The sequence below is a fragment of the Corynebacterium sp. TAE3-ERU16 genome (genome assembly GCF_019209935.1).
GTDB classification, from domain to species: Bacteria; Actinomycetota; Actinomycetes; order Mycobacteriales; family Mycobacteriaceae; genus Corynebacterium; species Corynebacterium antarcticum.
The window spans coordinates 1-57,671 of sequence record NZ_JAHUTN010000002.1; the positions used below are offsets into that span (position 1 = coordinate 1).

The following is a 57,671-nucleotide window of genomic DNA, read 5'->3' on the forward strand; positions in this document are numbered from 1 at the left end:
CCCCCCCCCCCCACATTTTTTCCCGGCCTCCCCGCCGGCCGGCTGCCCCCCCACCCCCCCACACCCCCGTGGCTTGTCCCCCAATCCGGGGCTCACCCACACAACACAAACCCCCCCGCCCACCCCCCCCCCCAAACGCCCCCCCCGGTGGCCCCCGGCTCGCGTGAACCCCGGGTGAACGGGTGTCAGAAATCCCAGTCTGATTCCTCCGTCGACTCCGCCCTGCCGATCACGTACGAGGATCCGGAACCGGAGAAGAAGTCGTGTGTCTCGCTCGATTCGGGGGCGAGCGCCGCGAGTACGTCCGGCTCGACACCCGACGCCTCTTCCTCGAAGCGGGCCGGGTAGCCGAGGTTCATCAACGCCTTGTCGGCGTTGTAGTGGACGAAGGCCATCACACCGTCGATGAGACCGAATCCCTGGTAGAGGTCGGACGAGTACTCGAGTTCCATCCGGAGCAGTTCGTCGACGAAGTTCCCGGTGAAGTCCTCCATCTCCGCACGCCGTTCGGGATGGGCGTCGAGGCCCCGCTGGTACTTGTACCCGGAGTAGTAGCCGTGGACGGCCTTGTCCCGGAGAATCAACCGGATCATGTCCGCGGTGTTCATCATCTGCCCGCGGGCGGAGAACCGCAGCGGCAGATAGAACCCCGCGTAGAGGAGCAGTGAACTCAGCAGCGTCGCAGCCACCTTTCTCTTCAGTGGGTCATCTCCGTAGTAGTGCTCCATGACGGCGGTCGCGCGTTGCTGCAGCAGCGGGTTGTCCGTCGCCCACGCGTACGCGGTGTCGATCTCGACCGTGGAGCACAGGGTGCTGAACACCGAGGAGTAGGAGCGGGCGTGCACCGCCTGCATGAACGCGATGTTCGCGTAGACGGCCTGCTCATGTTCGGTGCGCGCATCGGGGATCTGCGAGATCTCGCCGACCGTGGCCTGCACCGTGTCCAGGAGGGTGAGGCCGGTGAAGACCTTGACCGTGAGTTGGCGTGTGTCCTCATCCATGTTCCGCCACTGGGCGGCGTCGTTCGACAGCGGAACCTTCTCCGGGAGCCAGAAATTGGCGGTCAACCGCTGCCAGATCTCCAGGTCCTTCTCGTCGTCCAGGCGGTTCCAGTTGACCGGCCTGAGGGGGCGGGTCTCACCGGGGCGCCACTGGGGCGGGGTGAGTGAATCTGCGATTGTCATGACATTGCTCTCTTCCGGGGTTACTTGTCCGCGCCCACCCGGATGGTGGGTGCGTCGGTGAAGAACTCGGTGAGCCCGGTGCGTACCCGCTCGACGTCTCCCGTGGTTCCGAGAAGCTCGAAGCGGTAGAGCTCGGGCACGCCGCATTTGGCGGCGATGACGGGGCCGGCGCAGCAGAAGGCTTCGCCGAAGTTCGTGTTTCCGCTGGTGATCACGCCACGGAGCAGTGCGCGGTTGTCCGGGTTGTTGAGGAACCTGATGACCTGTTTGGGAACGGCCTTGGCCCGGGATCCCCCGCCGTAGGTCGGGGTTATCAGCACGAACGGCTCGGTGACCTCCAGCTGCGGATCCCTCGCCCGCAGGGGTATCCGTTCGGCGGGAATACCCAACTTGTCGACGAAGCGGGCGGTGTTCCCGGAGACTGATGAGAAGTAGACGATATGAGGTTCCGGCATGGCGACACCATCACGAACTTTCATTTACGGCCCAACGAACTATACTGACGCCGGTAACCGTACCCGACGCTCCAAGGAGAACCAACAATGCCAGTCATCACCACCGAGATGCGCGAGATGCTGGGTGCCCAGCTGCCGATTCTCGCGACGGTCACCGATCCGAGCACCCCGAACATCGGCCCCAAGCGGTCACTCCGGGTCCTCGATGACACGCACCTGATCTTCAACGAGAACACCGGCGGCCAGCACCTCGCGAACATCAAGGCCGGCTCCCGGCTCGCCGTCGCCGTCATCGACCGTGAGGCGCTCGACGGGTACCGGTTCATCGGCACCGCCGAGCTGTTCAACGAGGGCCCCGCGTGGGACAACGCCGTCTCCTTCGCGAAGGAGAACGGTATGGGCACCCCGAAGCACGCCGTGGTCATCTCCGTCGAGGAGATCTACTCCCTGCGGTCCGGAGCCAAGGCGGGAACCCGGATCGACGAGAAATGAGTTCAGACGCACTGCCCACAGGCGAAGGTCTGAGAACGTTCTTCCGCGGCTGCGCATCAGGGGTCTGGATCATCACCACCACCGACCGGGACGGCGAGCCGGTGGGGTTCACGGCATCGTCGGTGGCCTCGGTGGCCCTCGATCCGCCCACCCTGCTCTTCTCCCTCCAGGCCGGCTCGTCCTCCTGGCCCGCGGTCGAAGCCGCGGAGGAGGTGATGGTCCATGCCCTCGGCGTCGACGACGCCCACCTGGCCAGGCGCTTCTCGACGTCGGGGATCAGCAGGTTCGAGGGTGTCCGTCACCTTCCCGGTCCGACAGGACTCCCGGTGATCCGGGGTCTCGGCGCCACGCTGCGCGCGAGGATCCTCACCACCATCCCGGTAGGCGGGTCCAGGATCGTGCTGGCACAGTGCGTGGAGACGTACATCGCGGGCGACCGCCCCGATCCGCTCGTGCACTCCGCGCGGAGCTACTGGAGACCGGTTCCGCTGAACTCCGACGAGGACTGAACCACAGGCATCACGCCCCGTCAGCCACCTGCCCGGACACGGGCAGCACCCGGATGCTCGCCGCGATGTCCCGGGCGAGCGGGATGTCGCGCCCCGGGTCCTCCGACCTCAGGAGCATGACGCCGGAGGTGGCGCCGGTGTCGGTCACCGCGAACTCCGCGCCCGGGACGATCCCGAGGCTCCCGAGGTGCCGGAGCACAGCCGGGTCCGCGTCGCGGATCCGGCTCATCTGTATGTGGTCCCCCACCGAGCAGTCGACCAACGGCCGGAGAATACGATCGGGCAGCCCACCGTCGGAGGACGGGATGGGGTCGCCGTGCGGGTCCAGCTCCGGGTGTCCCAGAGCGGCGTCGATACGCTCGAGCATCTTCTCCGAGATCGCGTGCTCCAGCCGGTCGGCGTCCTCGTGCACCTCATCCCACTCGTAGCCCAGCATCTCCGCGAGGAAGGTCTCGGCGAGCCGGTGTCGCCGCACCATCTGCAGGGCCAGTGCACGTCCCTCCTCGGTGAGGGTCACCGACCCGTACGGCGCATGGTCGACGAGGCCGGCGAGCGTCAGGCGGCGGATCTGGTCCGACACCGACGACGGCCGCAGATCCAGGTGCCGGGCCACCTCCGAGGGGGTCACCGCGCCACCGGTCCACTCGGACAGCGTCCACAGGCACTTCAGGTAGTTCTGTGCGCTATCGGTCAGGTCCTCGAGATTCATGCCCACACCCCACCACAATTCATGAGGAAGAACGGAACACACCGGATCCGCATCTTTCCTCGCTCAGGTTTCATACCCCAAGACTTTATCCTGCACCAGCAACTTCCGCAGAGCCACTGCCCCGTCACGATTCACTCTGAGCCACCGGCAGGGGTGCGGGTTCCCGATCCCGCACGTACACTCGTCGTCCATGAGCAACGAAGAATACAACCTGGACCGTGAAACCATCGTCGACAACCTGACCGTCTTCGCGGACGCCCGTGCCGACCGAGCGAAGAGCTTCGCCGGCGGCGACGCCAAGATCGACGACACCGACGTCCGCCAGTTCTTCACCGGCCTGTTCCAGGCCTTCGGGACCGATCCGGACCGTGTCGCGACCAGCTTCGACGAAGCCGAGCGCCTGTCCGAGGGCTCCGACAATCCGCTGTCCGTCTACTGGCCCGGCGTCATCGCGGGTGTCATGAAGAAGCCCGGCTCCAATCTGGAGGACGCCATCCAGGGAGCGCTGCAGACCCTGGCCGCCCAGATCGAGATGCCCGAGTACCTGCTCGTCACCGACTACGCCAACGTCGCGCTGATGAACCTCGCCGACGACTCGGACACCACCAAGTTCCACGTCGGTGAGTTCCCGAAGCACGTCGACGAGCTGATGAGCCTGTCCAAGAAGGAGATCGATCCCGAGGACGATGAGGACGAGTCCAAGTAGCTGGAACGTCCCACCGAAGAAGGCCCCGCCCGGAGTAACCACCCGGCCGGGGCCTTCGTCTGTGGTCCAGGCGATAAGCCACTGCTGTTCCCGCAGCACTTGTTGGGCCCTGTCAGACAACTCGTACTAGAGTCTCAACCGGTGTTCGATCATGCACACCGGCCACGGGACGGGCACAGACCCTCCCCTGGTCAGCGTGATCACCCCGGGACGATCCCGACGGTGGTCACCCACACCCCCGACAACTCCTGATCAGATGGGTCCGCCACGTTGAGCTCCCCGAAGAACGAGTCCACCGCACTCGACACCCCCGACAACTCCGTCCATCCCGTCGACCAGATTCCACCGGCAGCCCAGTTGTGGCCGCTGTCCTTCCAGCACGTTCTGGCGATGTACGCCGGAGCGGTCGCGGTTCCGCTCGTCCTGGGCGGTGCGATGATCGACGCAGGCCGGATGCAGCCGTCCGACCTGCCCTACCTGATCACCGCCGACCTCCTGGTCGCCGGAATCGCCACGATCCTCCAGTGCGTCGGCTTCCTGCGGCTCGGTGCACGCCTGCCGATCGTCCAGGGCTGCACCTTCACCGCCGTCCCCCCGATGATCGTCATCGGCGTGAACTACGGTCCCGCCGCGATCTACGGATCAGTCCTCGCCTGCGGCCTGTTCATGTTCCTCATGGCCCCGGTCTTCGCGAGGATCCTCTGGATGTTCCCGCCCCTGGTGACAGGCAGCGTCATCACCTGTGTCGGACTTTCCCTCATACCGGTCGCCGCGACCAACATCTCCGGCGGCTACGCCGATGACGCGGGCAGCGTCGCGAACATCGCTCTCGGCCTGTTCACCCTCCTCGTCGTCCTCGTCGTCGAGCGCTTCGCGCCTGTCGCCGTCGCCCGGACCTCCGTCCTCATCGGTCTCGCCGTCGGCACCGTCGTCGCCGCATTCATGGGCAAGGTCGACCTCTCCGGTGTCGGGGAGGAACGCTGGGTCGGTGTCGCCACCCCGTTCCACTTCGGGTTCCCCGAGTTCCCGGTCTCCGCGGTGATCGCCCTCGTACTCGTCGGACTGGTCACCCTCGTCGAGGCAACCGGCGACTTCCTCGCCGCCGGCGAGATCGTCGGGAAGAGGGCCACTCCCCGCCAGATCGCCGACGGCCTGCGCGCCGACGGGTTCTCCACCATGCTCGGTGGCGTGTTCAACACCTTCCCGTACACCGCCTTCGCCCAGAACATCGGCCTGCTGGCCATGAGCCGGGTACGGTCCCGCTACGTCGTCGCCGGTGCGGGAGCCATCCTCGTGGTCCTCGGCCTGCTGCCCAAGCTCGGCGCGGTGATCGCCGCTGTCCCGACGCCGGTTCTCGGTGGGGCAACCGCCGCGCTGTTCGGCATGATCGCGGCCTCCGGCATCAAGACCCTGACGAGGCTTGAGATGAACCAGAACTCCGTCCTGGTCATCGCGGTCTCGCTGACGATGGGCCTGCTTCCGGTCATGCACCCGACCCTGTTCGAGCAGTTCCCCAACTGGTTCGGGACCGTGTTCAACTCGGGCATCACCACCGGAGCGTTCACCGCGATCCTGCTGAACCTCCTCTTCTTCGGAACCAGGCGCACGCCCGCCAACGCAGGCCTGGAACTCGACGATGCAGAGTTCGCGGGCGTCGACGCCAACGTCTACAAGACCGGCACCGAACGCAGCTAGATCAGTACCGCACAAAGAGAAAAGACCCCGCTACCAGAGACTGCCCCCGTTCCTATTCGTACGGTATCGCCTATGAATCATCCCCTCACCGGCTGGGATCGCGAGCCAGAACCCACGGACAGCGCGTGATTCGTCTCGGAATCTGGTCCAATGAAACAGGCGTCGGTCCCCGTGCAGGGCGCAATTGACACTTCACCGATAGATGGGTACTGCACTGGCCGCTGCACTCCGTCTGCGGGGATGCGCCGCTTTCCTTTTCGAGGACACCCCGCGGATTCGGGTCCGTATCTGTCACCGACATGCTTCATCTGATTTCGAGGTCTCTACCGGTTTGGGAGTACGTCACGGGCGCAGGGTCGTGGTGGTAACCGGGGTGAGGTAGGTGTCGATGCCGGGCAGTAGCGGTGCGCCCAGCACTTGACTAGAGGTTTCAGGTTCTTCGGCGCATCGAAGAAGCTACGCGAAATACACTTTTCCTGACACAAAACATGAACTTCTCAAGCCAGTGCTCTCCGCGCCAAATGATGCGACCAGGGTATGATTGGGTGATGGGGAACCTAGGGCAATATCAAGAGATTGTCGAGCTAGCCAAGCGTTCCGGCGGCGTCGACCCAATGATCGAAAAGATCCAGCGAAAGGCTGTCACCAAGGCAGCACCGAAAGTATTTTTTGCAGGCTTAGCTGCTGGTGCCGTAATTGTACCTGTCGCACAACCGGTAGTTGGATGGGTCAAGGGCAGGCTGAATGTGAATGTTCGTCGTACAACGCCCATAGAGGATGCAGCAGCTATCCAAGGCTTAGAGAAGATCGTTCAGACCGAACAAGACCTTGCCCCAAACGAAGAGAAGTCACAAGCTCAGGACGCGTCCGTCGAAGAATCCGAATTTGATGACCTAATGCCCCGCACTAAAGCGGAAGCTAAAGAAAACGACGATGTCGACAAGACGTAGCGCCTACATCATTCTCAGGAATGAGTAAGCCTGATTCACGCTGGGCGAAACTCTAAAGATGCCACAATGACGCTGAGCAGGTACGGCCACCTCTTTCCAGATGACTTGGACCCACTGATTAGCACACTCGGAGCAATCCTGTTCACAGAAGATTGTGGGCAAAGTGTGGGCAAGAATGAAATGCCAGCTGTCTGAAGCTTCGAAAAAAGGCCCCTTACCTGCGTTAACAGGTAAGGGGCCTTTGGTGGAGCTGCCGGGAATTGAACCCGGGTCCTCCGCAATCGCGCCAGGGCTTCTCCGTGCGCAGTTCGCGTCTGATCTCTGCTCGGCCCTCCGGCTCGGACGAACACGTTCCGGATGATGGGCCCAGTCAGCGGTGGGAGTCCCGTACGGCCCCGCTGACGCGGCCGGACGGCAAGTCCCTTGATCGATGCCGGCTACCAGGTCAGGGACGAACCTGGGCCGACAGACACGCGGTCGCTGGTTTTAGGCAGCGAGGGCGTAGTCGCGCTGAGTGTTCTCGGCGCTTATGAGGTTGCTACGACGCTTACGGTGGTCTCTAGCCTGCACCGGCACGCTTCCCCTGGCTTGATGCACGAAGTCGAAACCATATCAGCCCCTTGCATCCTGCGTTCTTCCCGATTTCCCTCAGGTCAACCGGAAGGTTCCACAGTCCTGTGGTGGGTCGTACGTTAACCACAGGATTACTAACTTTACGCTACGGCCCCCCCGCCCGCAAGCAGCTTCACCGACCGGCGGGATCATCCGGTTCCGGGGGGCGGTTCGGGTGTCTCCCCGCCATCGCCTGGCCGGGACGACACCGTCGGCTGCTCCTCCCCGGCATCGCTCCCGACTTGTTCCTGCTCCCACCGTCTCCGGGTTTCCCAGGATTTGCGACTGTTGCGCAGTGACACCAGCCCGATGACGACGGGTGTCCACACCTTCGGGTGGTCGAGCAGCCATTCCAGCCATCAGGGTATCTCGTGGTCGGGCCAGGGGAGGCCGACGTCGGGTGGAAGTTCGATGATCCAGTCGAGGATCGTCTCAATGATGCGGCCGATGAGCAGCAGTAGCACCAGGGCTGCGATGACCCAGCCCCCCTCCCGCACCCAACGGGTAGAGCAGCCTTTTCCATGGGGTCTCCTCCATCTGCCGGAACCGGTCTTCGGCAGGTGATCCGGGCGGTGGGTGAATTCGATGACCCGGTCATTCCTGCGGAACAGAACGGAGCGGATCTCTTGGAGGATGTTCCTGTCGATTTTCAGGCAGGGCGCACTCTTGTTCCTCACCGTCCGGCTGTAGGTTCCGGAGGGGATCCGTTCGTCGATCCGCACCGTGATTGTCTGGGCCACGGGGAGCCGGCCCCGGATGGCACCGTCGACGGTGATGAGGATGCCGGCGGTCACGGCATCCCCGCGTCCGGCATCCCCGCGCCCGGCATCCCCGCGCCCGGACCGTCGCCGCGTCGATCCTGTTCCGCGGGTTTTCACCAGTGCTGGTCATCTCGCAGTTTCGGTGGCGCCTTTGAGGAAGGAGGACATAATCGTGACGCTGAAGATGGTGCTCTCCGCCCACTCAGCTTCCTTCTTCGTGTATTTGTCGTCACTGCCCCCAGATTCCTTGACAGCCTCGATGGCCTGTTTGTTCATCGGCCAGCCGGGGTCCAGTTCACATAGCTCACCGGGGCTGCCGAGAGTGAATTCAATTTGGTCAATCTCGGGATGGACGAGGTGCCAGTTTTCCCAAAATAAGACACCCAATTCCGCATCCAAGATACGGGAGGGACTCGACAGAAGAACCAAACGCTCTGCAGTTGGTCTCTCAATTATTCCTTTTGCTCTCTTCCGCACGTTCAGCGGCAGCCTTTATCTTTCTGAAAAAATCCGCACCACACTCACCCCGCAGAGTCTTACCTTCGACTCTTGGATAGACCCTTCGATCAAGTTCAAATATTTCACTATGGTTAAAATCATCTAAAGCACGACCACACAGGTGAACTTTTGATTCATATGTAAAAGGCTTCTTATTCTTTGCATAGCGATAACGTTCACAAACCCACCGATAGGACGAATCCTCAATTAACTGAAAATCAATTGCTCGAGTTACGAAGGCCGCAACCCAATCGGCAAACTGAATATTTGATGAGACCCTACTATCCAAATGCATTGGTGGCTCAACTATTCGCGCCATTTCTGGATGGTAGGACTGGCGAGAAAAAATATGGGCATACATATTTGCCACTCTATTTTTTCGCTCCGCCTCATTAATACTATCCATAAGAACCATGACTTTTTTACCATGCGAATCACTATGTCTGGCAATCCTGTTCAGCGTTTCTTGCATCGCCAGTTTTTCACGTTCGACCGTATTTAATTCAGTCTGCTTCGGCGTTCCAAGAGGTTTTTCATCAACATAATAGAAGAGCGACCCCCCTAACCCACTCAAAAAATTCACTAAATGATCGAAGATCCTAAGATTCTCAGGATGCTCCTCTGCAGTGTCTGGGCGAAATAAGCCAGAACCTTTAACCTCCCAACGTCCAGGATGCTCTGCAGCATCATATTCTTTAGAAAAGCGCACCCTTTTCTGACTTGTGAACTCTTGGCCAAAATCGCGCGCAGAATCAGCCGGGATAATAAAACCCGCATACCCAAAAGCTGGTGAAGTATTATACTTGGAATGGGACTTAGAGATAAAAGCACCTGGCTCACCTATCTCATCGATATACGCAAGAAACATAGATACATTATGGCATACCCAAGAACGAGTAAAACCCCGAGCCATTATGACTCAGGGTTTTCTCGGTCGATGCTCGGGGCGCTATTTCAGCCCTAGCTTTCAATCAACATCATAAAACCAGTTCCATGTGCATGCAACCCTTGTTTTTACCCCCCACACCCCCGCACGGAAAACTAGCCCTTGATGCCCTTGATGCGGCGCCCGAGCTCCCGGGTGATCTCCCGTTCCTCGGTGCGACGCTTGATGTCCTGGCGCTTGTCGTAGTCCTGCTTGCCCTCGGCGAGACCGAGCTCGACCTTCAGGCGTCCGCCGACGAAGTACAGCTTGAGGGGCACCAGCGTGCGCCGCCCGTCGCGGACCTTGCCCATGAGGGAGTCGATCTCACTGCGGTGCAGCAGGAGCTTGCGCGTGCGCCGGGGCGTGTGGTTCGTCCAGGAGCCGTGGGAATAGATGGGGATGTTGAGGTTGTGCAGCCACACCTCCCCGTTGTCGATCATGGCGAAGGAGTCGACGAGGTTGGCCTTGCCCTCACGCAGCGCCTTGATCTCGGTACCGACGAGCACGATGCCGCACTCGTAGGTGTCGAGGATCTTGTAGTCGTGGCGCGCTTTCCGGTTGGTCGCGATCACCGGATTCTCGTTCGCCTTTTTCTTCTTCTTTGCCATAACCCGTCCGATGTTACCGCACCCGGTACGCGACGACGCCCGCCCCGATCACCGCGGCTGCGGGAGGGGCGGGCGTCATGAAACGCGGACGCTACTTGCGCACGTACAGGCGGAGGGTGACCTGCGCGGTGATCGCCGCGAACACGACACCGACGAGAGCGACGACGGGCGCGATGACCCAGATGTCACCGGTGGTGATGGGCGCGATGAGCTGCGAGTCGTAGAGCCCCTTCAGCGCCCTGTCGACGACGAAGCTCTTGCCCGCCATGAGCCCCGCCACCGCGAACACGGAACCGAGGAGAGTGGCGATGACGGCCTCGAGGACGAAGGGGGCCTGGGTGAACCAACGGGAGGCGCCGACCATGCGCATGATGGAGATCTCCTCACGGCGGCTGAAGGCGGCGATCTGCACCATGTTGGCGATGAGGAAGATCGCGGCGAGCGCCTGGATGGCGGCGACGAGGAAGGTGGCGTTCCGGACGGCGTCGAGGTTGTCGGTCGCGGACTGCAGATCGTCGATCTGGTCGATGACGGTGTCCACCTGCGGCAGATCACGGACCGGGTCGAGCGGCGAGGTGTCGAGCGGGTCCTCGAGGCGGACGTGGACCGCCGCGGGAAGAGCGTCCCGGGAGGTCGCCTCGACGAGTGTCGGGTCGGTGTCCTCGAACACCTCGACGAAGTGGTCGTAGGACTGTTCGCGGCTGCGGAAGATGACGGACTCGACCCCGTCTGCGCCGTCGAGTGCGTTGAGGACCTCGCGGCACGGCTCACTCGAGCAGTCGGAGTCGTTGGCGGAGATGTCCTCGTCGAGCTGCACCATCACCTCGACGCGATCGAGGTAGATGTCCTTGGTCCGTTCGGTCATGCCGGTGACCAGGAATCCTGTGGCGAGCAGCGCCAGGGAGATGGCCGTGGTGATGACCAGGGCGATGGTCATGGTGAGGTTCCGTCCCAGCCCCTGGAACGCCTCGCGGGCGACGAATCGGTATCGCATGCTGTTTCTGATTCTCCTAGAGAGGTGACCGGGGTGGGTTAGTGTCCGACGCCGTAGACGCCGTGGGCGTCGTCGCGGACGAGCTTGCCGAGGTGCAGTTCGATGACCCGGCGGCGCATCGCGTCGACGGCCTGCGCGTTGTGCGTTGACATGACGACGGTGGTGCCGGTGCGGTTGATCCGGTTGAGCAGCAGCATGATGTCGTTGGACGTCTCGGGGTCGAGGTTGCCGGTCGGTTCGTCGGCCAGCAGCACGAGGGGCCGGTTGACGAACGCCCGGGCGATGGCGACACGCTGCTGCTCGCCGCCGGAGAGCTCGGCGGGGAACCGGTTGCCCTTGGCCTCCAGCCCGACGAGTTCGAGGGTCTCGGGCACGAGCTTCTCGATGACGCTGCGCTTCTTGCCGATCACCTCGAGCGCGAACGCGACGTTGTCGTAAACGTTCTTCTTGGTCAGCAGCCGGAAATCCTGGAACACGTAGCCGACCCGCTGGCGCAGTTTATTCACCTGGGCGCCGCGGAGCTTGTTCACGTGGAAGTCGCCGACCCGGATGTCCCCGGATGTCACGTTCTCCTCGCGGAGCATGAGTTGCAGGAACGTCGACTTACCGGACCCGGAGGGCCCGATGAGGAAGACGAACTCCCCCTTGTCGATCTGCACCGAGACATTGTCCAGCGCGGGGCGGGTCGAGGTCTTGTACGTCTTTGTTACCTGGTCGAAGGTGATCACACCCGTCACCTTAGTTGATTGCAGCCACTGGCGAAACTCTGACCACTTCCTTGTCCGGACCTGTGGTACTACTGTGACCTGCGATTTCCCGGCGGACACCGCGACAGCCCGCGACGACCCGGCGTCGCGGGGAACCCGGGAACGGGTCCCACCCCGAAATCCAGCGGGGGGAACGACAGCAGCTACCGTCGTCACGTGGTTCCAGCCTCGGTAAGGTACCCCGGACCGGGGTGCCGCCAACACCGCCCCACGCCATCAGCACCCGTACCCCCGTGGTCACGAACCGACACCAGGAGTCGCGAGAAGCAATGACCGACAACAAGGTAACCACCACCCGGACACCGGACACCTCCACCGAAGACGGGAAGAAGCGGGAGCACGCGACCGGTTTCCTCGGGCTCGTCGAGCGCCTGGGGAACATGCTCCCCGACCCGTTCTGGCTCTTCGTGATCCTCTCCGGACTGGTCCTCGTCTCCAGCTTCATCGGCGAGAAGATCGGCATGACCGCCACGAACCCGTCCACCGGCGAGGAAGTGCGGGTGACCAACCTCCTGTCGGCGGAGGGACTCCAGCGGATGATCAACGAGGCGGTCCCGAACTTCACCTCCTTCCCGCCGCTCGGACTCATCATCATCGTGATGCTCGGTGTCGCCGTCGCCGAGCATTCGGGCCTGATCGGTGCGGCCATCCGGGGCGCGATCGGCCGGGTCGGACCGACGATGCTCACGTTCGTCGTGGCGCTGGCCGGTGTCACCGGATCCATCGCCTCCGACGCCGTCTACGTGATCCTCATCCCCATCGGGGCCACCGCCTTCCGCCACGTCGGCCGCTCCCCCATCGTCGGCGCGATGGTCGCCTTCGCGGCGAGCTCCGCGGGCTTCAACTCCTCACTGATCCTCAACATCACCGACGTCCTCCTCGCCGGCCTGTCCACCTCCGCGGCGGAGATCGTCGAGCCCGGCTACGAGGTCTCGCCACTGGCGAACTACTTCTTCGTCGTCCCCTCCGCCGTGGTCCTGGCGCTCATCATCACCGCGGTCACCGAGCTGTTCGTGCGGAACAAGGCCCGCGAACTCGTCGATCACGACGACGTCGACTACGAGGCCGCCAGCTTCGGCGAGACCCCACCGAACGCCTCGGACGGGGACACGGCACCCGATTCCGCGGAGAAAGACGCCGACTCCGACGCCTCAACCGCGACCGGCACCGGGACCGACGACGCGGGAGAGACGGACGACGGTGAGGATCAGGACGAGGCACGTCTCGAACTCCACGATGTGGAGAAGCGCGGCCTGGTCCGGGTCGCCGTCTGGTCCCTCGTGCTGCTGGCCGCCTACTTCGCCGCGATGTTCGTCCCCGGGTCACCCCTCCAGGGTGAGGACGGCGCCGTCATGGACTCACCGCTGATCCGCTCCATCGCCGTGGCCATCGCCCTGTACTTCCTCATCGTCGGCATCGTCTACGGGCGGGTCACCGGAACCATCACCGAGGCGGCCGACGTCCCCGCGTTCATGGCCAAGGGGATCCAGACCCTCGTCCCCATGATGGTGCTGTTCTTCGCCGTCGCCCAGTTCCTCGCCTACTTCAACTGGTCCAACCTCGGTGTCTGGTCGGCGATCCACGGCGCAGAGCTGCTCTCCCGGGCGGACCTCCCCAACCCCGTCCTCTTCGGCCTCTTCGTCCTGCTAGTCGCCGTCCTGAACCTCATGGTGACCTCCGGTTCCGCACAGTGGGCGCTGATGAGCCCGGTGGTCGTCCCGATGATGATGTACGTGGGTGTCTCCCCCGAGGTCAGCCAGATGCTCTTCCGCATCGGCGACTCCCCCACCAACATCGTCACCCCGATGAGCCCCTACTTCGCGCTCGCGCTGACGTTCCTGCAGCGCTACTACAAGCGGGCCGGCATCGGGACACTGATGTCCCTGGCCCTGCCCTACTCCATCGCGATGCTGGTGGGCTGGTTCCTGTTCTTCCTCGTCTGGTACTTCCTCGGGCTGCCCCTCGGCCCCGGAGTGCCGGTGCGCTAGAAACTGCGGCGCCCGGCCGCGGCGGAAAACCCCGCACACGGAGACGGCCCCCTCCCGAGACCTCGGGAAGGGGGCCGTCCTCACGTCCGGACAAGGCACGGAGGGCCCGGAGAGTATCCGGGGAACTATCCGGATCAGCTCTCGGACTGCTGCTGGGCCATCCGCCACCGGATGCCCGACTCGAGGAACCCGTCGATCTCCCCGTCGAGAACCTTCGACGGGTCGTTGACCTCGAAGTTGGTGCGCAGATCCTTCACCATCTGGTAGGGGTGCAGCACGTAGGAGCGCATCTGGTTGCCCCACGAGTTCGACCCGTCGCCCTTCAGGGCGTCAAGCTCGGCGCGTTCCTCCTGGCGCTTGCGCTCCAGGAGCTTGGCCTGCAGGACCCGCATCGCGGACGCCTTGTTCTGGATCTGCGACTTCTCGTTCTGACAGGTCACGACGATGCCGGTGGGCTCATGGGTCAGCCGGACCGCGGAGTCCGTCGTGTTGACAGACTGTCCACCGGGCCCGGAGGAACGGTAGACGTCGACGCGGATCTCGTTGTCGGGGATGTCGATGTGGTCGGTGGTCTCCACGACGGGCAGGACCTCCACCTCGGCGAAGGAGGTCTGGCGGCGCCCCTGGTTGTCGAACGGGCTGATCCGCACGAGGCGGTGGGTGCCCTGCTCGACGGAGAGCGTGCCGTAGGTGTAGTCGCCGTGGACGACGAAGGTGGCGGACTTGATGCCGGCCTCCTCCGCGTAGGAGATGTCGTAGATGTCGACCTTGTGCCCCGCCTTCTCGGCCCAGCGGGTGTACATGCGCATGAGCATCTCCGCCCAGTCCGCGGCGTCGACGCCGCCGGCGGCGGAACGGATGTTGATGACGGCCTCGCGGGCGTCGTACTCCCCGGAGAGCATCGTCTTGACCTCGTAGGCCTCGATGTCGGAACGCAGGTCGCGGCGCTCCTCGTCGACGAGGTCGGTGGACTCGTTCTCCTCCTCGGCGAGCTGGTACATGACCGGGAGGTCCTCGAGCCGCTGGCGGAGTTCCCCCACCTTGCGCAGCTCGGCCTGCATGTGCGACAGCTTCGAGGTGACCTGCTGGGCGTGCTCGGGATCGTCCCACAGCGTCGGGTCGGAGGCCTGTGCCTCGAGCTCGCGGACGCGGTCGGCCATCGCTTCAGGGTCCATCACCTTCTCGATGGTGGTGAGCGTGGCGTCGAGTTCATTGAGGTCTGCGGTTACATCAGGTTGCACAGTGGTTAACACTACCGTGACGGTGCACAATGGGCAGCATGAGAGAGCAGTACCGGCGCAAGGACCCGTCAACCACCCCCACTCCCTCCACCGCACAGCCGGGAATCCACCCGCCGAACCCGGTGCCCGCCGACCTCAGGGCGCTTTTCGGCACGGACATCCGTGCCCTGGTCTCCGCTTTCGTCGACACTCACCAGCATTCGACCGACCCGGAGCTCGCGTGTGCCCTGGTCGCCACCGCCGGTCAGCTCGCGCTCGCGATCCGGGACAGCGGGGGGCTCGGGGTGGACTACAAGACGTCCGTCTCCGACGTCGTCACGGAGGCGGACCGGGCCGCGGAGGAGTTCGTCGCGGAAGCGTTGTCCGCGCTCCGGCCGGATGACGGCCTCCTCGGCGAGGAAGGGGCGGCCAGGGAATCGGGGTCGGGCCGGACGTGGGTGATCGACCCGGTGGACGGCACCTACAACTTCACCGCCGGGTCGGACTACTTCTGTTCCGCGATCGCGCTCGTCGACGGCCCGCCGGCGGCCCCGACGCGGGTGCATTTCGGTGCCGTGCACCGTCCCTCCCACAACACCACCCATCTCGGCGGACCTGACCTACCCACGACGGTGAACGGCCGCGCCGTCGCCCGGCTGGCCGAGGCTCCCGGTGCGGAGATCTCCCTCGCCACCTACATTCATCCGACGTTCCTGGCCGATGATGCGGTGCGCGGAGCATGGCTCGCGGTATCCACCCGCTTCGCGACGCTCCGGATGCTCGGGGCGGGTTCCATCGACCTCTCGGGGGTGGCGGAGGGACGTTTCGGGGCGTGGACCCAGCACAGTGTCGCGGACTGGGACTGGCTTCCGGGACGCGCTCTCGTCGAGGGCGCGGGAGGCGTGTGCCGGAAGGTGCAGGCGGGCGGAAGAACGTGGTGCGTGGCCGGGAACCGGCTCGTGGTGGAGGAGATCATCTCGGTCTGGTCCTGACCGTCCCCGGGGAACCGGCGGGAGAATCCCCGTCCACGTCCCAGGGGTAAAACCTGGAGCAGTCCCACCGCCCGCCCCCGGTGCGGGAAACCACGCGTGTCGGCACACGGCGAGAGGGCCGCTGTCTCTGTGCGTCGCACCCTCCCACCTCCACATCTTTGTCCCCCGTCCGTGCCGGACCCGCTCCGGCTGCTCGCCGCCACCCCGGTCCCCCCGTCACCGGGAGTACCGCTTCGTGGGACCGGCGTCGTCCTCGCCCCCGGATTCTCCACGGGATCGGGGTGCTCCCGGGTTTCACCCGGGGGAGACGTTGGCGAGGATGCCTCCGGTCGCTGCACCGCGCCACGGGTAATCCCGTTCCGTACGGTGTCGGCGGGGCACCCCCTTGCGGGGCGACTGCGGTTGCCCTATACAGGACGGGGAATCACCCGGCGGCACTCTGGTGCATCCCATCCGGGGGACGATCGCCCTGGAAGGGGGTGACCGACCCCGCCACGGATACACTACGAGACTCCGACCGCGAGAACCGAAAACGCACCTGACGGTGCAGACAGAGGAGAACACACAGTGGCAAAGGACGACTACCCCTCGTATCCGGGCGGCGACTACCACCCCGAGAACGACAACAGTTCCGGTGGTCAGTACGGTGGCCCCAACGACCCCGGCTACTGGTCCGATGACAGCGCGGGCTACGGGGCATCCGACAACCCCTACGGCACGTCCGCCGGTCAGCCCGGCTACGGTGCCAACGATCCCTACGGCACGGCCGGCTATGCCGGGGCGGCGCCCTACGGTGCCGGTGGACGTCGCATGGTGCAGGGCGACGGGAAGGTCCGCGTCCTGGATAGCGTCGGCTACGGTTTCCGCACCGTGTTCGCCTCGCCCGGCCCGTGGATCGTCAGCTCCCTCATCGTGGGCATCCTGTCCATCGCGGCATTCACCATCGGGCTCTTCATGATGATGAGCAGCCTGCCGGAGGGCGGGACCTTCGATCCGGAGAATCCCGCGACGGCGGGCGCCTTCACGTTCAACATCGGCTTCTTGATCCTCTTCATCCTGATACTGGTCGCGGCACAGGTACTGTTCGCCTCCGCGGCGTTGAAGGCGGCCGACGGCAAGAAGGTCACCTTCAGCGATTTCTTCGACAACCCCAATCTCGGCAAGGCCCTGCTCTTCCTCCTGATCGTCAACATCCTCACGTCCTGGGTCCCGTACATCATTCCCGATATGTACAACTCCGACACGACTGGCGGACTGATCGTCCAGATGATCATCAACCTCGCCGTCCTGTTGATCGGGCCCCTGTTCATGCTGATGTTCCTCTTCGTCCTCGATCAGGGGGCGTCCTTCGGCGATGCCGCGACCCGCGGGTTCCAGGCCGGCACGCGAAACTACCTCCCACTGCTGGGGTTCTCGCTCCTGTGGGGCCTGATCCTGGGTATCGCGGCCCTGATTCTCGGCCTCGGCCTGCTGATCGCCTCGCCCGCGTACGCGGCTGCGCTCGCGTACGTCTACCGTCAGGCCAGCGGCGGTATCTACCCGGAGGACTGACCCGGGGCTGATCCATCAGTAACGAAGAGCCGCCCGACACCGGTTGAATCCGGCATCGGGCGGCTCTCCGTGTGTCCCGTGGAGGTGGTGCGTTCCGGACCCGGGTGTCAGTCCGGGAGCGGGGAGGGCCGGTTGTCTGCGGCGACGGGTGCCGCGGCACGCCTCTCCTCCGCCGTCATCCTCCGGTCGGCGAGCAGGTAGATCACGCTGCCGACCACCGCGACGAGGGTGATGGTCCAGAGGACCGTGGCGTACTGGACGCCGGTGTCCGATGAGGCGGTGGTGGCGAACCGGAAGAACTCGAGCTTCAGGTCCATGAGCTTCGCTGTGTACGCGATACCGACCGGGATGGCGATGTTGATGGTCAGGTTGTAGAAACCGATGGCCACCCCCGATTTCTCCGCCGGGATCGTGGAGATCGCGGTGGACACGAGCGGCGCGTAGAGCAGAGCGAACGCCGAGGCGAACAGGATGATCGAGATGACCAGAACCGCGACGCCGGCCGTGGTGAACACCGCGGGCAGCGCCAGCGCGAGGATGATTCCGCCGAGCGCGACGGCGATCGTCTGCCGGGAGGTGAGGCGCTCTCCGATCTTGCCGGACAGCGCACCGACGACGATGGCGACGGCGTAACCGGGGGCCAGCAGCATCGACGCTTCATCGATCTCCATGCCGTGGAGGTCAGCCGTGGCGAACGGGAACATGAAGATGTAGGCCAGCTGCACGGAGTAGACGACGAGCACGAGGACGAGTGCCCAGACGTAGCGCCTGTTGGTGAAGAACTCCGGACGGACCAGGGCGCCCTCGTGCGCGCTGATGTGCCAGATGAAGCACGCGGTGCCGAGAACGACCGGGGCCAGGTAGATCCAGTTGAAGTCCTGCATGAACAGCATGACGGAGGTCGCGATGACCGCGATGAGGAACAGACCGAGCACATCCAGGTGGCTGGACACGGCCTTCGCCGGTGGCACCCTCCTGATCAGCAGCGGGATGGTGAACACGAGGATCAACGGCACCAGGAACATCGCGGTCCAGGACACGGTCGTGGCCAGGAAGCCGGATCCGAGGATGCCGAAGAGCAGCCCCGCCTGGAATGCGGAGGTGGAGAAACCGAGGTAGGTCTTCCGGTCCTTCGCGTCCAGGTACTTGGTGACGTAGATGACGTAGAGGGTCTCCGCCGCCGCGAGGCCGGTGGTCTGGATGACGCGACCGGCGAGAACCATCGGCCAGAGATTCTGGAAGAAGAAGCCGATGAGTGAGCCGGTGACGATCAGGGCGATGCCGGTGATCATCAGGGATCTGATGGAGAAGGCGTCGGCGAGGGCCGCGTAGACCACCGCACCGATGCCGATGACGATTCCGGCGAGAGTGGCCTGGAGGCTGACGGTGGTGACGCTCAGGTCCAGCGCATCGGCGATCGGCTTCGACATGAATTTGAAGCCGTTGTCGATGACCAGGCAGAACACGAAGCTGAAGAGCAGGATCGGCACAGCTCTCTTGGGGTTGACGCCGTACCCTGCGGGACTGGGGGTGTCCATTGTTGTGTCGCTCCTCGGGTCGCGGGCGGATGTTCTAGACGCCTGCGAGCGGCAGGGCGAGTTCCATCATGCGGGTGAACGCGGTCTGGCGTTCCTCGGGTGTGGTCCTGGCGCCGGTGACGATGTTGTCGGAGACGGTGAACAGGCCGAGCGCATCGGCACCGTTGGCGGCTGCCACGGCGTAGAGGCCGGCGGTCTCCATCTCGACGGCGAGCACGCCCATCCTCGCCCAGCGGTCGTTCGCGGTCTCGTCGGCGTGGTAGAAGATGTCGCTGGACAGGATGTTGCCGACGTGGGTGTCGACGCCCTGTTCACGTGCCTGTTCCTGCAGTGCGGACAGCAGCCGCCAGGAGGCGGTCGGGGCGTAGGTGCCGGGGACGTTGTACTGGGAGAGGAAGTTCGAGTCGGTCGACGCGGACTGCGCGACGACGACGTCGTAGAGGTCGAGTTCCCTCTGGAGGGCGCCGCAGGACCCGATGCGGATGAGCTTGCGGCAGCCGAAGACGTTGATCAGCTCCCAGGAGTACAGGGAGATGGAGGGGATGCCCATGCCGGAGCCCATGACCGAGATCTCGCGTCCCCGGTAGGTGCCGGTGTAGCCGAGCATGTTGCGGACGTCGTTGAACTGGACGGCGTTCTCGAGGTAGGTCTCGGCGATGAACTTCGCGCGCAGCGGATCACCGGGCAGCAGGATGGTCTCGGCGATGGGGGCGCCCTTGGGGTTGATGTGCGGGGTGGATTCGGTGCTCATGGCGCAACTCCTCATGGGTCGTTCTCGGGGGACGACCGGGCGGTCGCCCCGTATTTCTGAGCCCATTGTGACCCAGCGGGAGAACATTTGTCCATGTGATTCTTTTCATTTGTTCGACAGTGGGCCTCCACACCTCTCCCCTCCGCGACCCATGGACCCGTACTTCTCGCCTACCATTGGCTCCCATGAACACCTACGCCGACGACCTCGCCCTGGCCCTCGAACTCGCGGACACCGCGGACACCCACACCCTCGACCGCTTCGAGGCCGCGAACCTGTCCGTGGAATCGAAGCCGGACATGACCCCGGTGAGTGACGCGGACCTGGCGTGCGAGAAGCTGCTGCGCGAGCGACTCTCCACGGCGCGACCCGCGGACGCCGTACTCGGCGAGGAGTTCGGCGGGGACGCGACGCTGGAGGGACGCCAGTGGGTGATCGACCCGATCGACGGCACGAAGAACTACGTCCGAGGCGTGCCCGTGTGGGCCACCCTCATCGCCCTGCTCGTCGACGGAAAACCGGTCGTCGGCGTGGTCAGCGCACCGGCGCTGGCGCGCCGCTGGTGGGCCGCGGAGGGGCAGGGCGCGTGGCGTTCCTTCTCCGGCGGATCACCGAAGCACCTGGAGGTCTCGCGGGTCTCCGACATCGCCGACGCCTCGGTGTCCTTCTCCTCGCTGGACGGCTGGCGGGACAGGGGGCTGCTCGACGCCTTCCTGAAACTCTCCGACGACACGTGGCGCCTGCGTGGCTTCGGGGACTTCCTCTCCTACTGCCTGCTCGCGGAGGGTGCCGTGGACATCGCCGCGGAACCCGAGGTGGAGCTGTGGGACCTCGCCCCGCTGTCGGTCCTGGTGACCGAGGCCGGAGGCCGTTTCACCTCCCTCAAGGGAGCGGACGGCCCCGCAGGTGGCGACGCACTCGCCACCAACGGGCTGCTCCATGACGAGGTCCTGGGCCGGTTCGGGGTCTGACACCGCCCGGATCACCCGGACAAACGGAAAAGCCGGCCCGAAGGCCGGCTTTCTCCGTGCGGTCACTACTCAGAACCCGTCACGGGGATCAGCGCCGCTCCCCGTCACCGGGGAGGGTGAATCCCGCACCGACGTCGCCCCTCGCGTCGAGGTTGTCGGTGATCGCGTCGATGGTGGGACTCACGGTCGGCATGAAGAAAGGACCCTGGAGCGGCGTGCGGCACGACAGGTTGTGGTCCGGGAACACACCACCGGACACCACCCCGACGAGCCGGTCCCCGGCCAGCAACGGGGCACCCGAGTCCCCGCGCATCGCGCACACCTGGGAGAAGTTGACGCGTTTCTCACTGACCCAGGAGATGCCGCAGGTGTGCCCGGTGGCGACCCCCCGCTTGCACAGCTGCTCACCGGTAGCCGGCGAACCTCCGACGGAATTCACGGTGACACCGTTGTAGCTGCGCGAGATCTCCGCCCGCTCATTGAACTCGATGACCGAGTAATCGTAGTTCCTGCTCGAGGCGACGACCCTGCCCGCCGGACCGACCGACCACGAGTCCGCGGAGATGACCTCCTCGCCCGGATTTCCGCAGTGACCGGCCGTGATGCCCACGGCGCGTCCCTCCGCGTCGTAACCCGCGACACCGAGCGTGCACAGGGTCGTCGGGCCGATGAACACCGGGGTTCCGGGACCGAAGAGAGACCTGCCCTCACGCTGCGCGGCGAAGGACTCTTCGGGGATGTCCGGGCTGTCGAACCAGCTGCCGTTCACGCGGTTGAGCACCGGGCCGGGACGACCCGCCATGAACTGGGAGACGACATCGGAACGCCAGCGGTAGTTCGGTCCGCGGCGGGACGCGTCGAAGGCCTCGACCCCCTCGTCCCCGGTCACGACCGCGTTCGCAGGCTGGACCGGATCGGCGTACTCCCCGGCGGCGGGGGAAATCGTGGCGCCCGTGTCACCGGCGGGCGCGACCGCGGCAGCGGCCTCGATGACGTTGTCGGGGATGACCTGACCGAGTCCACCGGCGACGGCCGCCTCGTTGAGGCGCTCCGCGGTCTCCGCGGAGCCGATCCCGGTCCCGGCCCGGAGTGCACCGTCGAAGGCTCGGTCGATGTCGGACTGGATCTGTCCCACCACCGAAGTGACCTGATGGTTGAACTCCGCGATCGGGTCCACCTCGGCGGCGGACGCCTGGGGCGCCCCTACGATCAGCCCGATCCCCATGAGGGTGACGGGAAGGACACGGCGGAGTTTGACCAGGTTGGGCATGAAGACGCTGACTGCTTTCACAAGAACGGAAGTGGGCTCTCCGGCGCCCGGAAAACGGCACCTGAGAAGTTTCGGCAACAGCTCCATACTGCCACAGAATCCCGTCGTCTCCGCGGCTTCGACACGGAGACTCCACTTGTCCGGCACCCCCGGGGCAGACCCGTGGCAGCTCACGCGCGCGACAACCGCGGGCAACAGCATTACCTGGACGTGGCCTGGTATTTTCCGGCCAGATTCAGCTTTCCGAAGCCGTCCGGGGCCCCGACGGGGTCCGCGCCCACGCCGCCGAGAAGAACGCGACCGCGGCAACCAGGGACACGACCACGACGATCAGACCGGCGCCGACATGATCGGTCCACCACGGCACGGGCAGACCCGCATCCGCGGCGTCGATCCCCACGGAGAACGCCGCCGTCAGATAGCCGAGCGACGCGAGGAGAATCCCCACCGAGGCGACCGCCGTCCACTCCAGGACACCGGCACCCCTCCGCGCAGCCCGCACCGCCAGCACGATGAGGATCACCGGCACCATGAGGAGGACCGGACCACCGAACACGGTCGCGGAAAGAAGGAGGACGACGACACCGGCCCACGCGGCGCAGGCCGACAATACCCCCATCTCCCCTCGCAGGACAGCTCCGACACCGGCGAGCGGCGAATGTCTGTAGGTCATGGACAGCTCCTCGAATCCCGGGCGAACAGTATTTGCTGGCAGCACATCATCTTTCGTCGGGTGCGTCAAGGGGTCTGGGCCACCTTGCGCACCTTCCACCACCCCCTGAAAGCGACGACACCGACCTCAAGCGTCGCGGTACCCACTCCCCTACGCCACAATGGTCCCCATGGCTTCCAAGGTTTCCGTCGACGACGTCGTCACAGCGCTCCGTGAACTCGACTCCAACGCAGCGAGAGGGCTGGAGTTCGAGAAACTGATGGTGCGGTACTTCCAGCTCCACCCCATGTACGCGCAGGAGTACGACGAGGTGTTGCGCTGGAACGACTGGAAGTACAAGGACCCGAGCGCCGGGGACACCGGCATCGACCTGGTCGCACACCGCGCCGAGGACGACTCCTGGACGGCGATCCAGTGCAAGTTCTACGAGCCCACCACCACACTGCAGAAATCCCACCTGGATTCCTTCTACACCGCATCGGGCCGCACCTTCGTCACCGACACCGGCGAACGGAAGTCCTTCAGCAACCGGATCATCGTCTCCACGACCGACAGGTGGGGAAAGAACGCCGAGGCCTCACTCGAGGGACAGACCATCCCGGTCCAGCGCATCGGTCTCGCCGAGATCGCCGACGCCCCGATCGACTGGCAGATCGCGTACCCCGACTCGGACTACGCCATCGAGTTCTCCCTGACCAAGCGCAAGCGGTTCCGTGCCCGCAAACACCAGAAGGAGGCCATCGACGCGGTCTTCGCCGGTTTCCGGGACCACGACCGCGGCAAGCTGATCATGGCCTGCGGCACCGGAAAGACGTTCACCGCGCTGAAGCTCTCGGAGCAGCTGGCCACGGACCTCGGAGGCCAGGCGAAGATCCTGTTCTGCGTCCCGTCGATCTCCCTGCTCTCGCAGACACTGAAGGAGTGGACCACCCACTCCGAACACGACCTCCGCGCCTACGCCGTGTGCTCCGACAGGAAGGTCGCCAAGGACGCCGAGGACATCGCCACCTACGAGCTCGAGGTACCGGTGACCACGAACGGTGTCGATCTCGCCGCCAAGATGCGCCACCGCCGCCGCGCTAAGGGCCTGACGGTCGTGTTCACCACCTACCAGTCACTCCAGGCCATCCACGAAGCCCAGAACACCACCAACGGCGCCGACCCGTTCGACCTCATCATCTGCGACGAGGCCCACCGCACCACCGGCATCACCCTCGCCGGCGAGGATCCCTCACACTTCGTTCGGATCCACGACAACTCCTACATCAGGGGCACGAAGCGGCTGTACATGACAGCCACTCCCCGACTGTTCGGCGAGGACATCAAGGACAGAGCGGAGGAGCACTCCGCCGAGCTGTGCTCGATGGACGACGAGGACACCTACGGACCCGAGTTCCACCGCCTGAGCTTCGGTGCAGCCGTGGAGAAGGGCCTGCTCACCGACTACAAGGTCCTCGTGCTCGGCATCAACGACCGGATCGCCGCCGACACCATCCCCCGCGCCCTGGAGCTCGCTGGCGAGGCCGGGAACCTCGATGACGTGTCCAAGATGATCGGCGCGTGGAACGGGCTGGCGAAACGTTCCACCGACGCTATCGACACCGGAAAGGGCTCAACCACCGGATTCCCCGAAGGCGCCCAGCCGATGCGCCGCGCGGTGCTGTTCGCCTCGAACATCGCCTCCTCGAAGCAGTTCACCCAGTTGTTCCCCTCGGTCACCCGGGTCTACTCCCGGAACCTGGAGGAGAAGTCCGCCACCAATGAGTCGATCTCCACCCGGAACCTCGATCTCACCGTGGACACCAGGCACGTCGACGGGACCATGAACGCCCTCCAGCGCGGCAACGTGCTGCGCTGGTTGAAGTCCGACGCGGTCCCCGAGGATGAGTGCCGCATCGTCACCAACGCACGGTGCCTCTCCGAGGGCGTGGACGTACCGGCCCTCGACGCGGTCATCTTCATGAACCCGCGCAACTCCCAGGTCGATGTCGTGCAGTCCGTCGGTCGGGTGATGCGTAAATCGGAGGGGAAGACCTACGGCTACATCATCCTGCCCATCAGCATCCCCGGTGACAAGAAGCCCTCCGAGGTACTCAACGACAACCAGAAATTCAAGGTCGTCTGGCAGATCCTCAACGCGCTGCGTGCACACGACGAGCGCTTCAACGCGACGGTCAACTCCGCGAAACTCAACGCCAGCAGCGAAGCCCTGGCGAGCAAGATCCAGACCGGATACATCGACGACCAGCTCTTCGAGGTAGAGGACAACACCACCGGATCCCCGGAGCCCCTGGTGTCGGGTGACGAGATCTCGACACCGGCACCGACGCCGAGGAACGTAGACGACTCCGAAACGCGGGACGACGCCTTCTCCAGCCGCCAGCTGGCACTGTTCTCCATGGAGAAGTGGCAGGAGGCCGTCTACGCCCGCATCGTGGACAAGGTCGGAACCAGAACCTACTGGGAGGACTGGGCGAAGGACGTCGCCGGCATCGCCGAAGCGCAGATCCGGCGCATCAACCAGCTGCTCGATACCGTCGATCCGACGGTCTCCGCGGAGTTCGACGAGTTCCTCACAGGGCTGCGCGCCAACCTGAACGAGTCCATCTCCCGCGACGACGCCGTCAGCATGCTCTCCCAACACCTGATCACCGCGCCCGTCTTCGACGCACTGTTCGCCGAACACGACTTCGCGCAGCACAACCCGGTCTCCCGGGTCATGCAACGCATGGTCGAGGCACTCTCGGACAAGGACCTCGAATCCGAGACCGAATCCCTGGAGCGGTTCTACCGGTCCGTCCGGGTCCGCGCCTCCGAGGTCACCACCGCCGAAGGCAAGCAGCAGGTGATCAAGGACCTCTACGAGCGCTTCTTCAAACTCGCATTCAAGAAACAGTCCGAGGCGCTCGGCATCGTCTACACCCCGGTGGAGATCGTCGACTTCATCAACCGCTTCGCGGACTGGGCCTCCCGCAGACACTTCGGGCGTGGCCTCACCGATGAGGGCGTGCACATCCTCGACCCGTTCACCGGCACGGGTACCTTCCCCGTGCGGCTTCTCCAGTCCGGGTTGATCCGCAGAGAGGATCTGGTACGCAAGTACGCCACCGAGATCCACGCGACCGAGATCATGCTCCTCGCGTACTACGTCGCGGCCGTCAACATCGAGACCACCTACGCCGCACTCAACACAGACGAGGACGGCAATGCGGGCGGATACCAGCCGTTCGAGGGCATCGCACTGGCCGACACCTTCCAGATCACCGAGGACGACGACGCCATGGATCTGGGAGTTTTCGTGGAGAACAACGACCGCATCGAGCGCCAGAAGTCCGCGCCCATCCACGTGATCGTGGGTAACCCGCCCTATTCCGTGGGGCAGAACAACGCCAACGATCTCAACGCGAACGTGAAGTACCCGACGTTGGACAGGCGTATCGAGGAAACCTACGCGGCACACTCGACGGCCACTAACAAGAACAGCCTCTACGACTCCTACCTCCGCGCCTTCCGCTGGGCCACCGACCGCATCGGCGACCACGGAATCGTCGCATTCGTGTCCAACGGCGGCTGGATCGACGGCAACACCGCGGACGGAATCCGGTTGAGCCTCGCCGATGAATTCAGCGAGATCTACGTGTTCAACCTCCGGGGAAACCAGCGGACCGCCGGGGAACAGTCTCGAAAAGAAGGTGGAAAAGTCTTCGGCTCAGGCAGCCGCAACACCGTCGCCATCTTCATAGGTATCAAGACACCGAACGCTGAATCCTGCACGATCCACTACCGGGACATCGGCGACTATCTCACGCGTGAAGAGAAACTCGCGATCGTCGAACATGGCTCGGCAGAGAGCATTGAGTGGGAGAAAATCATCCCGAATAACCACGGCGACTGGGTAAACCAGCGTTCGGACGAGTTTGAGACGTGGCCTGCACTGGGAGATAAGAAATTGACCACCACGGGATTTTTCTCAGTACATTCCCGAGGCCTTGCTACAGCACGCGACGCGTGGTGCTACTCGATGAGTAAGACCACCCTGACGCAAAACATGGCTAGGTTCCTGGACACCTACGAGTCAGCGAGACGAGATTTCAGAATCTGGAATTCTTCACAGCTTACGGAGAACCACTCCGGGAAACGTGTCGTTGAATTCCTCAAACACAATCCCGAGTACCAGAACACGACCACAATCTCGTGGAACCGGAGCCTGAATAACCAGCTTTCCCAGGGTCATGAGATCTCGCTACAGGAGCGCAGTTTCAGGCAATCTCTCTACCGACCATTCACCACACAACACTGCTACTTTGACCGGGCCGTGAATGACATGGTCTACCAACTCCCCAAGATGTTCCCGACAGCAGAGCACGACAATGTCGGAATAATGATGACTGGGCCCGCCGCAATGTACGAGTACACGGTGATCTCGACAAATCTTCTCCCGAATATTCACACGTTGCACACAGGCCAGTTTTTCCCCCGCTGGACCTGGGAACCGGTCGAAGCCCCGGCGGGAACCCTCGACTTCGGCTCCGCCACCACGTCGGAAGCCAAGTCAGGCACAGAAGGTGAGATTCTCGACGGCTACCGGCGGGTGGACAACATCACCGATGAGATTCTCGCCATCTACCGCGATGCGCTCGGTGGTGACATCTCCAAGGACGACATCTTCCATTTCGTCTACGGGCAGTTGCACGACCCGAACTATCGGGCGGCCTACGCCGCGGATCTGAAGAAGATGTTGCCGCACGTGGAAACGCCGTCGTCACGCGAACGCTTCGATCAGCTCACCGAGGCCGGACGGACGTTGATGGATCTGCACGTCAACTACGAGGACGTCGATCCTTATCCGGTCGATGTGCGGGTGAAGAAGTCCGCTGATCCCGACGACCGGGAGACGTGGCGGGTGACCAAGATGAAGTGGGCGAAGAAGAAGGATCCCGAGACGGGCAAGAACGTCAACGACACGACCACGATCATCTACAGCCCGAAGGTTACCGTCTCGGGTATCCCGGAGGAGGCGGAGCGCTATCTCCTCGGTTCACGCTCCGCGCTCGGGTGGATCATCGACCGCTACCAGGTGAAGAAGGACAAGGCCTCCGGCATCGTCAACGATCCGAACGACTGGTGCGATGAGGTCGACAATCCTCGCTACATCGTGGATCTGATCGCCAAGGTCACCCGCGTCGCGGTGGAGACCGTGAGGATCACGGACTCACTGCGCTGACGCTACGCGGTGTCCCGGACCCGCGGGGCCACTCTCGCGGGGCCGGGCTTCGGTTCCACGACGAGCGGAGGCGCGCCCTTCACGGAGTCCGCCGTGATGAGGTGAGTCTCACGGTCCGTGTTTTCTCATCCCGTGCGAAACGTCCCCCCTCGCTTCCCGGGGTCGAACACCCGAATGGACATGTCGTGTCGCCGAAGCAAGCCGCAGATACCGTTCCACCCCCGACGGCGGTCCCGCATGGAACCGTTTCATTTCCGGTCCGAATGTGTAGCGTGGGATACAGCACGATCACTTTGTTCCTCGGGCCCACTACAGCAGTGGTGTCCGTACCCGGCAGTCAGACCCGCCGCCCGTCGCATACCGACGGGCACAACGGGACCAGGCTGCGGCCCTTTTCCACAGAGAACGGACCTTTCCAATGTCACCGACAACAGAACCAGAATCCTCCAGTTCGGGACGCCACGCGGCGCCGAAAACCAGGACGCTACCCGTACCTGCGGTGAATTTCGATGAGCACGTGGTCCCGTGGCGCAGGCGCAACTTCATCATCTGCGTCATCGTTCCCACGATCCTCGCCCTGGTACTTCTGACCTGCGGTGACATCCTCGTGGAGATCATCAGTGAGCTTTTCGGTGGTCTCGCATCCCTGACCCCGGCCTCACCGATCAGCATCGGGTCAACCATCGGACGCATCGTAATCGTATTCCTGTGTGTTCTGCTGCTCACGAAACTTTTCCGGTTGACGTTGCCCGATCTGGGCATGGTCCGGGAGAACCGCTTCGGTACCTGGGCCACGGGCGTCGGGTTCGGTTTCGCCGCCGTGACCGTCGTCTACCTGATCAACGTGATCTTCGGGGCTCTCGACGTCTCCTTCACCCTGAAAGCGAGCGAACTGTGGGTGCTCCTACTCGCGGCTGTGTTCTTCGCGTTCCAGGGTTTCTTCGAGGAACTGCTCTTCCGCTTCTTCATCATTCCCGCCTACGCGGCACGGATCACCGTGGCCGGAGCCATCGGCCTGTCGTCGATCCTGTTCGCCTTCATCCACCTGAGCAACCCGAACCTGACCATCTTCGGCATGGTGAACCTGGTGCTCTACGGCGTCGTCTTCGGCACGATGTACTGGCGCACCGGTAACGCCTGGTTCGTCGCCGGTTGGCACAGCGGCTGGAATTTCGTGCTCTCGATGCTCTACGGCTCGCACGTCTCGGGCAACGCACTGCCGGGCTCCGTCCTGTCCTCGGCGCCGAGCGGCAGTGAACTGCTCAACGGCGGGGAATTCGGTCTGGAGGGCTCCGTGCTCTCCACCCTCCTCGGTATCGCCATCATCGCGTGGTGCGTGAAGACGAAACCGGCATCGGACACCGGTTTGTTCACTCGGCGAACCAGGCCCACCCGGGATCTCGCCTGACCCCATCCCGGTCAGTGTCCCGACCCATCAGAACCCGTGGACGGGAAGAACGGCGGGACGACTCATTCAGGGAAAGAGAGATATGAAGCTGAGCCCTGCCTACCTCGACGCTCTCGTCACGAAACTTGAGTCGACGGAGCACCAGATCCACGAGGAACTGATGTGGACGGACGATGAACGCTCCGATCATTCGAGGTTCGTGGAGCTGGTGTAGAGACAGCGGGAACGCTTCCGGCCATCCGACTGGATCGGCCAGTGGTACAAGGATCCTGACCCGGTTCCGTTCCCGCCGCCACCGTTCCTGACGGATCAGCCTGATCACCAGTACCTCCCGGTGACCGGGAAAAGACTCTTCGAACTCGGGGAGAACATCGGCGACGGCACCGAGACGGACGAGGCGAACTTCTATGCCTCCGGCTACGCCCGGGGAGCGGCGCAGTACGACCTGCAGGGGTACCGGGGAGTTCAACCGCTGAGGGACCCGCGGACACCCCGGGCGGCTCCCCGCGGGGCTGCAGGCCGGCAGGGAATCGGCCGAGGCCGGTTACCGGGCATTCAATACCTGAGGCGCGGCGAAGATCCACGAACTCGGCCCGGCATTCTTCACCACGCTCCTCCACTTCGCCGCCGGTCGTCCCGACCCGTCCCCGACGCGTGTCGCCCACTCATTCTCGGCGGCAGGGTCGCGGGCGCTCCCGACCGGAAGACCTCGGACGGCGGGATCGCCGCCCGGTATTCCCGGTATCCGGACACCGTGCGGGCTGTCCGGGAACACCGGGGACGGGAAGACCTGCCCACGGATGTCACCGGGTACCTGTCGTTCCGGGCGGATCGCTCCCCGTACGCGCCGAGAAGCTGATCGCATCGGGGCCGTCTCCTCCGGCGGACGGGCACCGCGGCAATCGGTCGACCGGTGCCGTTACGCTTGACCCCATGAGTGACTATTTCGGGCAGGCCGACTACGCGATCCGCATGGACTGGGGCCCGGAGGGCGCGCGGCGGTGTGCCGCGGACGTGAACATCATCGTGGACGTACTGAGTTTCTCGACGTCCGTGACGGTCGCCGCGGAGCGGGGAATGACGGTGTACCCCTGCCGGTGGAAGGATGCCCGGGCTGCGGAGTTCGCCGCGGAACACGGTGCGACACTCGCGGTCGGTCGACTCGAGGCAGGTACCGCACCGGGAGCCCACGGGATCTCGCTCTCACCGGCCGGGCTGCTCACCGCCACCCGGGTCCCGCGGATCGTGCTCCCCTCCCCCAACGGCTCGACGATCTCGGCGGTCCTCGCGGAGCACGGCGCGGGAGTCGTCGCCGGCTGTCTGCGAAACGCCACGGCCGTCGGCCGGTGGGCGGCGCAGCAGGTGGATGTGGGACGGAGTGTCTCGGTCATCGCCGCCGGGGAACGCTGGCGTGGGGACGGGTCTCTGCGACCGGCGCTGGAGGATCATCTCGGTGCCGGGGCGATCCTCAGTGCGCTCGTCACACCACGCCACATCGGGGTGTGCAGTCCGGAGGCTCTCGCGGCGGCCGGTCTGTTCGCCGGGGTGCAGGAGTATCTCGGGTCGCTTATGGCCGACTGCGTCGGCGGGCGGGAACTCACCGCCATGGGCTTCGAGGAGGATGCCACCGTCGCCGCGGATCTCGATGCCTCCACTGTCGTCCCCATCCTCACCGACGGAGCGTTCAGTTCGCTCCGGGTTGTCTGACGGCAGCTGCCTCCAGCACCGGCCCGCACCCGCGGATGACCACACCGACCCCGATGAAGGCCAGGACCACGGCGACCACGGAGACGGGCAGGAAGCCGATCAGACCGGACAGCGCCATGCCGCCTCCGGCCGACAGGACCATCACGAGCGCCGCGAGGGTGCTGAATACGGTGAAGTCGGTCCCGGCCGATTCGTAGCGGGTGAGGTCCATCGCCACCGTGTACACCACGGTCATCGTGGCGGCCACGCCTCCGTAGAGGATCCCGATGATGAGGGTCGCGGCCCACGTGCCGGTCATGCCGAGCGCGAGCAGGACCACCCCGAGGGTCGTCGTCGCCTGGATCAGCCCCAGGGTCCGTATCGCACGGTGTCGTGACCATCTCCGGGTGAGGATTCCGGCGCCTATCCCGGCGACGATCCCGAACAGGCTTCCGCAGATCACGAAGAGGATCCCGATGCGGGTGGCCGACCAGTCGGCGGCGACGAGGATGGGGCGCACCTGGTTGTACGCCACGGCGACCCCGGCGAAGTAGAGCGGCATGTGGACCAGTGCCCACTGTCGCCGGGCGCGATCCGCAAAGAAGGAGCGGATCACGTTCCCGTTCACACCGGGCTCGGGGAGCCGGGCGGTGCTCTGCCGTTCGCGCCACAGGAGGACGAACGGAAGCGGGACCGCACTCCAGAAGGCGAGGCTGAGTGCGGCGGCCTGCCATCCGGCGGTGTCGTAGATGACGAGGACGAGCCCGCCACCGACGACCTGGGAGAATGCGCTTCCCGCCGACTGGAAGCCGTTGCCCAGTCCGCGATCGCCGGCGGACAGGAGCCGGGTCGCCGTCGCATCGGCCGCGATGTCCTGGGTACCCGCCACGATGAACAGGAACCCGAACACGACGAGTGCAACGGAGAACTGTCCGACGGGGTCGATGAAGCTCAACAGCGCGCAACCGGCGACCAGGGTGATCTGCATGGCCATGAGCCAGCTCCGGTAGTGCCCGAACCTGTCGGACCCGAACCTGTCCACGACAGGTGCCCACAGGAACTTCAGGACGAGGAGGGTCGCCAGCCCGCTGGCCCCACCGATCCTGGTGAGAGGTACCCCGCCGGCCTGGGCGATGGTCAGGAACGCGTAGGCGAACATGGCGAGGCTGAGATTCTGGGTGCTGTACAGCGAGGCTATCAGCGCCATGTGGAACTTCCGGCCGCGCACCGCAGGACGTGTGTCCTCGGGCGGAGCGGTTTCACTACCGGTCACGGTCATTCTGTGACTCCTCACGTGGTCGTCGGTTGGTCCGGGAGACCGAGCAGTTCCCGGTAGACGGAACTCGTCCCGATGATCTCGTCGTGTGTTCCGGCGCCGTCGACCCGGCCGTCGGCGAGGACGACGATCTGGTCCACGTTGCGGATCGTGTTCAGCCGGTGGGCTATGACGAGCACGGTCCTGCCGTGGATCAGCCTGTTCACCGCCGCCTGGATGCGCCGTTCGGTACCCGGGTCGACGGCGGCGACCGCCTCGTCGAGGAGCAGCACCGGAGCATCCTTGAGCAGGGCGCGCGCGATCGACAGCCGTTGACGCTGCCCTCCGGACAGGTTCGTGCCGCCGTCGGTCAGGACCGTGTCCAGTCCGTCCGGCAGAGCGGCGACGAAGTCGCTCGCCTCCGCCTGCGCGAGTGCCGCCCACACCTTCTCGTCGGTGATACCGGGGGAACCGATGGTGAGGTTGTCCCGGATGGAGACCGGGAAGAGGTAGACGTCCTGGTAGACGGTGGAGATGGTCTCCCGGCGCGTCGCGGCGTCCATGTCCCGCAGATCGACACCGCCGATCCGGATCGCCCCACTGCCGGGGTCGAAGAACCTCGCGACGAGGTTGACCACGGTGGATTTGCCCGCGCCGGACGGCCCGATGACGGCGGTGACCGTCCCGGACCCGGCGGTGAACGACACGTCGTGGAGGATGTCCCGGTCGCTGTACCCGAAGGTGACGCCGTCGACCTCGACGGTGGAGTCGGCGGGTGCGCGGGGGACTTCCGGTTCCGGCAGTTCCCCGGTGTCCCAGACCTCGGCGAGGCTCCGGGCGATGCGCTCCTGCTGGTGCCGGTACGCGGACAGTTCCAGCAGCTCCTGGAAGGGCCGGTACATGTTGAGTGCCAGGATGAGGAACAGCAGCAGAGTGGTCGCGCTGACCGATCCGCCGGTGAACAGGCCGGATCCGAGCCACAGCATCGCGACGAACCCGGCCTCCAGGACGATGGTGCCGAGCGTGGTCATGGGGCTCGTGCGCACCGCCATGCGGACGCTGGCACGGCGCAGGGCCTCCACCCGGGCGCGGTAGACCTGCGCCTGCGGGGCGTCGGGGAAGGCGCGGAGGACCGCGGTGCCGCGGCAGAACTCGAGGAGCGCGGAATTGGCCTCCCGCCTGGCGGCGGTGACATCGGTGAAGGTGGCCTCGTGCGCCCGATCGGTCATCTTCAGGGTGAGCAGGAAGAACGGGACACCGATCAGTGCCGCGGCCGCGAGCCGCCAGTCCAGGGAGAACAGCACGACGGTGATGAGGACGGGCTGGACCACCGCGATGATGAGCTTCGCGGGGAGGTTGATGAAGTCGACGAGGGCGAGCTCGGAGACGAGGAGTGTCGTCGTCCGGCCCGCGTCCATCCGGTCGAACACCCCGAGCGGTGCCCGGGTCAGCCGGCGGAGCACCGAGCGGCGGAGATCCGAGATCGCCCGGAACGCGACCGGCCACCAGTGCTTCGCCACGCCGATTCCGACGGTCAACCGGGCGATGAAGATGAGCAGGAGCGCGCCGGACAACAGGTGGACGTCCCGGGTGGTCAGTGTGTCGTCGAGAACAGCCAGGAGGCTGAAGAAGACCACGACCATCGGTGCCGAGGTGAAGAATCCCTCGAGCAGCAGGCGCCAGAGTCCCACCCGCCACAGTTGCCCCCGGTGGGTTCCCAGCATCGCGAACCACTGGCCGACGGGGCCGAGACCGGTCAGGTTCCGGACCGGTGGGGTGTGTTCGGCGAATCCGCCGTCGGACGCGGGTTCCGCGGCGGACGTCACCCTTGCCGGCGACGGGGCTGCGGTCGGGCACCCGTCGCCGGCTTCCATCCCCCACTTGTCCACGGCGACGAAATCCCGCCAGAGACGGCGGTACGTCCCGGAGGTCGCGGACAGCTCCTCGTGGTCGCCCTCGGCGACGATCCGGCCGTCGTCCATGACGAGGATGCGGTCGTAGCCGGTCAGGGACCCGAGTCGGTGGGCGACGGTGATGACGGTGCGACCCTGCTGCAGTTCCGCCAGCGCCGCCACCACCGACCGCTCGTTGGTGGCGTCGAGTGATGCGGTGACCTCATCGAGCATCACCACCGGGGAATCGGCCAGCAGCGCACGGGCGATGGAGATCCGCTGCCGCTGCCCACCCGACAGATTCGCCCCCGCAGCACCGAGCACGGTGTCCCATCCCCGGTCCAGTTCGTCGATGAACTCGGTGACCCGTGCCCGCCGGCCGGCCGACCGGATCTCCTCGTCGGTGGCGTCCGGCCGGGCGAGGCGGATGTTCTCCAGGACGGTGTCGTTGAAGATGTAGTCGTCCTGCTGGACGAAGGCGATCGCCCCGGAGAGTTCCGCCGGGTCCAGCTCGCGGACGTCGGTTCCACCGAACGTGACCTTTCCGGCGCTGACGTCGATGAACCGGGCGATGACACGGAGCAGGGTTGATTTCCCCGCCCCGGACCCGCCGATCACCGCGACCCGTTCGCCGGGTTCGATGACGAGGTCGATGTCCTTGACGACGTCCGTGTCCCCGTAGGTGACGCGCGCGCCACGGAGCTCGATGCGCGAGCCGTCCCGGGTGGCGGGGGTCGGTGGCACCGGTAGGTCTGGTTCCGCCAGGAACCCGGAGATGTTCTTCAGCCCCGCCTCGATCTGGTACTGGAGAACGGCCGCGGAGAGCGTCAGTGTCATCAACGGCTGGGCGAAACCGACGCCGACGAGGATGAAGAACACGAAGTCCTGTGGCTCCAGCGAACCCGAGCGGTAGAGCCACAGGCCCAGCGGCAGGATGGCGATGATGCTGATCGCGACGAGTGTGGCCGCACCCGCTGCGCCCACCCGGCCGCGCTCGGTCTTGTCCAGCTCGATGTCCTCGCTGGCGACGATCGCGTCCCGGATACCGTCGAAGAGGAACGTCGAACCGACGAAGCCGCGGATCACCCGGATACCCCGGACGAAGGAGACCGCCTCGACGTTGAGCTGCTTCCTCACGTCGGATTCCCGCTCCATCAGGTCCTTCGACGCGGTGACCGCGGCGGCGACGCATCCGACGATGCCGAGGACGACGACGAGGGCGGCGAGGGCCATGCGCCAGTCGATGATGAACATGAAGATCAGCGTGGTGACCGGGACGGTCACCGATGCCGCGATGTCGGGGATCGCGTGGGAGAGCCCGAGTTCCAGCTGCTCGACGTCGTCCTGGAACACCTTCTTCACCTCGCCGCTGCTGCGCGCCTGGGCCCGGGCCAGTGGCATCCGGGCGAGGCGCTCCGCCAGCGCGAGACGGATGTCGGCGAGCGCCCGGTAGGCGGCGATGTGTGCGACGTTGTTCGCCGCCATACGCAGCAGGGCCTTGCCCGCCACCCCGGCCGCCGCGACGGCCACGAGGAAGGGGATGCGACCCGTCTGCTGCTCGCCGACGAGAAGATCCCGGGCGAGGAAGTAGATGACGACGTAGGGCACGAGTCCGGCGAACGCCCCGAGCACGGAGAGCACCCCGCTGGCGATCAACCGGGGTTTCTGCCTACCGATCAGTGCGCCGACGGAAGTGCCGGGCAGTGGGTCGCACAGCGTTCCGGGCGGGCCTGCGGTGTCAGCGGTGGCCTCGGCATCGGGGTCGCACGTCTGCCTCATGAGGAAAGGTTAGCCTCAGCTGTTTTTCAGGGCAACCAACTTTCCGTTTCTTTCCCGACACAGACAGCACCACCACCGGACCAACCCGGCTCGGGCACACCACGACCGCGCTGGATCTCCCCCGAAGCAGCGCAACCGAATGGGCGCACGCGGCAACCAGTGGTGGCCAACCACTGCCGTTCCGGGCCGAGTGAAAAAACATCCACGCCCCCGAAAACGCCACGGGTCCACGGACTTCACGATCCTGGACCGCCCACCCGGTGACCCCAGCCTCGTTGTCGATCGCTGTCCGTTCGGCATCGGTCCGCGCGGCGGCCGAGCCTGCGGGATCGGTGGTGACGTCGGGTTGCGCGGTCAGGGTCGGGGTCAGAGTTGAGCCCAGCCCGTGGACCGGGACAACCGCGGGCAGCGGTCCGGGTACCGGGGACCGCGCCGCCCCCGTCGATGTCTGTAAATTCCACCTGTCACCAACCAGAATGTCAGAGATGGCACATGTTTAGCTTCCTGGAAGCGAACACGAGAAAACCCCTCTCCAGAAGGAGAGGGGTTTTCTGTACGTGGTAGCGGGGGCAGGATTTGAACCTACGACCTCTGGGTTATGAGCCCAGCGAGCTACCGAGCTGCTCCACCCCGCGTCGGGTGCTACGTACTGACACCGTGCCGGGAAACGTTCTCTCGTCTGCTCCCTGGCAACGTTGAGTTACTTTACATAGCTTCCCCGAGAACGTCCAATCGGGGCGGTGAACTGCGAAAATGAGAGAAGCGGCGAACCCTGCCGTCCGGATCCGCCGCCTTCTCCCATCTGTCACACGTTGGCTTCCTCCGGGTCAGCCGGGTTCGGGACAGCGGGGTCACTGTCCGCCCCGTCTGAGGTGGCCTGGTTCTGGAGCCGCTGGTACTCGGCGACCGCACGATCCAGACGATCGAGGGCCCGACCGTACTCCTCATGGGAGGCGTTCTTGGCGTCGTTCAGGCCCTTGAGTGCCTCGGAGACGCGGTCCATGGCCTCGTTGAGGTCGGCGGCCGGGACACCGCCGATGGTGGTGGAGGGCTCGGTCGCCTCCCCTCCGCCACCGGAGTCGCCGCCGGCAGGCGTCCTGCCCACGCTGTCCGGCAGATCCGTCGCCTCCTCGACATCCGCCGCGGAGCGTGGGTCGATGCCGACCTGGCTCAGCGCCTCGGCGATGGTCGGGGCGTAGCCGACCTGACCGTTGTAGTTCACGAGCACACGCAGCAGCTTCGGGAAGGCGGAGTCCTGGTCCTTGCGCTGGGTGTAGATCGGTTCGACGTAGAGGATCTCTCCCCCACCGACGGGCAGGGTCAGGAGGTTACCGTTCTTGATGTCGTTCGTGCCCTCCCACAGCGACCGGTCGCGGGCGACCTGGTCGGAGGACATCATCGTGTCCTGCGCCTGCGCCGGGCCGAGCGTCTGGGTCTGGGTGGGCAGGACCCGGACCGTGATCTTGCCGAAGTTGTCCGGGTCGGAGGACACGGACATGTGCGCGGCGAGGAACTGGCGCTCCAGCCCACGGAACGGGGTGATCAGCTGGAAGCCTGCGTCCCGGGATTCGGGGTCGGCGGCGACGACGTAGTACGGGGGCTGGTTGACGCCCTCGACGCCCTTCGAGGCGTTCGGGTCGCTGGGCACGGACCAGAAGTCGTCGGAGGTGAAGAACACACGCGCGTCATCGACGTGGTACTTGGCGATGATCTCCCGCTGGACCTTGAACAGGTCCTCCGGGTAGCGGAGGTGCTCGCGCAGGTCGTCGGAGATCTCCTCCTTCGGCTTCACCGTTCCGGGGAACACGCCCTCCCACGCCTTGAGCACCGGGTCGGAGTCGTCGAACTCGTAGAGCTCCACGGATCCGTCGTAGGCGTCGACGACGGCCTTGACCGAGTTGCGGATGTAGCCCACCTGGTCGGTGAGCAGGCGCTGGTTCGTGCCGTTGGCGTTCAGCGAGTCACGGGTGACCTCGCTCAGCGTGGTGCGCTGGGCGTAGGGCAGGTTGCTGAGCGTGGTGTAGCCGTCGACGATCCACTTGATCTTCCCGTCGATGACGGTGGGGTACGTCGCGGAGTCGGTGGTCAGCCAGGGCGCGACCTTCTCCACCCGGGAGCGGGGGTCGCGTTCGAAGATGATCTTGGAGTTGCCGTCGATCCGGTCACTCAGGAGCATGTTGATCTCCTGGTAGCGCAGGGCGAAGGCGGTGCGGTTGACGATGTTGCCGATGGAGACGCCGCCGGAACCGGTGTAGGTGTAGCTCGATCCGTCGGTGTCGTACTCGAGGGCCTTGCCGTCGAGGGTGCCGCCGACGATGGCGTAGTCGCTGTTGGTCGGGCCGGAGGCGATGACGGGACCGAAGTACACGCGGGGCTCATCGACCTCGATACCGAGTTTCTCCGCCTCCTCGTTCTCCGCGCGGCGCTGCAGGGTCTGCAGGTCACTCACGGTGTAGACGGGGTAGCCGCCACGGGTGGATCCGACGTCGCGGGCGACCTCGTCGACCTGGTTCGCGGGCGCGGCCACGAGGCCGTTGCCGTGGGTGTAGACGGTGTGCCGGTTGATCCAGTCCCGCTGGTTGTCACGCAGGGCGTTGGGGTCGATCTCACGCGCGGCGACGACGTAGTCGCGCAGCTCGCCGTCGACGGTGTAGCGGTCGATGTTGAGCTTGTCCGGAAAACCGTAGAAGTTCTTGAGCTGCTGCTGCTGGGTGAACGTGTCGGAGAGGATCTGCGGATCGAGCAGGCGGATGTTCGACAGTGTCGCCACGTCATCGGCGACGGACTCCTCCGACGCGCCTTCCGCACCCCAGTTGGAGATGTAGGTGACCTCGTCGTCCGTCACGCCGTAGGCGTATCGGGTCGCCTCGATGTTGCGGGCGATGTACTTAGACTCCTTCTCCGCGCGGTTCGGGGCGACGGAGAACTGTTCGATGGCCAGCGGCCAGGCGGTCCCGATCACCACGGCCGACAGGACCATGAGGCCGGTCGCCAGGGCGGGGATGCGGAGATCACGGAGAACCACCGCGGAGAAGAACGCCGCGGCGACGACGACGGCGATGACCATGAGGAGGATCTTGGCGGGCAGGACCGCGTTGATGTCGGTGTAGGAGCCACCGTAGAAGGAACTGCCCTGTCCACCTCCGTGCTGTGCACTCAGCAGGTCGTAGCGGTCGAGCCAGTAGCTGACGACGCGCAGCAGCATCCAGAGCCCTGCGGTGACCGCGAGCTGGATGCGCGCGGGGTTGGACATGGCACCCTTCTCCGCGAAACCGTTGGCCCCCACCCGGATTCCGCCGAGCAGGTAGTGCCCCACGAGTGCCACGAGGAAGGCCACGATCAGCAGCGACGAGAGGGATCCCACGACGAGCCGGATCAACGGGAGGGTGAAGGCGTAGAAACCGTAGTCACGGTGGAACTGCGGGTCGGAGACCCCGAAGTCGGATCCGTTGAGGAACAGGGAGACGGTGGTCCAGTTCGCCTGTCCGACGATGCCCGCGAGGATTCCGATGAAGATCGGGACGCCGAGCATGACGCGCTTGAGGGACTGCTCGATCGCGGCGCGGTACGCGCGGATCGGATTGTCCGGTTCGAAACCGAAGACGTCGTCCATGTCGTCCGGGCGGTACCTGAACGCCAGGTACCCGGCGAGCCACACGATGGCGGCCGCGATCACCCCGAACACCAGGAACAGGACGATCCGGGTGACCAGGACGCGGGTGAACACGCCGCGGAAGTCCACCTCGGAGAACCACAGCCAGTCGGTGTAGTAGCCGATGAGGATCGGCCCCACGAAGATGACGAGGGCGACGAGGAAGATGATCCCGCTGACCAACCTCGGCGGTCGTTTGAACGGCTTCTGGGGGCTAAGGCCGCTAGACAAGCCAACTCCTTTAATTAACGTGCACGTGACGGATAGAATTCAACAGTACTTTCTTTTTTCCGTATCCGAGACAACCGGGAGCACCCATCCCATGCCAGCAACGCCGGAGTCCCCTCTCACCCAGCAGGCCCTCAACCGGGCCATGATGGAGGCCGTCGAACACGTCCACGCCGGAGGCTGGGACTCCTCCCCCGCTCTCTTCGCCCTCGTCGAGACCTCGATGCTCGCCGATGCGACGGGAGCTGCGGACCTGATCGAGGACGATTCCCCGCTGACGCTCGTGCAGCAGGACGACCTGCCTCCGCACATCGAGGGGGGCTCCGATGAGCTGGGTGATTTCGTCTCCCGCCTGGCGTGGCCGGAGCAGGTGTGCGGGGTCATCCTGGCCCAGGAGATCCTCTTCCGGGACACGGCGGGAACCGATCCCGACGATGCGGGGGACGGCCCGACCGGCGGGATCGAGGCGAAACCGGCGCGCCTGTTCTCCGGTGTGCTGCGCAGCGGGGAGGAACTGACACTGCTGCAGCTCCGCCCCACCGAGGAGGAGCTCGCGGCGGCGGGCCCCTTCGCGGATGACGAGATCAGCCTCCGGGGCGGACCCGGTGTCGCTCCCGGTGTCATCGCCGCACTTCATTACACTCTTGAGCAGCCGGCCGTCGACTGACGCCCGGCGAGAGAGAAGACCATCCGGCGGTTCCCACCCGCCATCACCGAGGAGCTGACTGACACCAGTGCCCGACACCCCGTACCGCAGCTCCTCGCGCCGTCTCCGGTTCGCCGCAGCCCTGACCGCGACCGTCCTCCTCGCCGGGTGCGGTGGAGGCGACGGTCCGGAACCCGGACAGGACGCCGACCCGGCGGACACGACGGAAGGCACGTCGACCGCATCGGCGACCTCCACCACGGATTCGGGCGGTTCCGGGAGCCCCACCTCGACGACGTCCGGGGCCTCCGCCGGCGCCACGGACAGGAGTCCGCGGCTCCCACGGAGCGTCCAGGACGCCTACGAGCGTTTCGGGACCCTCGCGCCGCGGTCGCTGTTCGAGAAGTTCGACTCCTGCATGCCGAACGGGGTGGCTGATTCCTCCGCGTGCTCGGGAGAGGAGGTCGGGCAGTTCCAGTTCTTCGCCAACGAGGCGAAGGCGGCGTCCACCACCCAGTTGCTGACCGAACTGCGCAGCGCCCGGATCGTGCAGGACGACGGGGACGTGATCGTGGGTTGGTCGAACGTGGGCACCGTCGCGATCATCACCGTGGTCGACAACGCGAACGGCGTCGTCCTGCAGCAGATGATCTCCACCGATGAACAGGACCCACGCGAGCGGATCATGGAGCTCGGCCTCGCCCGTCGGACGGCGACGACTCCGCCGCGCACCGCCACATCGACCAGACCGACGGGACAGCCCACCGGAACGGGGCGCCCTACCGCTCCCACCGGGACGTCGACGACACCGACGGATCGGGCGAAGAACTAGTTGGAGAGATAGTCCTCGCAGGTCAGCGCGCTGCCCGGGCGGGCGTCGTAGGCCGCCATCTGGTCGATCGCCTCAGCGAGCGTATCCACCTTCAGCACGGCCATATCCCCGTGGTCCCGGCTCACCGCCTCAGCGCAGTTCGCGCTCGGGGCGAGGAACACCTCCGCGCCGGCGTCACGCGCGGCGCGGACCTTGTGGACTATCCCGCCGATGGAACCGACGTCACCGGTCACCGAGATGGTTCCCGTTCCCGCCACGAAGCGACCGCCATTCAGCGGGCCTTCGCTGAGCTTGTCCACGACGGCGAGGCTGAACATCATGCCCGCACTCGGACCGCCGATGTCCTCCAGGTTGTAGTTGACGGTGATTCCGTCGGCGGGGGTGGCGTCCATCATTACCCCGAGCAGCGGCACGTCGGGCTGGTCCGGGTGGCTTCCGAGCGTGACGTCGACGGCCCGGTCGCCGCCTTCCCGATCCACCTCCAACCGGATCCGGTCGCCGGGCTTCTTCCCCCGTACGGCCTCCTGCACCTCGATCGGGAGGGTGACCGCGGTGCCGTCGACGGAGCGGATGATGTCGCCGTCCCGGAGTTCCCCCTCGGCCGCGGAGTCCTCCGCGACACCGACGACCCTGACCTGGAGCGGTTTGTCGAGGTAGGTCATGGCGGCGATCGTGGCGGCGGACTCCGAGGAGCTGAACAGCACCTCATTGCGTTGGGAGACCTCCTCGAGCGTCTCGCCCGGACGGATGAAGTGGTCGATGGGCACGAGGGTGTCCTCGGACAGCCACCTGCGGACCGCCTCCGCGAGGGTCATTCCCGTACGGATCTCCACGGTGGTCATGTCGAGGTTCCCCTCGGTCTCGTCGAGCTCCGCGCCACTGATGTCCACTACCTTCTCCCCCCGGTACTCCCCGAGGGTGTCGAAGGTCGGCCCCGGTCCCTCCGCGGCGTAGGGCACCGTCAGATCGATACCCGTCCCGGGGATGTGGTCGGCCATGGCGAGGTAGGTCAACGCGACCACGGGCAGCGCTCCGGCCAGCACAGTGCTTGTTCGACGATTCACGCCTACCAACGATACAGTCCCGGACCGCCGATCCCCGTCCCCGGCGGAGCACCCGCCACCGGTACGGACCCCGGCGCGCCCCGACGTGTTCGCTGAGAGCGTTGTTCCCGCGATGGCGAAGCTCTCGCAGCCGCCGGTAGGTTGGAGCCATGAACAACCATGGTTTTGGCTTCCGACCCGGTGACGATGACGATGACGACCGCAACGACGGTCAGAACAACTTCGGTTTCTTCAGCTTCGGGCCGGGCATGGGCGGAGGCAACATGGGCGGAGGTCTGGGCGACATGCTCAACCAGTTCGGCCAGATGCTCTCGGGCATGGGATCGTCCATGAACTCCCCCGACGGCCAGGGCGCGGTGAACTACGCCCTCGCCGAGCGGATCGCCCGTCAGCAGATCGGTCGCGTCCAACCGGTGCCCGCGAATCAGGTCACCGCCGTCACCGACGCGGTACGCCTGGCGGAGCTCTGGCTCGATGACGCCACCGAACTGCCCACCGCCTCGGGACGGGTCGAGGCGTGGAACGCGGAAACCTGGCTGGAACAGACGCTCCCGGTGTGGAAGCGGATGGTCACCCCGGTCGCGGAGCGGATGAATGAGGCCCAGCTGGAGTCGCTGCCGGAGGAGGCGCGGCAGATGATCGGCCCCATGCTGCAGATGATGAACCAGATGTCGGGCATGAACTTCGGCATGCAGCTCGGAAACGCCCTCGGTGATCTCGCCCGACAGGCGCTGACCGGTTCGGACTTCGGTCTCCCGGTCGCCCCGGCGGGGGTCACCGCGGTCCTTCCGGTCCATCTTCGGGAGATGTCGAAGGGACTCGACGTCCCGGAGCAGGAGGCCCTGGTCTACCTGTGTGTCCGGGAGGTGGCCCGCCAGCGCCTGTTCAAGCACGTCCCGTGGCTGGTCGAGCGTCTCGTCTCCTCCGTCGAGGAGTACGCCGCGGGCCTCGTGATCGACACCTCCCACATCGAGGAGGCCGCCCGCGAGCTCAACCTGGAGAGCGGTGACCCGGCGCAGATCCAGGACGCGATGCAGCGCCTGCAGGGCATGGACCTCTCGCCCAGGATCTCCTCCCGGAACGCGGCTGCCGCGGCCCGGCTGGAGACGATGCTCGCGCTCGTCGAGGGCTGGGTGGAACTCGTGGTCACCGAGGCCATCGGCGACCGGATCCCCTCCACCGCGGCGATGAACGAGGCATGGCGTCGGCGTCGCGCCACCGGTGGTTCCGCGGAGCAGGCCTTCTCCAGGGTCGTCGGCATCGAGTTCGCCGCCCCCAAGGTCGCCGAGGCCATGGAGCTGTGGCGCCGGGTGGAGGTCGCCGTTGGCGTCAAGCGCCGCGACGCCGTCTGGGACCACCCCGATTTCCTGCCCGTGGCCTCCGACCTGGAGAACTCGGCCGAGTTCATCGACGGCCTGCTCGATGAGGGCGACGCCGGGGACTTCGATCCCATCGCGGAGATCGACGCCCTGGAGAAGATGCTCGCCGAGGAGGCCGACCGGAAGAGCTCGGCGGAAGACACGGACCCCGACGGTTCCGGCGATGACCCCTCCGACCCGGTGGAACCGGGTGACGACGGGGACGACAGGCGGAACTCCTGACGTCTTTCCTTCAGTGATCCCGCGGTGCCCGGCGCTGCGGGATCACTTTCCGTTACCCCCGAAACGCTGGTAGGCCTCGAGATAGCCCTTCGCCCGCTCGGCCTGCGGTGCGCGGTCCGCCCATTCCCGGAAGGACGCGTCGTGCCCCGAGTGGATGAAGGTGTGCGTGAGCTCGTGCACGAGGACCGCGTCGAGCACGTATCCCGGAACCTCGCGCAGCCGGTCGGTGATGCGGATCTCCCCGGTGTCCGGGCTGCAGGACCCCCAGCGACGCGTCTGGTTGCCCACCCACCGCACCGAGCTGAACGTCGCGCGCCCCTCCAGCAGCCGGCTGTTGAGTTCCCGGGCGCGGGCCTCGAGCTCCGCGTCCCCGGTGTGCACCGATGTGGACCGCCGCCGGACCCTCGCGACGATGTCCGCGACCGCTTCCGCCTCCTGTGCCGCGGTGAGCCGCGCGGGGATCCGGACGACGATCTTCCCGTCGACGATCCGGCCGGAGACCGTCCTGGTCCGGCGGGTGGATCGGATCACCTGGATCTCGGGGTCTGTGGACTGCGCCATGACAGTTGAGTCTATCTGTGGTGAAATGGCCGCACCGTCACTGCTGCTGGGGCCTGTGGACAACCGAGACACGAGGTATCCCCATGCCCGAAACCGGACAACCTGTCCGTCTGGCCCCCACGGTCAGCCTGCATCTCCGCCGCGGCCGCAACCTCCAGTTCGGCCTCGACCCGACCTGGGCCGGCATCATAGACACACTTCCCCCGGACACGACGACACGGATCCGGGACGTCCTGGCCGGCACCCGGACGCCGGTCACCGTCGATGAACTCACCGACGCACTCGTCTCGGCCGGTGGGACACCGGCCGAGACCGCCACCCTGATCGACGAACTCATCGACTACGGGGCGCTCCTCCGCGTGCCTGTCGGGGTACCGCGCGTCGGGGTGCTCGGTGAGGACCGTGCCGCGGACGGAATCCGTGATCTGGTCGCGCAGTACGGAGCCGAGGTGTCGGGACGACTCCCCGGTGAGCGGCCCGGCGGTTTTCTGCGGACCTTCAGCCCCGGAGCACCGGTCGTGCTCACCGGCGCACCCGATGAACTGCACGATCTGTCCACACCGATCATCCAGCGCGGCGGCGACGTCATCCCGGTCACCGTCATCGACGGCCGGGTGGTCCTGGGGCCGCTCCGTCTACACGGTGCGGGGCCGTGCCCGTTGTGCGCGCGTCTGCACCGTTTCGACGCGGACCCGGACGCCCCCAGGGAGGCCCCACGGTTCGGGGACGGGAGCTGGCTGCCGCCGGATCCGGTCGTGCTCCGCACCGTGGTCACGACCGCGGCCGCACTTGTTCTCCGGTTCGCGGGTGTGACCGCCCCGCCGCCGGGGCCGGAGCGCGACCTTCCGTCCGCGGGGACGGTGATCACCGTCGATCCGCACCGGCTCACCTCCACCGCCACCCGGTTCGGGGTTCACCCGCACTGCCCGGACTGCTGGGCGGCCGCCCGGGGATGCGCCGATTCCGGCGCACCGTCACCGGGGGTGCCGGAGGTCAGTCGAGGGTTCCGTTGACGATGGCCAGCACCTGACCGCCGTACTTGTCCACCTTCACCGGGCCGACGCCGCTGACCCCGAGGAGTTCCCGTTCATCGGCGGGCATCGCCTCGGCGATGGCCATGAGCGTCGCGTCGGAGAACACGATGTACGCGGGAACCTGATCCTCCCGTGCGGTCTCCGCCCGCCAGGCGCGCAGCTGCTCGAAGATCCCGTCGTCAGCGCCGCCGGGGCAGTCGATGCAGCGCCGCAGGACCTTCTCCTGCGGGCTCTCCAGCGGGGAGCCGCACACCCGGCACCGCTTCGGGCGGTTGCGGGAGGATCCCCGTTCCACCGGCTCCGGGTCGGTGACGATCCCGTCGAGGAACCGGGTCCGCTTCCGCGACTTCCTGCCGCCCTCCTGGCGGGCCAGCGCCCAGGAGCAGAAGAGATGGGTCCGGGCACGGGTGACTCCGACGTAGAACAGTCGGCGTTCCTCCTCGACCTGGTGCTCCCCGGCCTTGATCGCGTGGCTGATGGGCAGGGTGTTCTCGACGAGGCCGACGAGGAAGACGGCGTTCCACTCCAGCCCCTTCGCGGCGTGCAGCGACGCGAGGGTCACCCCCTGCACCGTCGGCGGGTGTTTGGCCTCGGCCCGGTTCTTCAGCTGCACGAGCAGTCCGTTCATGTCCAGGTCCGGGGTCGCGAGGCCGAGCTCGTGGACGAGCTCGACGAGGGCGTTGAGGGACTGCCACCGCTCCCTGGCCTGGGCGCCCTCCGGTTCCTCCGGGGTGAGCCCCAGGGGCGCGAGGACGGCGCGCGCGACGACGCGGAGTCCGGGGCCGACGGCCTCATCGGGGAGATCGTCGCGCTGCGCCGCACGCACGAGCTCGGAGATGGCCTTGCGGACCTCGGTCCGGTTGAAGAAGCCCTCTCCCCCGCGGACCTGGTAGACGATCCCTGCGTCGGAGAGAGCCTGTTCGAACACGGCGGACTGGGCGTTGATGCGGTAGAGCACGGCGATCTCGGACGGCGGCATCCCGGAGTCGATGAGCTCCGCGATCCTCTTCGCCACGGCGGCGGCCTCCGCGGGCTCGTCGTCGTGCACGGAGAACTCCGGCTCCGGCCCCGGATCCCGCATACCGGTGAGTTCGAGCCGGGTGCCCGCCACGCGGCCCTTCGCCCGGCCGATCACCGCGTTCGCCAGCCGGGTGACCTGCGGGGTGGAGCGGTAGTCCCGCTCGAGTCGGGTCAGGGTGGCGTCGGGGTACTTCCGGGTGAAGTTGAGCAGGAAGTCCGGGGTGGCGCCGGTGAACGAGTAGATGGTCTGGTTCGCGTCGCCGACGACGGTGAGATCGTCGCGGTCCCCGAGCCACGCGTCGAGGACCCGCTGCTGCAACGGGGTGACGTCCTGGTACTCGTCGACGACGAAGCTGCGGTACTGCTCGTGGAACTCCTCCGCGACGGCGGGGGCGTTCTCCAGGGCGGCGGCGGTGTGCAGGAGGAGGTCGTCGAAGTCGAGGAGCATCCCCTCCTCCGAGGTCTTCGCCTGCTCGTAGCGGCGGTAGACCTCCGCGACCTTCTCCGCGTCCACGGGCGGGGTGCGCTGTGTTCCCGCGATGGCCTGCACGTAGGCGTCCGGGGTGATCAGCGAGGCCTTGGCCCACTCGATCTCACCCAGGATGTCCCGCACGGTCTCTGTGCTCGAGTCCACCCCGACGCTGCGGGTCGCCCGCCCGACGAGCGGGAACTTGTTGTCCAGCAGACGCCACGGCAGGTCCCCGGCGACCTGCGGCCAGAAGTACCGCAGCTGACGCCGCGCCGCGGCGTGGAAGGTGCGTGCCTGGACACCACCGATGCCCATGCGGGCGAGCCGGTGCCGCATCTCACCCGCGGCCCGGGCGGTGAAGGTGACCGCGAGCACCCGGTTCGGGCCGACGAAGCCCTGGTCGATGAGGTGCGCGATGCGGTAGGTGATGGTGCGGGTCTTGCCGGTCCCGGCGCCAGCGAGGATGCAGACCGGGCCGCGGGGTGCGGTCGCCGCCACGCGCTGGTCCGGGTCGAGTTCGTCCAGGTTGATCGCCAAGGGGTGCCTCCGGGTATCAGTGTTCGGTGTTCGTCGTGGCGGCGGTCGCCCGCGCCCGGGCCCACCCGAGGATCAGACGGTGCGCGATGGAACCTGGCGGGGCGATGGGAACCACTCCGTCGAGGATGTCGGCGGGTCCGGCCCAGATGATCTCGGCCAGCTCCCCGTCGGTGCCCCACCGGGCATCGGCGTCGTCGGTGACGGCGGTGAATCCGATCATCACCGAGTCCGATATCGGCCACGGCTGGCTTCCTGCGTAGCGGATGTCCCGGCAGGTGCGCCCGGTCTCCTCCGCGACCTCGCGGGCGAAGGCGTGCTCCAGACTCTCCCCCGGCTCCACGTATCCGGCCACCAGCGAGAAGAAGTCCCGCCGGGCGTCGCGGGCGAGGAGCACCCGGTCGGTTCCGGCGAGCTCGATCAGCCCGATGACGGCCGGATCCACGCGCGGGAAGTAGTCCGCACCGGCACCGTTGACGGCCCTGCTTCCGGTTTCGTTCCAGGTCAGCACCGATCCGTCGCGGGGGTCGAAGCGTGTTCTCTCGGTGGTGCGCAGGACCGCGACGGCCCGGTCCACGGTCCGGGACCAGGCCCGGCGTTCGAGATCCCGGGGGGCGACCGCGCGGGTGGCCGACGTCCGCGACATGATGGTCGCTGCCGCTTCGTCGTCGACGCGCAGGGCGTAGTCTCGGTCGACGGTTCCCCGGGTGGTGCCCACCTCGAGCAGCACCCTCCCGTCGGTGGGTACGCCGAGGGCTGTGAGCTGTGCGGTCGTGAGGTAGACGGCGGTGAGGTCCTCGGCCATCAGGGCCCTGTCGCGCGTGGTGACGCAGAGATGGTTCTCGTGGACGACGGGAACCGTGCCCGCCGTGTCCGGTTCGCGGGGTGTCACTGAGAGGACACGTCCTCCCGGAACACGCGGCGCACGAACAGCAGCCGGTCCCCCGGTTCCACGGTCTCGGCCTCGGGTGAGTCGATGCGGTAGAGCTCACCGGAGCGCACGACACCGAGAACGATGTCCGCGAGGTGCCGTGGGTTCGCCCCGACCTCGTCCTCCCCGACGAGCCGTTCGGCGATGGAGAAGCCCTCGTCCGGGGACAGCAGATCCTCCATCATCTCCACGACGGACGGGGTGACGGTCGCCAGACCGAGCATGCGGCCGGCGGTCTCGGAGGAGATCACCACGGAGTCCGCGCCGGACTGCTTCAGCAGGTGGAGGTTCTCGGACTCACGCACACTGGCCACGATCGTCGCGGCCGGGGCGATCTCCCGGACGCTCAGGGTGACCAGGACGGCGGTGTCGTCCATGTTGGGTGCCACGACGACGGCCCGGGCCCGGGTGACACCGGCGAGTTTGAGGACGTCGGCCTTCGTCGCGGAGCCGTGCACGGTGACCAGTCCCTGGCTCGACGCCATGTCGAGGGAGTGCCGGTCGGTGTCGACGACGACGATCTGGCTGGGTGGCGTGCCGTCGGCCATGAGTGCGGCGACGGCGGAGCGTCCCTTGGTGCCGTAGCCGACGACGACGGTGTGGTTGCGCATGCGCTTCCTCCAACGCTGGATCTGCAGTGCCCGGCGGGTTTCCTCCGTGAGCACGGACAGGGTGGTACCGACCAGGAGGATCAGGAATGCGATCCGGATCGGGGTGATGATGATGATGTTGATCAGGCGGGCGTTCTGGGTCACCGGGGTGATGTCGCCGTAGCCGGTCGTGGACAGTGAGACCGCCGAGTAGTAGACCGCGTCGATGAAGGTGAGGTCCTCGGAGTAGCCGTCCTTGTCCGCGTAGACCATCAGCGCGACGAGAGCGAGCAGGATCAGTGCGTACACCACCCGGCGCGCGATCAGCGTCCACGGGGAGAAGTAGCGCTGCCCCGGGATGCGGATGATGTTCAGCAGCGCGTGATCGGGCAGATCATCGAGTTCGGTGTCGCTGCGGAACCGGTCGCGGAAGCTCTTGCGCATCTCGTCTCCGTGTTCTGGTCGTCTCGCGGTGCCGGTGGGTCCCGGTTGTGCGGCGTGCCCACCCGACGGTGGGGAACCCTACAGCAACCGCGCCAGTTCCCCGGCGTCTGGTAGCTTACCCGGCTCGAGAGTGTGGTCGGGGCCGATGTAGTGGAAAGCGGCCCTGATCTCCGCGGGGTCTATGCTGCGCCCCAGTCGCCTGGACAGCAGCTGCGCCCACGCCAGACGGTAGACGGCCAGCTGAACCACCGCCGAATCGAGGTCCCGGCCGGTCGGCGGTCGCCCGGTCTTCCAGTCCACGACCATCCATCCCCGCGCGGGGTCGTCCCCCTCGTGGAACACCGCATCCATCCGGCCGCGGACGACGTGTCCGCCGATGGTGATCTCGAAGGGCTGCTCCACGTGGGCCGGGGTCCGCCGGGCCCAGGCGCTGGCGAGGAAGGCCTCCTTGAGCCGTGCCAGTTCGGGCCCGCGGATGTCCTCCTCCCCGAGCCCGGGCAGCTCGTCCTCGTCCAGTAGTCCGGTGGCCCCGTAGCGGTCCTCGATCCACTGGTGCAGGGCGGTTCCCCGTTTCGCGTAGGTGTTGGGTTTGAAGGGCACCGGCCGGCGGAGCCTGCGGGCGAAGGCGGTGGCGTCGCGGGACACGGCCACCAGGTCGGAGGCGGTGAGTTCGCGCCCGATCTCCACGTCCACGACCGGGGTGTCCAGTCGCCGCTGCTCCTCGATCAGTGCGGTGACCTCCTGTTCCCAGAGCTGCTCGATGTCGCCGTCGCGGCCCGGCGCGGGCGGGTCGACGGCGGCGGCCCGGACGAGCTCGGCACCGCGGCGTACGGCGTCGGCACGCGCGCCGAGATACTCGGGCGGGAACACGGCGTCCGGGGCACCCGCCTCCCCGTCGTCCGTCGCCGGTCGGGTACCGGTGGCGGTTCCGGCATCCTGCGCCTCCGGTTCGTGCCAGTGCGCGACGGTGTCGGGCTGGTCGCGGCGGATGGCCTCGAGGTGGACGTAGGGGGCTGCGGTCGTGCCGGTGTCGCTCATCCCGGAACCGGTGACGTAGAGAAGTCGCTCGGAGCGGGTCAGGGCGACGTAGAACAGGCGGGTGTTCTCCTCCTCGAGCGCGGTGCGGAACTGCGCACGGTGCTCCTCCATCGCGGTCTCCAGGTCCTTCCGGTTCTCCACGTCGACGGTGTCCAGGACGGGGCTGCCGACGCTGTCGGCGCCGTCCTCGCGGGCGTCACCCCGCAGGGTCGCCGGGACCTTCGTGATGTCGGTGAGCCAGGTCTCGACGGTGACGCGGGGCGAGGAGGCGTCGGTGTAGGTGCGGTTGTCGGCGTGGAGGACGGCGACGGTGTCCCACTCGAGGCCCTTCGCCTTGTGCACGGTGAGGATCTGCACGCGGTCGGCGTTGACCCGCACTTCGCCGGGTTCGAGTCCCTCCTCCTGTTCGCGGGCGAGGGCGAGGTGGTCCAGGAGGCTGCGCAGAGTCGCCCCGGGGATCTGGGCGAAGGAGGCGACGTGCTCGTGGAAGCGGTCGAGGTGCACGGTTCCGGCGGCGCCGTCGGCGTACGGGTCGGTTCGGGCGAGGACCTCGGTGCGGATCCCGGTGATCCGTTCGATGTCGCCGAAGATCTCGGGCAGGTCGTGTCCCAGGGAGCGGGTGCGCAGGTGGCGCAGGTGGGAGGCCAGCCGACGGAGCCGGGACAGGCCCCCGGGACTGTAGCGTTCGGGTTCGCCGAGGTCGGCGACGGCGTCGGTGAGACCGGCGGTGGCGGTGTCGTCCCCGGTGGGCAGGGCCTCGGCGATGATGTCGCGTAGTCGCGCGAGTGCCGGGTCGTCGGGGATGCCGCCGTCCCCCGCATCCGGGATGCGGCTCCGGTCGTCGCCACGCCCGCTGTCGGAGCCGCCGGTCGCGCGGCCGGTGAGATTCGCCGCACGGCCCGCGAGGGCGAGGACGTCGGCGGCCCCCAGACCGACGTGGGGGCCGGTGAGGATGCGGAGTGCCGCCCGGTTGTCCCCGGGTCGGACCAGCATCGTCGCGAAGGCCACGAGATCGGCGACCTCGGGGATGTCGAGGAGCCCGCCGAGCCCGACGATCTCGACGGGGACACCGCGTTCCCCGAGTGCTGCGGCGATGGCGGCGGAGTGTTTCCGCTTGCGCACGAGGACGGCACCGGTGAACGTCTCTCCCCCGGCGCGACGGTCCGCGTAGTCGGCGGCGAGCCGGTCCGCGAGCCAGCCGATCTCGGAGGCGGCGTCGGCGAACCAGCCCAGCCGGAGGGTTCCCGCGGGTGAGCCGGGGCGGGGCCGGAGCGGTTGGACGGCCCGGTCGGGGTTGTTCGCCGGGCCGAGGACGCTGCGGGAGACGGCGTTGGCCGCGGTGAGGATCTCGGGTGGGTTGCGCCAGCTGGTGACCAGCTCCATCTTCGGTGCCGGCTGCGGCGGTGCGGTGGGGTCGTGCCGGTCGATGCGGGGGAAGTCGGTGACGAAGCGCGTGAGGTTGGCCGCGGTCGCACCCCGCCAGCCGTAGATCGACTGCATGGGATCCCCGACTGCGGTGACCGTCAGGGAGGGGTCGGTGCCGCCGAAGAGGCTGGACAGCAGCACCCGCTGGGCGTGTGAGGTGTCCTGGTACTCGTCGAGCATGACGACGCGGAAGCGGCGGCGCTGGCTGTATCCGACCTCGGGGTGTGTGGAGGCGAGCCGGGCGGCCAGGGACATCTGCTCGCCGAAGGTGATGACGTTGCGGCGGGTGAGTTCGGCACGCAGTTGTCCGACGAGCGGGAGGAGCGCGAGCCGCAGCAGCTGCCGGTCCCTGATCCTCGCGGTATTCTGCGCGAGCTTCTCCTTCTGTCGTGGCCCCGGGGGCAGTTCGTCGAAGAGGCTGACGAAGGGATCGGTCTCCTCCGTGATACCGGCGGCGTCGACCATGTGGTTGTCCATGTCGGCGGCGAGCGCCAGCAGGGTGTCGACGATGTGGGCGCGTCCCGTCTCCATGGGCAGCTCACCGCGGTAGGAGCCGACGAGGTCCCAGGCGATCTGGAAGAGCTCGGTGCGGGTGATCAGACGGGCGGAGGGCTCCACGGGGAGCAGCAGGCCGTATTCGCCGATGAGCCGGCCGGCGTAGGAGTCATAGGTGGACACGGTCGGGGTGATGGCCCGGAGACTGTGTTCGAGGGCACCGGTGGGGTCGAGGTCCCGGAGACGCGGGATCCCGGCGAGGGTCGCCAGCCTCGCGCGGATGCGCTGGGAGAGCTGCTGGGCGGCCTTCCGGGTGAATGTGAGGCCGAGAACCTGGTCGGGGGCGGCGAGGCCGGAGGCGACGAGCCACACAACGCGGGCGGCCATCGTCTCGGTCTTGCCCGCACCGGCGCCGGCGACGACGAGGAGGGGGCCGGGGTCGGCGCTGATGATGGCGGCCTGCTGGTCGGTGGGGGCGTGTTCCTGGCCGAGCCACCGGGACAGCAGCACCGGGGAGAGTTTCTCAGCGGGCATCGGTGAGCACCCGTCCTTCCTCCTGTGCGGGGCACATTCGGCGCAGGGAGCACCGTTCGCAGGATTCGTTGATCCGGGCGGCGAGCCGGGGGCCGGTCACCGAGGCGGCGAGCCGGGGCAGGGTGGCGGCGAGCTCGGCGAGTTCCTCCGGGGTCTTGGCGGCCTGGTCGCGGGTGGTGATCTTCGCGGTCGTGGTGCCCGGGTAGACGAGGACGCCGCCGCCGACGGATTCGGCGGAGCCTGAGGTGTCGGCGTCGGTGACGCGGACCCGACCGGGCCCGCCACCGGCGGTGGTGTCGGGGACGACCTTCCCCCGCGACAGGGCGAGCTGGTAGGCGGCGAGCTGCGCGTGCTCCCCCATCGACTTCTGGGTGGGTGGGTGGGCGCCGGTCTTCAGGTCGACGACGACGAGGTCTCCGTCCGCGGTGCGTTCCAGGCGGTCCATCCGTCCGTTGATGACCAGGTCCCGACCGTCCCCGGTGGTGCCCACCGTCACGGACACGGGGACCTCCACCCCGACGGCGGTGAACACCGAGCGGGAGATCGTGAGCCAGTCTGCGGTGCGGCCGATGAGGCGGTCCCAGGCGGCGAGGTCGATCGGGATCCGCCAGTCCGGGGTGCCGTTGAGTTCGAGGACACGGGTGTAGGCGTCGCGCACCAGCCGTTCGGCCGCTTCCCGTTCCGCACCATCCCCCACCGCCTCGGCGAAACCGTGGGCGAGGATTCCGGCGATCAGGTGCAGCGGAATCTCCTCGTCGGTGTCCACCCGCCCCAGAACGGCCCGCAGCGGACACGCCGCGATCTGTTCGATCTGCGACGGGGACAGGGTCACGGTGTCCCGGCGCGGGCGGACCGGCCGGTCGGTGGACGGCCCGGCGAGCCCCCACCACTGATCGGGGTCGGCACCGGGCACCCCGGCCTCCGCGAGGCGGACCAGCTGACGGGCGGCCTGGCGCCGGCGGCTGTCGGATGCACCGGGGTCGCAGACGGCACGGCGGAGTTCACCGACCATGGCCGGAACCGACAGCAGTCGGGTGCCGAAGGGAATTCCGTCGATCTCGGCTGTGTAACCGTGGTCCTCTCCCTCGACGTCCCGGGGTCCGCCGCCCATCCGGTGGATCTCCACGCCGAGTTCCTCGAGGAAGCGGGACGGCTCGAGGACCTCGTTGCCCTCCGGGGTGTCGAGGGCCGTTACCAGCAGGGTGTCGGTGGCACGGGTGCACGCCAGATGGAACAGGCGCCGTTCCTCGGCGAGGCGTTCCACGGCGCGGGAGATGTGGACGTCGGGGTCGATGCCGTCGTCGAGGAGGTCCACGAGTTCCTCCTGGCCGAACAGGGTCCCCGTCTCCGAGGTGGTGGGCCAGGTGCCCTCCTGGACTCCGGCGACGACGACGGTGTGCCATTCCCTGCCGCCTGCGGCGTGCGCGGTGAGCAGGTGGACGGCGTCGGGTTCGACTCCGCGCCGGTCGCGTGCGCCGGTCGGGAGCTGCTGGTCACCGATGTGCCGGACGAAGGCGGCGGTGCCCGCGCTGGGGCGCCGTTCGACGAAGTCTCCGGCGGCGTCGAACAGGGCCATCATCGCGTCGAGATCGCGGTCGGCCTGGGACCCGGCGGTGCCTCCGCGCAGGGATGCGGCGGCGAGCCGGTCCGCCAGCCCGGTGGCGTTCCACAGTTCCCACAGGACGAGCTCCACGGATCCGCCCGCGCGCTGCGCCTCCGTGCCTGCGGTGAGGACGGAGCGGACCCGGTCGAGTATGTCGGTCTCCCGTTCGGTGAGGAAATCGGTGGCGCTGACTCCGCCGTCCGCGGGAGCGGGATCCGGATTCGCCACGGTGGAGCCGTGCGGGAGGACCAGCTCGGCGAGGACGTCGACGGCCCGGCGGCGCCCACCGCGCCGGAGTTCGGCCTGGCGCAGTCCGCGCAGCAGGCGGCGGAGCGTGACGGGGTCGGCGCCGCCGACGGGGCCGAGGACGAGATCCTCGACCTCGGTGCGTTCCAGCGGGCCGTCGAGGGCGCGGGCGGCCAGCAGGATCGCGGAGACGATCCGCTGCTCGGCCAGGACGGTGTCGGTGGGGTCGAGCTGGACGGGCACCCCGGCGGCGAGCAGCGCCCGCCGGATCGCCCCCAGCGCCGCGGTGGAGCGGACGATCACCGCCATCCGGGGCCAGGGGACCCCGTCCATGAGGTGGGCCCGACGGAGGGCGTCGGCCACGGCCCCGGCCTGGGCGGCGGCACCGTCGCAGATCACCGCGCCGCGGTGGGCCGGCGTCCGGTGCGGCGTGTCCAGGACGAGTTCGTCCGTGCAGGGGTGCTGCGTGAGGAAGTCGGGGTCGGCACCACGGAAGCGGAACACCGCCTGCCCCGGATCGCCGGCGATGACGGTCAACCGGGTGGAGGGGATGAACAGATCCAGCAGCTCGGCGGTGCGCGGGTCGAGGTTCTGTGCGTCGTCGATGAGGAGGGTGTGCAGCGCGGCGCGCTGACGTTCCAGCAGGCCGTCGTCGAGGGCGAGGGACTCGATGGCGACGGTGACCAGTTCGGAGGCGTTGTAGCGCCGCACTCCCCCGAGAGCCATCGTCTGCTCGTACTCGCGGAGGAAGTCGCCCGCCGCCCGCCACGCGGGACGCCCGTGCTCCATGCCGAGGCGCACGAGATCCTCCGGCCCCAGGCCGCGCTCGACGGCACGGAGCAGGAAGTCTCGGAGCTGGCGGGCGAAGCCGACCAGGGTCAGGGCGGGCCGGAGTTCCGCGGGCCAGCTGCCGAGCCCGTCCTCGGCGTGGCCGGCGAGGAGCTCCCGGATCACGGCGTCCTGTTCCGCACCGGTGATGAGCCGGGGTGCCTGATCGCCGGCGCGGACGGCCGCCGCTCTGAGCAGCGCGAAGGCGAACGACGGTGCGGAGCGGACGAGGGGCGCGGAACCCGCGAAGCCGGGAATCTCGCGCAGGCGGTCGGCGAGCTGTCTGCGGAGCCGGCCCGCGGCCTCCTTCGACGGGGTGACGATCATCAGGCCGTCCGGGTCCGCCCCCTCACGCAACCGGGCCAGGGCGGTGTCGATCAACAGTGCGCTGACCCCGTGACCGGCGGCGCCGGTGACCCTCCAGACGCCCTCCCCGCCGTCGATCAGGTTCCGTGCCACAGGCCCCCAGGTCCGTACCGGAGGCTGTGGTTGCGCCGTGGAACGACGCAGTCTGACGGTCGGGTTCGGTGGCGGCGCGAGGTGGTTCCACGCACCGCCACCGGCGGTGGAGCGGGTTTCAGGCATGGGTCACAGTGTGTCGGTGTCGCCGGACAGGAGGAGTTCGACGACCCGTGCGAGTTTCGCACTCACGTTCGGATCGGCGTCCTCCAGCAGGGCGTGGAGATAGAGCCGGTAGAGCAGCGCGCGCCGCATCAGCTGCCCGATGTCGGGCAGGTGGGAGTAGCGGGCGATGATGCCGTCATCGACCTCGCCGGCGACCAGGGCGTCGACGATGACCTGCGCGGCGGTGTAGCCGTGCGGGTGCGCGACACCGACGATGTCGGTCACCACCGGCGGCAGATCCCCGGAGAACAGCGTCGTCGCGTACATGTCCGCGTGACCGACCTGGCGGGCTCCGCCGACCGGTTCGATGGTCCTGGTGACCAGTGCGGCCATGGTCATCCCGGCGCGCTGGGTCTCACTGGCGGTGGCGTCGAGCCCGAGTGCCGGGGCGAGGACGGACGCCGGGTCGGGGGACCAGGCGGCGCGGTCCGCGACCGCGAACAGATCGGTGACGCCGTCCGGGGTTCCCACGGGTGCGGTGAGGTGCTCGGGGACGGGCAGCGGCGCGAGCGCGTCCGCCAGCCGCAGTGCCGCGGCGACCGTCTCGTCGACCCTGGCGACCGGTTCGCCCTCGATGAAGGTGGAGGCACGCCAGCCGGACACGACGTAGCGGCCATCGGTCGACCGTACGGGTCGGACCGGTCGGACGCCCTCCGGGTGCAGCTGTTCCCGGACCTTGGCCGACCAGCTAGCGGCGACCGGGTCGAGGACCCGGCTGATCACCGTCTGGTCCACCAGCCAACCGTTGTCCCAGGCGGGGCCGAGGGGCTGCGGTGTCCGGTCGGAGGCGCGGAAGATGCCGCAGACGTAGTCAGGCAGTTCCGGAGGGGTGTTGTCCATGCCAGTCACGTTACCGCCCGGGCCCGGGGCCGCGGGAAGGGACGTGGCGGTTCACCGGCCGCTCACCGTCGGAGCCACCAGGCGTTGATGCCGCCGGACAGGGACACGACATCCGTGAATCCCGCGCGGTCGAGCAGGAGGGCCGCCGCCCGGGAACGGATCCCGGCGGCGCAGTAGACGGCCAGCGGCGTGTCCCGGGGCAGGTCGTCCAGGGAGCCGAGGGTGCCGGTCTTCAGGGTGCTCAGCGGCAGCCGGAGCGGGTCACCGAGGACACCACCGGCCCATTCGTGGGGTTCCCGCACGTCGACGAGCCGGACACCGCTCCCGGTGAGCTCGGGCCACCGGGCCACCGGGGTCTCCCGGATCCCG

At 66.7% G+C, this 57,671-nt stretch carries 42 protein-coding genes, 1 tRNA gene, 1 other RNA gene and 1 pseudogene (1 of these 45 running past the window's edge); 17 read left to right on the plus strand and 28 right to left on the minus strand.

The window, feature by feature from the left end:
* Positions 1-185: 185 nt before the first annotated feature.
* Together nrdF and nrdI are read right to left on the minus strand one after the other, a co-directional pair.
* Positions 186-1,184 (minus strand): class 1b ribonucleoside-diphosphate reductase subunit beta, encoded by a 999-nt coding sequence (gene nrdF, locus KRX55_RS02230; RefSeq protein ID WP_218406236.1) that lies wholly within the window; start codon positions 1,182-1,184, stop codon positions 186-188.
* 20 nt (positions 1,185-1,204) lie between these two features.
* Positions 1,205-1,663 (minus strand): class Ib ribonucleoside-diphosphate reductase assembly flavoprotein NrdI, encoded by a 459-nt coding sequence (gene nrdI, locus KRX55_RS02235; RefSeq protein ID WP_255567507.1) that lies wholly within the window; start codon positions 1,661-1,663, stop codon positions 1,205-1,207.
* Between the two features lie 63 nt (positions 1,664-1,726).
* On the opposite strand from nrdI, the gene KRX55_RS02240 reads away from it, so the two are divergent.
* Together KRX55_RS02240 and KRX55_RS02245 are read left to right on the plus strand one after the other, a co-directional pair.
* Positions 1,727-2,131 (plus strand): pyridoxamine 5'-phosphate oxidase family protein, encoded by a 405-nt coding sequence (locus tag KRX55_RS02240; RefSeq protein ID WP_218406237.1) that lies wholly within the window; start codon positions 1,727-1,729, stop codon positions 2,129-2,131.
* Positions 2,128-2,640 (plus strand): flavin reductase family protein, encoded by a 513-nt coding sequence (locus KRX55_RS02245; protein WP_218406238.1) that lies wholly within the window; start codon positions 2,128-2,130, stop codon positions 2,638-2,640. The genes KRX55_RS02240 and KRX55_RS02245 overlap by 4 nt, the downstream gene beginning before the upstream one ends.
* Before the next feature lie 10 nt (positions 2,641-2,650).
* Here KRX55_RS02245 and KRX55_RS02250 read toward each other — a convergent pair whose 3' ends face one another.
* A complete protein-coding gene (locus KRX55_RS02250; RefSeq protein ID WP_218406239.1) occupies positions 2,651-3,349 on the minus strand; it encodes a metal-dependent transcriptional regulator in 699 nt (232 codons plus the stop codon).
* Positions 3,350-3,539: 190 nt separating this feature from the next.
* Here KRX55_RS02250 and KRX55_RS02255 point away from each other — a divergent pair, with 190 nt between their 5' ends.
* The 3 genes from KRX55_RS02255 (at position 3,540) to KRX55_RS02265 (ending at position 6,700) form a co-directional block, all read left to right on the plus strand.
* The gene (locus KRX55_RS02255) at positions 3,540-4,055 is read left to right on the plus strand and encodes a type IIL restriction-modification enzyme MmeI (RefSeq protein WP_218406240.1); all 516 of its coding nucleotides are present in this window, start codon (positions 3,540-3,542) and stop codon (positions 4,053-4,055) included.
* Between the two features lie 270 nt (positions 4,056-4,325).
* Positions 4,326-5,750 (plus strand): nucleobase:cation symporter-2 family protein, encoded by a 1,425-nt coding sequence (locus KRX55_RS02260; protein WP_218406241.1) that lies wholly within the window; start codon positions 4,326-4,328, stop codon positions 5,748-5,750.
* A 488-nt stretch (positions 5,751-6,238) separates the two neighbouring features.
* Positions 6,239-6,700, plus strand: a complete 462-nt coding sequence (locus tag KRX55_RS02265; RefSeq protein WP_218406242.1) for a hypothetical protein — start codon at positions 6,239-6,241, stop codon at positions 6,698-6,700.
* Positions 6,701-6,942: 242 nt separating this feature from the next.
* Here the strand turns inward: KRX55_RS02265 and ssrA are convergent.
* From ssrA to ftsE, 7 genes are all read right to left on the minus strand, one after another.
* Positions 6,943-7,320, minus strand: a transfer-messenger RNA (tmRNA) gene (gene ssrA / locus KRX55_RS02270).
* Positions 7,321-7,671: 351 nt separating this feature from the next.
* Positions 7,672-8,106 carry a hypothetical protein gene (locus KRX55_RS02275; RefSeq protein ID WP_218406243.1) on the minus strand — a complete coding sequence of 145 codons (435 nt, stop codon included), beginning with the start codon at positions 8,104-8,106 and terminating at the stop codon, positions 7,672-7,674.
* A 93-nt stretch (positions 8,107-8,199) separates the two neighbouring features.
* Positions 8,200-8,472: a hypothetical protein gene (locus KRX55_RS02280; protein ID WP_218406244.1), complete on the minus strand. Its 273-nt coding sequence runs from the start codon at positions 8,470-8,472 to the stop codon at positions 8,200-8,202.
* A 49-nt stretch (positions 8,473-8,521) separates the two neighbouring features.
* A complete protein-coding gene (locus KRX55_RS02285; RefSeq protein WP_218406245.1) occupies positions 8,522-9,439 on the minus strand; it encodes a DUF3800 domain-containing protein in 918 nt (305 codons plus the stop codon).
* A 173-nt stretch (positions 9,440-9,612) separates the two neighbouring features.
* Positions 9,613-10,104, minus strand: a complete 492-nt coding sequence (smpB, locus tag KRX55_RS02290) for an SsrA-binding protein SmpB (protein ID WP_218406246.1) — start codon at positions 10,102-10,104, stop codon at positions 9,613-9,615.
* Positions 10,105-10,195: 91 nt separating this feature from the next.
* Positions 10,196-11,098 (minus strand): permease-like cell division protein FtsX, encoded by a 903-nt coding sequence (ftsX, locus tag KRX55_RS02295; protein WP_218406247.1) that lies wholly within the window; start codon positions 11,096-11,098, stop codon positions 10,196-10,198.
* 38 nt (positions 11,099-11,136) lie between these two features.
* Positions 11,137-11,826, minus strand: a complete 690-nt coding sequence (gene ftsE / locus KRX55_RS02300; protein ID WP_200256061.1) for a cell division ATP-binding protein FtsE — start codon at positions 11,824-11,826, stop codon at positions 11,137-11,139.
* A 419-nt stretch (positions 11,827-12,245) separates the two neighbouring features.
* Here ftsE and KRX55_RS02305 point away from each other — a divergent pair, with 419 nt between their 5' ends.
* Entirely contained in the window at positions 12,246-13,853 is a 1,608-nt protein-coding gene (locus tag KRX55_RS02305) for an AbgT family transporter (RefSeq protein WP_370625746.1), read from the plus strand.
* 134 nt (positions 13,854-13,987) lie between these two features.
* On the opposite strand, the gene prfB is transcribed toward KRX55_RS02305, so the two are convergent.
* On the minus strand, positions 13,988-15,094 hold the full coding sequence (gene prfB / locus KRX55_RS02310) for a peptide chain release factor 2 (protein ID WP_218406249.1): 1,107 nt from the start codon (positions 15,092-15,094) through the stop codon (positions 13,988-13,990).
* Between the two features lie 38 nt (positions 15,095-15,132).
* Here prfB and KRX55_RS02315 point away from each other — a divergent pair, with 38 nt between their 5' ends.
* Positions 15,133-16,065, plus strand: a complete 933-nt coding sequence (locus KRX55_RS02315; protein WP_218406250.1) for an inositol monophosphatase family protein — start codon at positions 15,133-15,135, stop codon at positions 16,063-16,065.
* 567 nt (positions 16,066-16,632) lie between these two features.
* Positions 16,633-17,616 carry a hypothetical protein gene (locus KRX55_RS02320; RefSeq protein ID WP_200256053.1) on the plus strand — a complete coding sequence of 328 codons (984 nt, stop codon included), beginning with the start codon at positions 16,633-16,635 and terminating at the stop codon, positions 17,614-17,616.
* A 107-nt stretch (positions 17,617-17,723) separates the two neighbouring features.
* Here KRX55_RS02320 and KRX55_RS02325 read toward each other — a convergent pair whose 3' ends face one another.
* Together KRX55_RS02325 and deoD are read right to left on the minus strand one after the other, a co-directional pair.
* The gene (locus tag KRX55_RS02325) at positions 17,724-19,154 is read right to left on the minus strand and encodes an MFS transporter (RefSeq protein WP_218406251.1); all 1,431 of its coding nucleotides are present in this window, start codon (positions 19,152-19,154) and stop codon (positions 17,724-17,726) included.
* Positions 19,155-19,188: 34 nt separating this feature from the next.
* Positions 19,189-19,905 (minus strand): purine-nucleoside phosphorylase, encoded by a 717-nt coding sequence (gene deoD / locus KRX55_RS02330; RefSeq protein ID WP_218406252.1) that lies wholly within the window; start codon positions 19,903-19,905, stop codon positions 19,189-19,191.
* 185 nt (positions 19,906-20,090) lie between these two features.
* On the opposite strand from deoD, the gene hisN reads away from it, so the two are divergent.
* On the plus strand, positions 20,091-20,876 hold the full coding sequence (hisN, locus tag KRX55_RS02335) for a histidinol-phosphatase (RefSeq protein WP_218406253.1): 786 nt from the start codon (positions 20,091-20,093) through the stop codon (positions 20,874-20,876).
* 88 nt (positions 20,877-20,964) lie between these two features.
* Here hisN and KRX55_RS02340 read toward each other — a convergent pair whose 3' ends face one another.
* Both KRX55_RS02340 and KRX55_RS02345 read right to left on the minus strand, forming a co-directional pair.
* Positions 20,965-22,146 carry a S1 family peptidase gene (locus tag KRX55_RS02340; protein ID WP_255567508.1) on the minus strand — a complete coding sequence of 394 codons (1,182 nt, stop codon included), beginning with the start codon at positions 22,144-22,146 and terminating at the stop codon, positions 20,965-20,967.
* A gap of 235 nt (positions 22,147-22,381) precedes the next feature.
* Complete coding sequence (locus KRX55_RS02345) at positions 22,382-22,819, minus strand: hypothetical protein (protein ID WP_218406254.1); 438 nt, start codon at positions 22,817-22,819, stop codon at positions 22,382-22,384.
* A 169-nt stretch (positions 22,820-22,988) separates the two neighbouring features.
* Here KRX55_RS02345 and KRX55_RS02350 point away from each other — a divergent pair, with 169 nt between their 5' ends.
* The 4 genes from KRX55_RS02350 (at position 22,989) to KRX55_RS02360 (ending at position 31,158) form a co-directional block, all read left to right on the plus strand.
* Positions 22,989-28,043, plus strand: coding sequence for a DEAD/DEAH box helicase (locus KRX55_RS02350; RefSeq protein WP_218406255.1), 5,055 nt, complete (start codon positions 22,989-22,991; stop codon positions 28,041-28,043).
* A gap of 499 nt (positions 28,044-28,542) precedes the next feature.
* The gene (locus KRX55_RS02355) at positions 28,543-29,451 is read left to right on the plus strand and encodes a CPBP family glutamic-type intramembrane protease (RefSeq protein ID WP_218406256.1); all 909 of its coding nucleotides are present in this window, start codon (positions 28,543-28,545) and stop codon (positions 29,449-29,451) included.
* Between the two features lie 82 nt (positions 29,452-29,533).
* Positions 29,534-29,665 carry a hypothetical protein gene (locus tag KRX55_RS11775; protein ID WP_255567509.1) on the plus strand — a complete coding sequence of 44 codons (132 nt, stop codon included), beginning with the start codon at positions 29,534-29,536 and terminating at the stop codon, positions 29,663-29,665.
* Positions 29,666-30,384: 719 nt separating this feature from the next.
* Entirely contained in the window at positions 30,385-31,158 is a 774-nt protein-coding gene (locus KRX55_RS02360; RefSeq protein WP_218406257.1) for a 2-phosphosulfolactate phosphatase, read from the plus strand.
* On the opposite strand, the gene KRX55_RS02365 is transcribed toward KRX55_RS02360, so the two are convergent.
* The 4 genes and pseudogenes from KRX55_RS02365 to KRX55_RS02380 form a co-directional block, all read right to left on the minus strand.
* Positions 31,136-32,416, minus strand: coding sequence for an MFS transporter (locus KRX55_RS02365; RefSeq protein WP_218406258.1), 1,281 nt, complete (start codon positions 32,414-32,416; stop codon positions 31,136-31,138). The two genes, KRX55_RS02360 and KRX55_RS02365, sit on opposite strands and share 23 nt — an antisense overlap.
* Positions 32,417-32,427: 11 nt before the next feature.
* The gene (locus KRX55_RS02370) at positions 32,428-36,063 is read right to left on the minus strand and encodes an ABC transporter ATP-binding protein (RefSeq protein ID WP_218406259.1); all 3,636 of its coding nucleotides are present in this window, start codon (positions 36,061-36,063) and stop codon (positions 32,428-32,430) included.
* A 558-nt stretch (positions 36,064-36,621) separates the two neighbouring features.
* Positions 36,622-36,698, minus strand: a tRNA-Met gene (locus KRX55_RS02375).
* Between the two features lie 242 nt (positions 36,699-36,940).
* Positions 36,941-39,946 (minus strand): annotated as a pseudogene (locus KRX55_RS02380) (UPF0182 family protein); the annotation flags it as partial.
* Positions 39,947-40,037: 91 nt separating this feature from the next.
* Between KRX55_RS02380 and KRX55_RS02385 the strand changes: the two are divergent.
* Positions 40,038-40,610 (plus strand): PPA1309 family protein, encoded by a 573-nt coding sequence (locus KRX55_RS02385; RefSeq protein ID WP_200256026.1) that lies wholly within the window; start codon positions 40,038-40,040, stop codon positions 40,608-40,610.
* Between the two features lie 67 nt (positions 40,611-40,677).
* The gene (locus KRX55_RS02390; protein ID WP_218406260.1) at positions 40,678-41,421 is read left to right on the plus strand and encodes a hypothetical protein; all 744 of its coding nucleotides are present in this window, start codon (positions 40,678-40,680) and stop codon (positions 41,419-41,421) included.
* Here the strand turns inward: KRX55_RS02390 and KRX55_RS02395 are convergent.
* The gene (locus KRX55_RS02395) at positions 41,418-42,485 is read right to left on the minus strand and encodes a YlbL family protein (protein WP_218406261.1); all 1,068 of its coding nucleotides are present in this window, start codon (positions 42,483-42,485) and stop codon (positions 41,418-41,420) included. The two genes, KRX55_RS02390 and KRX55_RS02395, sit on opposite strands and share 4 nt — an antisense overlap.
* Before the next feature lie 149 nt (positions 42,486-42,634).
* Between KRX55_RS02395 and KRX55_RS02400 the strand changes: the two genes are divergently transcribed.
* Positions 42,635-44,086: a zinc-dependent metalloprotease gene (locus tag KRX55_RS02400; RefSeq protein WP_218406262.1), complete on the plus strand. Its 1,452-nt coding sequence runs from the start codon at positions 42,635-42,637 to the stop codon at positions 44,084-44,086.
* Positions 44,087-44,128: 42 nt separating this feature from the next.
* Here the strand turns inward: KRX55_RS02400 and KRX55_RS02405 are convergent, their stop codons facing one another.
* Complete coding sequence (locus tag KRX55_RS02405; protein ID WP_218406263.1) at positions 44,129-44,647, minus strand: M48 metallopeptidase family protein; 519 nt, start codon at positions 44,645-44,647, stop codon at positions 44,129-44,131.
* Positions 44,648-44,730: 83 nt separating this feature from the next.
* Here KRX55_RS02405 and KRX55_RS02410 point away from each other — a divergent pair, with 83 nt between their 5' ends.
* A complete protein-coding gene (locus KRX55_RS02410) occupies positions 44,731-45,660 on the plus strand; it encodes a TOMM precursor leader peptide-binding protein (protein WP_218406264.1) in 930 nt (309 codons plus the stop codon).
* Here the strand turns inward: KRX55_RS02410 and KRX55_RS02415 are convergent.
* The 7 genes from KRX55_RS02415 to KRX55_RS02445 form a co-directional block, all read right to left on the minus strand.
* Positions 45,641-47,707: an ATP-dependent DNA helicase UvrD2 gene (locus KRX55_RS02415; RefSeq protein ID WP_218406265.1), complete on the minus strand. Its 2,067-nt coding sequence runs from the start codon at positions 47,705-47,707 to the stop codon at positions 45,641-45,643. The genes KRX55_RS02410 and KRX55_RS02415 overlap by 20 nt on opposite strands.
* Before the next feature lie 16 nt (positions 47,708-47,723).
* Positions 47,724-48,596: an NAD(+) diphosphatase gene (locus KRX55_RS02420; RefSeq protein ID WP_218406266.1), complete on the minus strand. Its 873-nt coding sequence runs from the start codon at positions 48,594-48,596 to the stop codon at positions 47,724-47,726.
* The gene (locus KRX55_RS02425; protein WP_200256015.1) at positions 48,593-49,669 is read right to left on the minus strand and encodes a potassium channel family protein; all 1,077 of its coding nucleotides are present in this window, start codon (positions 49,667-49,669) and stop codon (positions 48,593-48,595) included. Before KRX55_RS02425 ends, KRX55_RS02420 begins: the two co-directional genes overlap by 4 nt.
* A 78-nt stretch (positions 49,670-49,747) precedes the next feature.
* Positions 49,748-53,161 (minus strand): UvrD-helicase domain-containing protein, encoded by a 3,414-nt coding sequence (locus KRX55_RS02430; RefSeq protein ID WP_218406267.1) that lies wholly within the window; start codon positions 53,159-53,161, stop codon positions 49,748-49,750.
* Positions 53,151-56,423: an ATP-dependent DNA helicase gene (locus KRX55_RS02435; protein WP_218406268.1), complete on the minus strand. Its 3,273-nt coding sequence runs from the start codon at positions 56,421-56,423 to the stop codon at positions 53,151-53,153. The genes KRX55_RS02430 and KRX55_RS02435 overlap by 11 nt, the downstream gene beginning before the upstream one ends.
* 3 nt (positions 56,424-56,426) lie before the next feature.
* On the minus strand, positions 56,427-57,302 hold the full coding sequence (locus tag KRX55_RS02440; RefSeq protein WP_218406269.1) for a TIGR02569 family protein: 876 nt from the start codon (positions 57,300-57,302) through the stop codon (positions 56,427-56,429).
* A gap of 62 nt (positions 57,303-57,364) precedes the next feature.
* Positions 57,365-57,671: the final stretch of a ThiF family adenylyltransferase gene (locus tag KRX55_RS02445; protein WP_218406270.1), read on the minus strand. The gene runs 833 nt beyond the window's last position; the window shows 307 of its 1,140 coding nt (coding positions 834-1,140); its start codon lies off the right edge, out of view; the stop codon is at positions 57,365-57,367.

Bases quoted from the DNA above. Each gene is read 5' to 3' on its own strand.
- nrdF (WP_218406236.1), bottom strand. From the start codon at position 1,184: ATGACAATCGCAGATTCACTCACCCCGCCCCAGTGGCGCCCCGGTGAG.
- nrdI (WP_255567507.1), bottom strand. From the start codon at position 1,663: ATGAAAGTTCGTGATGGTGTCGCCATGCCGGAACCTCATATCGTCTAC.
- KRX55_RS02240 (WP_218406237.1), top strand. From the start codon at position 1,727: ATGCCAGTCATCACCACCGAGATGCGCGAGATGCTGGGTGCCCAGCTG.
- KRX55_RS02245 (WP_218406238.1), top strand. From the start codon at position 2,128: ATGAGTTCAGACGCACTGCCCACAGGCGAAGGTCTGAGAACGTTCTTC.
- KRX55_RS02250 (WP_218406239.1), bottom strand. From the start codon at position 3,349: ATGAATCTCGAGGACCTGACCGATAGCGCACAGAACTACCTGAAGTGC.
- KRX55_RS02255 (WP_218406240.1), top strand. From the start codon at position 3,540: ATGAGCAACGAAGAATACAACCTGGACCGTGAAACCATCGTCGACAAC.
- KRX55_RS02265 (WP_218406242.1), top strand. From the start codon at position 6,239: ATGAACTTCTCAAGCCAGTGCTCTCCGCGCCAAATGATGCGACCAGGG.
- KRX55_RS02285 (WP_218406245.1), bottom strand. From the start codon at position 9,439: ATGTTTCTTGCGTATATCGATGAGATAGGTGAGCCAGGTGCTTTTATC.
- smpB (WP_218406246.1), bottom strand. From the start codon at position 10,104: ATGGCAAAGAAGAAGAAAAAGGCGAACGAGAATCCGGTGATCGCGACC.
- ftsX (WP_218406247.1), bottom strand. From the start codon at position 11,098: ATGCGATACCGATTCGTCGCCCGCGAGGCGTTCCAGGGGCTGGGACGG.
- KRX55_RS02305 (WP_370625746.1), top strand. From the start codon at position 12,246: ATGCTCCCCGACCCGTTCTGGCTCTTCGTGATCCTCTCCGGACTGGTC.
- KRX55_RS02315 (WP_218406250.1), top strand. From the start codon at position 15,133: ATGAGAGAGCAGTACCGGCGCAAGGACCCGTCAACCACCCCCACTCCC.
- KRX55_RS02325 (WP_218406251.1), bottom strand. From the start codon at position 19,154: ATGGACACCCCCAGTCCCGCAGGGTACGGCGTCAACCCCAAGAGAGCT.
- deoD (WP_218406252.1), bottom strand. From the start codon at position 19,905: ATGAGCACCGAATCCACCCCGCACATCAACCCCAAGGGCGCCCCCATC.
- hisN (WP_218406253.1), top strand. From the start codon at position 20,091: ATGAACACCTACGCCGACGACCTCGCCCTGGCCCTCGAACTCGCGGAC.
- KRX55_RS02340 (WP_255567508.1), bottom strand. From the start codon at position 22,146: ATGCCCAACCTGGTCAAACTCCGCCGTGTCCTTCCCGTCACCCTCATG.
- KRX55_RS02345 (WP_218406254.1), bottom strand. From the start codon at position 22,819: ATGACCTACAGACATTCGCCGCTCGCCGGTGTCGGAGCTGTCCTGCGA.
- KRX55_RS02350 (WP_218406255.1), top strand. From the start codon at position 22,989: ATGGCTTCCAAGGTTTCCGTCGACGACGTCGTCACAGCGCTCCGTGAA.
- KRX55_RS11775 (WP_255567509.1), top strand. From the start codon at position 29,534: ATGAAGCTGAGCCCTGCCTACCTCGACGCTCTCGTCACGAAACTTGAG.
- KRX55_RS02360 (WP_218406257.1), top strand. From the start codon at position 30,385: ATGAGTGACTATTTCGGGCAGGCCGACTACGCGATCCGCATGGACTGG.
- KRX55_RS02365 (WP_218406258.1), bottom strand. From the start codon at position 32,416: ATGACCGTGACCGGTAGTGAAACCGCTCCGCCCGAGGACACACGTCCT.
- KRX55_RS02370 (WP_218406259.1), bottom strand. From the start codon at position 36,063: ATGAGGCAGACGTGCGACCCCGATGCCGAGGCCACCGCTGACACCGCA.
- KRX55_RS02385 (WP_200256026.1), top strand. From the start codon at position 40,038: ATGCCAGCAACGCCGGAGTCCCCTCTCACCCAGCAGGCCCTCAACCGG.
- KRX55_RS02400 (WP_218406262.1), top strand. From the start codon at position 42,635: ATGAACAACCATGGTTTTGGCTTCCGACCCGGTGACGATGACGATGAC.
- KRX55_RS02405 (WP_218406263.1), bottom strand. From the start codon at position 44,647: ATGGCGCAGTCCACAGACCCCGAGATCCAGGTGATCCGATCCACCCGC.
- KRX55_RS02410 (WP_218406264.1), top strand. From the start codon at position 44,731: ATGCCCGAAACCGGACAACCTGTCCGTCTGGCCCCCACGGTCAGCCTG.
- KRX55_RS02425 (WP_200256015.1), bottom strand. From the start codon at position 49,669: ATGCGCAAGAGCTTCCGCGACCGGTTCCGCAGCGACACCGAACTCGAT.
- KRX55_RS02430 (WP_218406267.1), bottom strand. From the start codon at position 53,161: ATGCCCGCTGAGAAACTCTCCCCGGTGCTGCTGTCCCGGTGGCTCGGC.
- KRX55_RS02435 (WP_218406268.1), bottom strand. From the start codon at position 56,423: ATGCCTGAAACCCGCTCCACCGCCGGTGGCGGTGCGTGGAACCACCTC.
- KRX55_RS02440 (WP_218406269.1), bottom strand. From the start codon at position 57,302: ATGGACAACACCCCTCCGGAACTGCCTGACTACGTCTGCGGCATCTTC.